Annotated in this window: 50 protein-coding genes (2 of these 50 running past the window's edge); 28 read left to right on the forward strand and 22 right to left on the reverse strand. The window is 72.5% G+C overall.

Annotation, left to right across the window (positions count from 1 at the left end; translation table 11 throughout):
- Window positions 1-1,648, forward strand: the 3' portion of a protein-coding gene (ftsH, locus tag I3F54_RS18325) for an ATP-dependent zinc metalloprotease FtsH (RefSeq protein WP_240119888.1). 392 nt of this gene lie to the left of the window's left edge; 1,648 of the gene's 2,040 nt are visible here — the last part of the coding sequence; its start codon lies off the left edge, out of view; its stop codon occupies window positions 1,646-1,648.
- Between the two features lie 153 nt (window positions 1,649-1,801).
- Window positions 1,802-2,407 carry a GTP cyclohydrolase I FolE gene (gene folE / locus I3F54_RS18330; RefSeq protein WP_240119889.1) on the forward strand — a complete coding sequence of 202 codons (606 nt, stop codon included), beginning with the start codon at window positions 1,802-1,804 and terminating at the stop codon, window positions 2,405-2,407.
- Between the two features lie 251 nt (window positions 2,408-2,658).
- On the opposite strand, the gene I3F54_RS18335 is transcribed toward folE, so the two are convergent.
- The 6 genes from I3F54_RS18335 to I3F54_RS18360 form a co-directional block, all read right to left on the reverse strand.
- Window positions 2,659-3,147, reverse strand: coding sequence for a DUF3180 domain-containing protein (locus I3F54_RS18335; RefSeq protein ID WP_240119890.1), 489 nt, complete (start codon window positions 3,145-3,147; stop codon window positions 2,659-2,661).
- Between the two features lie 82 nt (window positions 3,148-3,229).
- A complete protein-coding gene (folK, locus tag I3F54_RS18340; RefSeq protein WP_240119891.1) occupies window positions 3,230-3,841 on the reverse strand; it encodes a 2-amino-4-hydroxy-6-hydroxymethyldihydropteridine diphosphokinase in 612 nt (203 codons plus the stop codon).
- Window positions 3,838-4,197 carry a dihydroneopterin aldolase gene (gene folB, locus I3F54_RS18345; protein WP_240119892.1) on the reverse strand — a complete coding sequence of 120 codons (360 nt, stop codon included), beginning with the start codon at window positions 4,195-4,197 and terminating at the stop codon, window positions 3,838-3,840. The genes folK and folB overlap by 4 nt, the downstream gene beginning before the upstream one ends.
- 259 nt (window positions 4,198-4,456) lie before the next feature.
- The gene (locus I3F54_RS18350; protein WP_240119893.1) at window positions 4,457-4,960 is read right to left on the reverse strand and encodes a nuclear transport factor 2 family protein; all 504 of its coding nucleotides are present in this window, start codon (window positions 4,958-4,960) and stop codon (window positions 4,457-4,459) included.
- Window positions 4,957-5,994 (reverse strand): dihydropteroate synthase, encoded by a 1,038-nt coding sequence (folP, locus tag I3F54_RS18355; protein WP_240119894.1) that lies wholly within the window; start codon window positions 5,992-5,994, stop codon window positions 4,957-4,959. The genes I3F54_RS18350 and folP overlap by 4 nt, the downstream gene beginning before the upstream one ends.
- Window positions 5,995-6,117: 123 nt before the next feature.
- The gene (locus tag I3F54_RS18360) at window positions 6,118-7,929 is read right to left on the reverse strand and encodes a phosphatidylglycerol lysyltransferase domain-containing protein (protein WP_240119895.1); all 1,812 of its coding nucleotides are present in this window, start codon (window positions 7,927-7,929) and stop codon (window positions 6,118-6,120) included.
- A gap of 229 nt (window positions 7,930-8,158) precedes the next feature.
- Here I3F54_RS18360 and I3F54_RS18365 point away from each other — a divergent pair, with 229 nt between their 5' ends.
- Window positions 8,159-9,280: an esterase family protein gene (locus I3F54_RS18365; protein WP_240119896.1), complete on the forward strand. Its 1,122-nt coding sequence runs from the start codon at window positions 8,159-8,161 to the stop codon at window positions 9,278-9,280.
- Window positions 9,281-9,614: 334 nt separating this feature from the next.
- Window positions 9,615-10,898 (forward strand): hypothetical protein, encoded by a 1,284-nt coding sequence (locus tag I3F54_RS18370; RefSeq protein ID WP_240119897.1) that lies wholly within the window; start codon window positions 9,615-9,617, stop codon window positions 10,896-10,898.
- Window positions 10,899-10,970: 72 nt separating this feature from the next.
- Here the strand turns inward: I3F54_RS18370 and I3F54_RS18375 are convergent, their stop codons facing one another.
- Both I3F54_RS18375 and I3F54_RS18380 read right to left on the reverse strand, forming a co-directional pair.
- Window positions 10,971-12,341, reverse strand: a complete 1,371-nt coding sequence (locus I3F54_RS18375; protein ID WP_240119898.1) for a PH domain-containing protein — start codon at window positions 12,339-12,341, stop codon at window positions 10,971-10,973.
- Entirely contained in the window at window positions 12,338-12,868 is a 531-nt protein-coding gene (locus tag I3F54_RS18380) for a PH domain-containing protein (RefSeq protein WP_240119899.1), read from the reverse strand. Before I3F54_RS18380 ends, I3F54_RS18375 begins: the two co-directional genes overlap by 4 nt.
- Before the next feature lie 31 nt (window positions 12,869-12,899).
- Between I3F54_RS18380 and I3F54_RS18385 the strand changes: the two genes are divergently transcribed.
- Window positions 12,900-14,051 carry an NADH-quinone oxidoreductase subunit D gene (locus I3F54_RS18385; protein WP_240119900.1) on the forward strand — a complete coding sequence of 384 codons (1,152 nt, stop codon included), beginning with the start codon at window positions 12,900-12,902 and terminating at the stop codon, window positions 14,049-14,051.
- Between the two features lie 25 nt (window positions 14,052-14,076).
- Here I3F54_RS18385 and I3F54_RS18390 read toward each other — a convergent pair whose 3' ends face one another.
- Window positions 14,077-15,243 carry an SAM-dependent methyltransferase gene (locus I3F54_RS18390; protein ID WP_240119901.1) on the reverse strand — a complete coding sequence of 389 codons (1,167 nt, stop codon included), beginning with the start codon at window positions 15,241-15,243 and terminating at the stop codon, window positions 14,077-14,079.
- A gap of 118 nt (window positions 15,244-15,361) precedes the next feature.
- Here I3F54_RS18390 and I3F54_RS18395 point away from each other — a divergent pair, with 118 nt between their 5' ends.
- Both I3F54_RS18395 and I3F54_RS18400 read left to right on the forward strand, forming a co-directional pair.
- Window positions 15,362-16,564 (forward strand): sensor histidine kinase, encoded by a 1,203-nt coding sequence (locus tag I3F54_RS18395; protein ID WP_240119902.1) that lies wholly within the window; start codon window positions 15,362-15,364, stop codon window positions 16,562-16,564.
- A 74-nt stretch (window positions 16,565-16,638) separates the two neighbouring features.
- Window positions 16,639-17,310, forward strand: a complete 672-nt coding sequence (locus I3F54_RS18400; RefSeq protein WP_240119903.1) for a response regulator transcription factor — start codon at window positions 16,639-16,641, stop codon at window positions 17,308-17,310.
- A gap of 265 nt (window positions 17,311-17,575) precedes the next feature.
- On the opposite strand, the gene I3F54_RS18405 is transcribed toward I3F54_RS18400, so the two are convergent.
- Window positions 17,576-18,724: a low specificity L-threonine aldolase gene (locus tag I3F54_RS18405; protein WP_240119945.1), complete on the reverse strand. Its 1,149-nt coding sequence runs from the start codon at window positions 18,722-18,724 to the stop codon at window positions 17,576-17,578.
- Between the two features lie 296 nt (window positions 18,725-19,020).
- Here I3F54_RS18405 and I3F54_RS18410 point away from each other — a divergent pair, with 296 nt between their 5' ends.
- From I3F54_RS18410 to I3F54_RS18455, 10 genes are all read left to right on the forward strand, one after another.
- On the forward strand, window positions 19,021-20,004 hold the full coding sequence (locus I3F54_RS18410) for a Rossmann-like and DUF2520 domain-containing protein (protein WP_240119904.1): 984 nt from the start codon (window positions 19,021-19,023) through the stop codon (window positions 20,002-20,004).
- Window positions 20,001-20,993 (forward strand): pantoate--beta-alanine ligase, encoded by a 993-nt coding sequence (panC, locus tag I3F54_RS18415; protein WP_240119905.1) that lies wholly within the window; start codon window positions 20,001-20,003, stop codon window positions 20,991-20,993. Before I3F54_RS18410 ends, panC begins: the two co-directional genes overlap by 4 nt.
- Entirely contained in the window at window positions 20,990-22,756 is a 1,767-nt protein-coding gene (locus I3F54_RS18420; protein WP_240119906.1) for an L-aspartate oxidase, read from the forward strand. Before panC ends, I3F54_RS18420 begins: the two co-directional genes overlap by 4 nt.
- Window positions 22,753-23,730 (forward strand): carboxylating nicotinate-nucleotide diphosphorylase, encoded by a 978-nt coding sequence (gene nadC, locus I3F54_RS18425; protein WP_240119907.1) that lies wholly within the window; start codon window positions 22,753-22,755, stop codon window positions 23,728-23,730. Before I3F54_RS18420 ends, nadC begins: the two co-directional genes overlap by 4 nt.
- Before the next feature lie 5 nt (window positions 23,731-23,735).
- Window positions 23,736-24,533, forward strand: coding sequence for a type III pantothenate kinase (locus I3F54_RS18430; protein ID WP_240119908.1), 798 nt, complete (start codon window positions 23,736-23,738; stop codon window positions 24,531-24,533).
- 400 nt (window positions 24,534-24,933) lie between these two features.
- Window positions 24,934-25,611 carry a hypothetical protein gene (locus tag I3F54_RS18435; protein ID WP_240119946.1) on the forward strand — a complete coding sequence of 226 codons (678 nt, stop codon included), beginning with the start codon at window positions 24,934-24,936 and terminating at the stop codon, window positions 25,609-25,611.
- 51 nt (window positions 25,612-25,662) lie between these two features.
- Window positions 25,663-25,842, forward strand: coding sequence for a hypothetical protein (locus tag I3F54_RS18440; protein WP_240119909.1), 180 nt, complete (start codon window positions 25,663-25,665; stop codon window positions 25,840-25,842).
- 230 nt (window positions 25,843-26,072) lie between these two features.
- Entirely contained in the window at window positions 26,073-26,477 is a 405-nt protein-coding gene (locus I3F54_RS18445; protein ID WP_240119947.1) for a BlaI/MecI/CopY family transcriptional regulator, read from the forward strand.
- 9 nt (window positions 26,478-26,486) lie between these two features.
- Entirely contained in the window at window positions 26,487-27,035 is a 549-nt protein-coding gene (locus tag I3F54_RS18450) for an amino-acid N-acetyltransferase (RefSeq protein WP_240119910.1), read from the forward strand.
- A gap of 255 nt (window positions 27,036-27,290) precedes the next feature.
- Window positions 27,291-27,626: an Lsr2 family protein gene (locus tag I3F54_RS18455; protein ID WP_240119911.1), complete on the forward strand. Its 336-nt coding sequence runs from the start codon at window positions 27,291-27,293 to the stop codon at window positions 27,624-27,626.
- On the opposite strand, the gene I3F54_RS18460 is transcribed toward I3F54_RS18455, so the two are convergent.
- Entirely contained in the window at window positions 27,605-28,378 is a 774-nt protein-coding gene (locus tag I3F54_RS18460; protein ID WP_240119912.1) for an SCO3374 family protein, read from the reverse strand. The genes I3F54_RS18455 and I3F54_RS18460 overlap by 22 nt on opposite strands.
- A gap of 430 nt (window positions 28,379-28,808) precedes the next feature.
- Here I3F54_RS18460 and I3F54_RS18465 point away from each other — a divergent pair, with 430 nt between their 5' ends.
- Window positions 28,809-31,334, forward strand: a complete 2,526-nt coding sequence (locus tag I3F54_RS18465) for an ATP-dependent Clp protease ATP-binding subunit (RefSeq protein WP_240119913.1) — start codon at window positions 28,809-28,811, stop codon at window positions 31,332-31,334.
- A gap of 147 nt (window positions 31,335-31,481) precedes the next feature.
- Here the strand turns inward: I3F54_RS18465 and I3F54_RS18470 are convergent, their stop codons facing one another.
- Complete coding sequence (locus tag I3F54_RS18470) at window positions 31,482-32,126, reverse strand: HAD family acid phosphatase (RefSeq protein WP_240119914.1); 645 nt, start codon at window positions 32,124-32,126, stop codon at window positions 31,482-31,484.
- A gap of 446 nt (window positions 32,127-32,572) precedes the next feature.
- Between I3F54_RS18470 and I3F54_RS18475 the strand changes: the two genes are divergently transcribed.
- Window positions 32,573-33,238 carry a M23 family metallopeptidase gene (locus I3F54_RS18475; RefSeq protein WP_240119915.1) on the forward strand — a complete coding sequence of 222 codons (666 nt, stop codon included), beginning with the start codon at window positions 32,573-32,575 and terminating at the stop codon, window positions 33,236-33,238.
- 12 nt (window positions 33,239-33,250) lie between these two features.
- Here I3F54_RS18475 and I3F54_RS18480 read toward each other — a convergent pair whose 3' ends face one another.
- Window positions 33,251-33,841 carry a TetR/AcrR family transcriptional regulator gene (locus I3F54_RS18480; RefSeq protein ID WP_240119916.1) on the reverse strand — a complete coding sequence of 197 codons (591 nt, stop codon included), beginning with the start codon at window positions 33,839-33,841 and terminating at the stop codon, window positions 33,251-33,253.
- Between the two features lie 121 nt (window positions 33,842-33,962).
- On the opposite strand from I3F54_RS18480, the gene I3F54_RS18485 reads away from it, so the two are divergent.
- Entirely contained in the window at window positions 33,963-35,588 is a 1,626-nt protein-coding gene (locus tag I3F54_RS18485) for an MDR family MFS transporter (protein ID WP_240119917.1), read from the forward strand.
- Between the two features lie 281 nt (window positions 35,589-35,869).
- On the opposite strand, the gene cseC is transcribed toward I3F54_RS18485, so the two are convergent.
- The 5 genes from cseC to I3F54_RS18510 form a co-directional block, all read right to left on the reverse strand.
- The gene (gene cseC, locus I3F54_RS18490; RefSeq protein WP_240119918.1) at window positions 35,870-37,213 is read right to left on the reverse strand and encodes a two-component system sensor histidine kinase CseC; all 1,344 of its coding nucleotides are present in this window, start codon (window positions 37,211-37,213) and stop codon (window positions 35,870-35,872) included.
- A 17-nt stretch (window positions 37,214-37,230) separates the two neighbouring features.
- Window positions 37,231-37,935 carry a two-component system response regulator CseB gene (cseB, locus tag I3F54_RS18495; RefSeq protein ID WP_240119919.1) on the reverse strand — a complete coding sequence of 235 codons (705 nt, stop codon included), beginning with the start codon at window positions 37,933-37,935 and terminating at the stop codon, window positions 37,231-37,233.
- 160 nt (window positions 37,936-38,095) lie between these two features.
- Window positions 38,096-38,758 carry a hypothetical protein gene (locus I3F54_RS18500; protein WP_240119920.1) on the reverse strand — a complete coding sequence of 221 codons (663 nt, stop codon included), beginning with the start codon at window positions 38,756-38,758 and terminating at the stop codon, window positions 38,096-38,098.
- Window positions 38,746-39,285: a SigE family RNA polymerase sigma factor gene (locus tag I3F54_RS18505; RefSeq protein WP_240119921.1), complete on the reverse strand. Its 540-nt coding sequence runs from the start codon at window positions 39,283-39,285 to the stop codon at window positions 38,746-38,748. The genes I3F54_RS18500 and I3F54_RS18505 overlap by 13 nt, the downstream gene beginning before the upstream one ends.
- Before the next feature lie 252 nt (window positions 39,286-39,537).
- Window positions 39,538-40,479, reverse strand: coding sequence for an A/G-specific adenine glycosylase (locus I3F54_RS18510; RefSeq protein ID WP_240119922.1), 942 nt, complete (start codon window positions 40,477-40,479; stop codon window positions 39,538-39,540).
- A 693-nt stretch (window positions 40,480-41,172) separates the two neighbouring features.
- Here I3F54_RS18510 and I3F54_RS18515 point away from each other — a divergent pair.
- Window positions 41,173-41,964, forward strand: coding sequence for a hypothetical protein (locus I3F54_RS18515; protein ID WP_240119923.1), 792 nt, complete (start codon window positions 41,173-41,175; stop codon window positions 41,962-41,964).
- Between the two features lie 354 nt (window positions 41,965-42,318).
- Here I3F54_RS18515 and disA read toward each other — a convergent pair whose 3' ends face one another.
- The gene (disA, locus tag I3F54_RS18520) at window positions 42,319-43,443 is read right to left on the reverse strand and encodes a DNA integrity scanning diadenylate cyclase DisA (RefSeq protein WP_205386242.1); all 1,125 of its coding nucleotides are present in this window, start codon (window positions 43,441-43,443) and stop codon (window positions 42,319-42,321) included.
- Window positions 43,444-43,525: 82 nt separating this feature from the next.
- Window positions 43,526-44,935, reverse strand: a complete 1,410-nt coding sequence (radA, locus tag I3F54_RS18525) for a DNA repair protein RadA (RefSeq protein ID WP_240119924.1) — start codon at window positions 44,933-44,935, stop codon at window positions 43,526-43,528.
- Window positions 44,936-45,399: 464 nt separating this feature from the next.
- Between radA and I3F54_RS18530 the strand changes: the two genes are divergently transcribed.
- The gene (locus tag I3F54_RS18530; protein ID WP_240119925.1) at window positions 45,400-47,220 is read left to right on the forward strand and encodes a hypothetical protein; all 1,821 of its coding nucleotides are present in this window, start codon (window positions 45,400-45,402) and stop codon (window positions 47,218-47,220) included.
- Window positions 47,221-47,234: 14 nt separating this feature from the next.
- Here the strand turns inward: I3F54_RS18530 and I3F54_RS18535 are convergent, their stop codons facing one another.
- Window positions 47,235-48,071: a hypothetical protein gene (locus I3F54_RS18535; RefSeq protein ID WP_240119948.1), complete on the reverse strand. Its 837-nt coding sequence runs from the start codon at window positions 48,069-48,071 to the stop codon at window positions 47,235-47,237.
- Between the two features lie 221 nt (window positions 48,072-48,292).
- Between I3F54_RS18535 and I3F54_RS18540 the strand changes: the two genes are divergently transcribed.
- The 4 genes from I3F54_RS18540 (at window position 48,293) to ilvD (ending at window position 53,076) form a co-directional block, all read left to right on the forward strand.
- Window positions 48,293-49,225 (forward strand): Ppx/GppA phosphatase family protein, encoded by a 933-nt coding sequence (locus I3F54_RS18540; RefSeq protein ID WP_240119926.1) that lies wholly within the window; start codon window positions 48,293-48,295, stop codon window positions 49,223-49,225.
- A gap of 277 nt (window positions 49,226-49,502) precedes the next feature.
- On the forward strand, window positions 49,503-50,327 hold the full coding sequence (locus tag I3F54_RS18545; RefSeq protein WP_240119927.1) for a sugar phosphate isomerase/epimerase: 825 nt from the start codon (window positions 49,503-49,505) through the stop codon (window positions 50,325-50,327).
- Window positions 50,324-50,947, forward strand: a complete 624-nt coding sequence (locus I3F54_RS18550; RefSeq protein WP_240119928.1) for a TetR/AcrR family transcriptional regulator — start codon at window positions 50,324-50,326, stop codon at window positions 50,945-50,947. Before I3F54_RS18545 ends, I3F54_RS18550 begins: the two co-directional genes overlap by 4 nt.
- A 275-nt stretch (window positions 50,948-51,222) precedes the next feature.
- A complete protein-coding gene (gene ilvD / locus I3F54_RS18555; protein WP_240119929.1) occupies window positions 51,223-53,076 on the forward strand; it encodes a dihydroxy-acid dehydratase in 1,854 nt (617 codons plus the stop codon).
- A 247-nt stretch (window positions 53,077-53,323) separates the two neighbouring features.
- Here the strand turns inward: ilvD and I3F54_RS18560 are convergent, their stop codons facing one another.
- Entirely contained in the window at window positions 53,324-55,462 is a 2,139-nt protein-coding gene (locus tag I3F54_RS18560) for a serine/threonine-protein kinase (protein WP_240119930.1), read from the reverse strand.
- Window positions 55,463-55,645: 183 nt separating this feature from the next.
- On the opposite strand from I3F54_RS18560, the gene I3F54_RS18565 reads away from it, so the two are divergent.
- Window positions 55,646-55,960, forward strand: a complete 315-nt coding sequence (locus I3F54_RS18565; protein ID WP_240119931.1) for an SH3 domain-containing protein — start codon at window positions 55,646-55,648, stop codon at window positions 55,958-55,960.
- Between the two features lie 160 nt (window positions 55,961-56,120).
- Window positions 56,121-56,355 carry the start of an EamA/RhaT family transporter gene (locus I3F54_RS18570; protein ID WP_240119932.1) on the forward strand. 293 nt of this gene lie beyond the right edge of the window, so only the first 235 of its 528 coding nucleotides appear in the window; its start codon is at window positions 56,121-56,123; the stop codon falls past the right edge of the window.

A 56,355-nucleotide genomic window follows, 5' to 3' on the forward strand; every position in this document is an offset into this window, starting at 1 on the left:
CATTGTCGTCGTCTTCCTGTTCCTGATGAACCAGATGCAGGGCGGCGGCTCCCGGGTGATGAACTTCGGGAAGTCGAAGGCCAAGCTCATCACCAAGGACACCCCCAAGACGACCTTCACCGACGTCGCGGGCTGCGACGAGGCCGTCGAGGAACTCCACGAGATCAAGGAGTTCCTCCAGGAGCCGGCCAAGTTCCAGGCCGTCGGGGCCAAGATCCCCAAGGGTGTGCTGCTGTACGGCCGTCCCGGTACCGGCAAGACGCTCCTCGCGCGTGCCGTCGCCGGTGAGGCCGGGGTGCCCTTCTACTCGATCTCCGGTTCCGACTTCGTCGAGATGTTCGTCGGTGTCGGCGCCTCCCGTGTCCGTGACCTCTTCGAGCAGGCCAAGGCGAACGCCCCGGCGATCGTCTTCGTCGACGAGATCGACGCGGTCGGCCGCCACCGCGGCGCCGGCCTCGGCGGCGGTCACGACGAGCGCGAGCAGACCCTGAACCAGCTGCTCGTCGAGATGGACGGCTTCGACGTCAAGGGCGGCGTCATCCTGATCGCCGCGACCAACCGGCCGGACATCCTCGACCCGGCGCTGCTGCGCCCGGGCCGCTTCGACCGGCAGATCGCCGTCGACCCGCCGGACCTCCAGGGCCGCCTGGAGATCCTCAAGGTCCACCAGAAGGGCAAGCCGGTCGCCCCCGACGTCGACCTGAACGCCGTGGCGCGCCGCACCCCCGGCATGACCGGTGCCGACCTGGCGAACGTGCTGAACGAGGCCGCCCTGCTGACGGCCCGCAGCAACAACAAGCTGATCGACAACAAGATGCTGGACGAGGCGATCGACCGCGTCGTGGCCGGCCCGCAGAAGCGGACCCGGATCATGTCGGACAAGGAGAAGAAGATCACCGCGTACCACGAGGGCGGTCACGCCCTGGTCGCGGCGGCTTCGCCGAACTCCGACCCGGTGCACAAGATCACCATCCTGTCCCGCGGCCGGGCCCTCGGTTACACGATGGTCCTGCCCGACGAGGACAAGTACTCGACCACCCGCAACGAGATGCTCGACCAGCTCGGGTACATGCTGGGCGGCCGTGCGGCGGAGGAGCTGGTCTTCCACGACCCGACCACCGGCGCGGCCAACGACATCGAGAAGGCCACCAGCGTGGCCCGCGCGATGGTCACGCAGTACGGCATGACCGAGCGTCTCGGCGCCATCAAGTTCGGCGGCGACAACAGCGAGCCCTTCCTCGGCCGTGAGATGGCTCACCAGCGCGACTACTCGGAAGAGGTCGCCGCGCTGGTGGACGAGGAGGTCAAGAAGCTCATCGAGAACGCGCACAACGAGGCCTGGGAGATCCTGGTCGAGAACCGCGACGTCCTCGACAACCTCGTCCTGGCCCTCCTGGAGAAGGAGACCCTGGGCAAGGAGGAGATCGCCGAGATCTTCGCCCCGATCGTGAAGCGCCCGCCCCGGCCCGCGTGGACCGGTTCCGCGCGCCGCACGCCGTCCACCCGCCCGCCGGTGCTCTCCCCCAAGGAGCTCGCGCTGACGAACGGTGCCAACGGCGCCACCCCGGCGATCAGCACCGTCAAGTCCACGGCGGCCGACTCCGCCCCGGCCGCCGAGCCGGCCACGGAGGACCGCACGGACGGCTGACGCCGAAGCGACCGAGCCGGGCCCGGTGGCCCACCGGGCCCGGAATGGATGCCGCGCCCCCCTGGTTCTAGCCTGGGGGGCGCGGCATCTTCGTATGTCCGCAGATCGGGCGCGTGGCCCACACGCGCGAAAGGCACAGGAACGAGGCACCAGATGACCGACCCCGTGACGCTGGACGGCGAGGGATCCATCGGCGAGTTCGACGAGAAGCGCGCCGAGAACGCCGTACGCGAGCTGCTGATCGCGGTCGGTGAGGACCCGGAGCGCGAGGGGCTCAGGGAGACGCCGGCCCGGGTGGCACGCGCGTACCGGGAGCTTCTGGCGGGCCTGCGGCAGGAGCCCGAGGACGTACTGACGACGACGTTCGACCTGGGACACGACGAGATGGTCCTGGTGAAGGACATCGAGATCGTGTCCCTGTGCGAGCACCATCTGCTGCCGTTCCACGGGGTGGCCCACGTCGGGTACATCCCGGCCGAGACCGGCAAGATCACGGGGCTGTCGAAGCTGGCGCGGCTCGTCGAGGTGTTCGCGCGGCGCCCGCAGGTGCAGGAACGACTCACCACGCAGATCGCCGACTCCCTCATGAAGATCCTTGAGGCGCGTGGCGCGATCGTCGTCGTCGAGGCGGAGCACATGTGCATGTCCGTGCGCGGCATCCGCAAGCCCGGTGCGAAGACCACGACGTCGGCGGTGCGGGGCCAGCTGCGGGATGCCACGACGCGGGCCGAGGCGATGAGCCTGATACTGGCGCGCTGAACCGGCCGACCCGTCAGCGCGGCCGACCCGTCAGCGCGGCCGGGAGCCGGGGACGGGCGGCACACTTCGCGGGGCGGGGTGCCCCGACCGAGCCGAGGAGGGGCACGCGGCGTTGCGTCCTTCACGGCGGCGGCTCTCCGGCCGGGACACGCCGCACAACGGCGCCCGCCCCGGTCGTGCCGCATTCGGCGTCCCGCCGGGACCGACCCGTCCCGCCGGCTGGCGGCGCAGGCCGGCGGGGCGGGTCGCCGTCATGACGCCGGAGAGGCCCCCGCGCCGTTGTGCTCGTCGTCCTCGGGGAGCTTGCAGACGCGCTCCAGGAAGATGGCCGCCGCTATGACCGCGATGCCCGCCAGCACGGAGAAGCCGGCGTAGATGGCCTGATCGCGGCGGGCGGGGATGTCGAGGAACTCCAGCAGGAACACGCCCGTGCCGCCGTACATCCCGGCGACCAGGGCGGCGACCAGGGCGCTGGCCTGGCCGAAGACGACCGCGCGGGCGGCCATCAGGGGATCGACGCCCTTGGCGTCGGGGCGCCGTTCGCGCTGGGCCCTGAAACGGGCCCGCAGGGACACGGCCGTCGCGAGCAGCACGACGGCGATCAGGGCGAGCACGATGGGGGCGGCCAGCGGGACGCGGGGGAGTGTCCCCACCGCGTCCCACAGCCGGGCTCCCGCCCAGGACAGCACTCCGGCGACGACGAACACACCGGCCAGCACCCTGATGCGCAGCTCTTTCACGGTGTCCCTTCAGCTCCCCGGACGTGGTCGAGAGCGGCTCGCCCGAGGTCCGGCCGTCCCGTGGTCGTCTTGACCTTAACGACTACTCGGGCAGCTGGAGTTCCAGGTCCTCGCGTGGGGCCACGCCGTCCCGGGTGACCGTGTCGAGCAGCTCCGCGACGCGTCCGCGGCCGGGCAGCTGGGCCTCCGGATCCACGTCGTGCCAGGGCGCGAGAACGAAGGCGCGTTCGTGGGCACGGGGGTGGGGGAGGGTCAGCTGCGGGTCGTCGGAGAGGACCGACGCGTAGGCGACGATGTCGACGTCGAGGGTGCGCGGGCCCCAACGCTCGTCGCGGACGCGGTGGAACGCCTCCTCCACGGCGTGTGCCCGCTCCAGCAGGGAGGACGGCGGCAGTGTGGTCCTGAGGATGACGACCGCGTTGAAGTACGACGGCTGGCTACCCGGCTCCACGCCCCACGGTTCCGTCTCGTAGACGGGGGAGACCGCCTTGACCCGCACACCGGGGGTGTCCTCCAGGGCGTCGACGGCACCCTGGAGGTTCTCCAGGCGGTTGCCGAGGTTGGAACCGAGAGCGATCACGGCCCGCTGAGGGTTCTGGAGCGTGGTGTCGGCGGCGTCCACCGCCTCGACGACGGAGGCGGGCACCGGCTGGACGGTCGGGTCGCTGTGACCACCGGTGAAGGGCGCGGTCATACTCGGCTCCGGGTGATGGTGACGGTCACGTCGTCGAAGGGGACGGTGATCGGCGCGTTCGGCTTGTGGACGCAGACCTCGACCTCCTCGACGCCCTCGTGCTCCAGGCAGGTCCGGGCGATGCGTTCGGCGAGTGTCTCGATGAGGTCGACGGGCTCGCCCTGCACGACCGCGACGACCTCCTCGGCCACGATGCCGTAGTGCACGGTCTTCGCCAGGTCGTCGTCGGCCGCGGCCGGCCGGGTGTCCAGGCCGAGGACGAGATCCACGACGAAGGTCTGGCCCTCCTCGCGTTCCCGGGGGAACACACCGTGGTGCCCGCGGGCCTTCAGGCCGCGCAGCGCGACACGATCCACGCGAATCACTCCTGCAATCGTCGGTAGCGGCCGGCGTCTGCCGTGTGCGGGCGGCAGACCGGCCTCAGCCGAATCTACCTGCGGGCACTGACGGCACCGGGCGGAGGGGCGCGGCGCCGGTTCGGGACGGTCAGGTTTCATCGCACGTTTCCCCCGGGGAACCCGCCCGCTCACGGTTTGGTAGCCGCGTATACCCGCGGCCCGGTGATTCCAACCACTCCCTGGTCCCTGCGGAGGGTTTCCGCAGGGACCGCGCCCCTCACGCGGGTGACCCGTCGTCCTCGTCCTCGTCGTTCTCGGTCAGTACGGGGGAGGCGTGGTGGGACCAGAGTTTCCAGCCCTCGGGCGTGCGGCGGAACACGTTGGTGGCGACCACCAGCTGGCCGACCAGGGGCCCCAGCTCCTCGCCCTCGGCGGGCGCGGGGCCGCCGCTGAGGATGTTCTCGGTGCAGGTCACCAGGGCGGTGTCCCCGGTGACGGAGACGTGCACGTCGGTGAGGAAGAACTGGATGTAGTCGGTGTTCGCCATGATCAGCGCGTACGACCTGAGGACCTCGCCGCGGCCGGTGAGCACGGGCCAGCCAGGGTGCACACAGGAGATCACGCCGGTATCGGCCGGATCGTGGTACTCCTCGTCGACGCCCAGGTCGGACGGGGTGAGCCAGAGCGCGGAGACCTGCTCAAAGTCGCCCTGCTCCAGGGCCTCGTAGAACGCGGCGTTGGCGGCCTCGACCTGCTCGACGTCCGTGTGGGGGGCGCTCACCGGGAGCCTTCTGCGCTCTGGGCGTCCTCGGCGCCGTGCCGCACGGCGCGGCCGGCGGTGCCCACGCCCGGCGTGCCGTCGGCGATCCGAGCCCCGCGTACTGTGTCCACGCCCGGCGTGCGCTCCGATGCATGCGCCCCGGCCGGGATTCCCGCGCCCAGCGCGTGTCCTGTGGCGCGTGCCTCTTCCACGGCCTGTGCGACCCGTACGGCGTCGGCCGTGGCGCGCACCTCATGTACGCGCACCGCCCACGCGCCGGCGTGCGCCGCGAGCGCGGAGACAGCGGCGGTCGCCGCGTCGCGCTCCCGGGCCGGTGGTGGGGAGCCCTCCGGCCCGGCGAGCACCCGGCCGAGGAACCGCTTGCGGGAGGCGGCGACGAGCAGCGGATGCCCGAGGGCCAGCAGGCGGTCGAGGTGCGAGAGGAGGGCCAGGTCGTGCTCGGCGTTCTTGGAGAAGCCCAGACCGGGGTCGACGACGATGCGGTCGGGCCCGATACCGCCCTCCAGGACCGCCTCCACGCGCGCACGTAGTTCCTCGGTGACCTCGGTGACGACGTCCTCGTAGACGCCCTGCACGTTGCCGCCCTCCAGGAAGCCGCGCCAGTGCATGACGACGAACGGGGCGCCGGCGTCCGCGACCGCCGGGATCATCGCCGGGTCGGCGAGACCCCCGCTGACGTCGTTCACGAGCGCCGCGCCGGCCGCGAGGGACCGCTCCGCCACACTGGCGCGCATCGTGTCGACGGAGACCACGACGCCCTCCGAGGCCAGGCCCCGGACCACCGGGATGACGCGCCGCAGCTCCTCGGCCTCGTCCACCCGGGTGGCGCCGGGCCGGGTGGACTCCCCGCCGACGTCGACGAGGTCGGCGCCCTGCGCGACCAGGTCGAGGCCGTGCTTGACGGCGGCCGTCGTGTCGAACCAGCGGCCACCGTCGGAGAAGGAGTCCGGGGTCACGTTCACGACGCCCATGACGGCGCAGCGGTCCCATGCCGGAAGGCCCGCGACGCTCCCGCGTCCGCTGTGGTTGCTCATATGTTCAGCGTAGGCCCCGCACCGGGGCCTCAGCGCCGTGCGGCCCGGGCGGAAGCCCTGGAGGGGGGAGGGGCTTCCGCCCGGGCCAGTCCTGCGTGCCCGGGTGCCACCCGGGGTTTCCGGTCAGGCGGCGCGGACGTCCCGCTCGGCCACCGTGTGGGCGCACGGGCGGGCGCCCAGCGTCCGTCGGCGCAGGAAGCGCGGCAGTGGAAGGGCCAGGTCGACGAAGCCCTCCGCCTGCATGGCGGCGATGCCGATGCGCGGCAGGTCGGCGGAGGCCCGGTAGACCACGAAGCGCGGTTCCCAGCGGGGCTGGAACTTGGCGTTGAACTTGTACAGGGACTCGATCTGGAACCAGCGCGAGAGGAAGACCAGCAGTCTCCGCCAGGCCCGCAGCACCGGGCCCGCGCCGATCTTCTCGCCGCGGGCCAGCGCCGAGCGGAACATGGCGAAGTTGAGCGACACGCGCGTGATGCCGAACTTCGGGGCTGCCTGGAGGGCCGCGACGATCAGCAGTTCGTTCATGCCGGGGTCGGCGGCGCGATCACGGCGCATGAGGTCCAGGGAGGCCCCGTCGCGGCCCCACGGCACGAAGTGCAGGATGGCCTTCAGGTCACCGTACGGACCCTGCTCGGCGTCGGCCCTGTGGGCGGTGGCGATGAGGCAGTCGCCGTCGAAGGGGTCGCCGATGCGGCCGAGCGCCATGGAGAAGCCGCGTTCGGTGTCGGTGCCGCGCCAGTCCTCGGCGGCCCGGCGGATCCGCTCCACCTCGGCCTCGCCCAGGTCACGTACACGACGGACCCGGGTCTCGTAACCGGCCCGCTCGATGCGCTTGACCATCTGGCGCACGTTGCGCATCGCGCGGCCGGCGAGCGAGAAATCCGCGACGTCCACCACCGCCTCGTCGCCCAGTTCGAGGGCGTCGAGCCCGGTCTCCCGGGTCCAGACCTCACCACCGGTCTCCGAGCAGCCCATCACGGCGGGCGTCCACGAGTGCGCCTTGGCCTCGTCCATGAAACGCTCGATGGCGCCCGGCCAGGCCTCGACGTCGCCGATGGGGTCGCCGCTGGCGAGCATCACACCGGAGACCACGCGGTAGGTCACCGCGGCCTTGCCGCTGGGGGAGAAGACGACGGCCTTGTCGCGGCGCAGTGCGAAGTGGCCCAGGGAGTCGCGGCCACCGTGCTTGTCCAGCAGGGCCCGCAGCCGCGCCTCGTCCTCCTCGGTGAGGCGGGCGGCGGGGTGCTCGGGCCGGAAGGCGAAGTAGATGGTGGTGACCGCGGTCAGCAGACCCAGGGCGCCGAGGGAGAAGGCGACCGTCCAGGAGGTGCTGTCCTGGTAGTCGACCGGGCCCTCGAAGCCGAACAGGCCGTAGAACACGTGGGTGAGGCGGTCGGCCAGGCTCGGGCTGCCGACCATGCGGTCGGGGTGGACGCTGACGATCACGCAGCCCAGCGCGAGGGAACCGGCGCTCATCAGCACGAAGTTGGCGAGCGCGCGCCACCGGCTGCGCGGGTCGGGCAGCGCCGCGAACTGGTCGCGGTGGACGAGCAGCGGCGCGAGCAGCGCCAGGGAGATGATCACCCCGAGGATCGAGTGCCGGTAGGTGAACTGCGCCGCCGCGCCCAGCGGCAGCAGCGCGACGGCGGCCCGCCAGGCGCGGCGCTTGCCGCGCTTGAGGCCGTGCGCGAGCAGAAGGAGCAGGACGCCCGCGCTCAGCGAGAGCGCCGCGGCGAACGGGCCGAACGAGCCGGGCAGTACCTCCGCGAGGGCGTGCATCCGGCTGTGCCGGAAGCGCGGGAAGACGCCCGCGGCGACGTCCAGCAGGCCCACGAGCGTGCAGGCCCGGGCGACGAGGACGGGAACGGCCTCGGGGCGCGGGCCCCGCACCAGGCGGCGCACGCGGCTTGATCGACTCGGAACCCCGCCGGACATTTCCCCATCTTCCCTGACAGACATCGCATCCCGTAGTTCTGCGAGAGACCTTGAATCCGGTGCCCTTTGGGGCATCCGGCGACATTGCGCCCTCTAGGACGGTGTCTCGGGGGGAGAGGTTCACTCACTCCGTCAAAGCCGGTTCAAAGGCTGGGGAAAGTCCGGGGCAAGCCCTCGCGAAGGAGCGGGAGGCGGCCGGGCCGGGCGGAAAGCGCAGGCAGGAAACCTCATGGGACTCGTGAGCAAGAAGGTGCTGGTACTGGCGGTCCTCGTCGCCGTGCTGCTCTTCGTCGGCACCGTGTGGCTGTGGCCACGGCTTGCCCGGCGGAACTGGCGTGCCGTCGGCGGGCGCATCGGCCTGCTCTTCGCCACGCAGGTGTCGCTGTTCGCCTGTGTGGGGCTCGGCGCGAACCAGGCCTTCGGTTTCTACGCCAGCTGGGCGGACCTGTTCGGGCAGGAGACCGAGCAGGGAGTGGTCGTCGACCACACCAGCGGCCGCGGGCCGGACGGCCCGCTGCGCGTCCTCGACACCCGGCGCGTGGCGGCGCGCGGCGGTGTCCGCCCCGAGACCGGGGGCCAGATACAGAAGGTCGCGATCGCCGGCCGAACGACCGGTATCGCGACCCCTGCCTACGTGTACCTGCCGCCGGAGTACTTCCAGGCGCAGTACCGCACACGCACGTTCCCCGCTGCGGTCGTACTGACCGGCTACCCGGGCACGGCCGAGGCGCTCGTCGACAAGCTGCACTACCCCCGCACCGCGCGCGCACTCGCGCGCGACGGCCGCATGCAGCCGATGATCCTGGTGATGCTGCGGCCGACGGTGGCGCCGCCCCGCGACACCGAGTGCGTCGACATACCGGGCGGACCGCAGACGGAGTCCTTCTTCGCCAAGGACCTGCCCGAGGCCGTCGGCGGCCACTACCGGGTGGGCACGAAGGCCGGCAGCTGGGGCATCGTGGGCGACTCCACGGGCGGCTACTGCGCCCTGAAGGTGGCCATGCACCACCCGAGGACGTTCGCGGCGGGAGTCGGCCTGTCGGCGTACTACAGGGCGCCGAACGACCCGACCACCGGAGATCTCTTCCACGGCGACGAGCTGCTGCGCAACCGCGCGGACCTGTTCTGGTGCCTTCGGCACGAGGCGGCGCCCGACACCTCGCTGCTCGTCACCAGCAGCAAGCTCGGAGAACCCAACTACAGGGCCACGATGAGGTTCATCCAGCAGGTGAAGGCGACCAACCGGACACGGGTCTCGTCGATCGTCCTGGAGTCCGGCGGGCACAACTTCAACACGTGGCGGCGTGAGATCCCGCCGGCCCTGGAGTGGCTGAGCGGACGCCTCTCCTGAGCCGCCGCCGACGCCCTTCCTGCGCGGGCTCCCCGTCTCCCCGGTGCCCCTCCCCGAGCCGTTCCCGAGCCGTTCCCGACACCGTTGCCGGCCGTTTCCGGAGCAGTCTCCGGAGTCCTCGGAGCGTCTTGCCACCGGCGCCCTGTGAGGCGTTGTGCGTTGGCTGTTTTTTTGCGGGGCCGGGCACCACGATTCGCCTACGCGCGGTAAGTTTCTGGCCATGCCACGTGGACGTCACCGCCATTCCCCGCCCTTGCACAGGCTGATGCCTCCTTCGGCGATCGCCGGCGTGTCACTGGTGTGCGCGTTCGGCCCTTGGGTGTTCACGGAACCCATGGTGCTGCGCACCCTGGCGGCGATCGCCGCCGCGACGGCCGGCGTCGGTGCGGCCGTCATGCGCCGGTGGGACGCGAACGCGGGCAAGCAGGTGGCCGATCTCGCGCGGGCGCGCGCCAGTGACGAGTGGCGGCACGAGGAGCGGATCGCCGAACTGGAGACCGACCTGGAGGAGTCGCGCGCGCTGCGCGTCAAGCTGGAGAAGCGGCTGCGCGCGAAGCGGGCCGAGCTCGCGGGCCTGCGCAACGAGCACGCGTCCCTGCTGCGGCGCTACGCCACGGCCGAGACCGAGCGCGCCACTGCCCTGGAGGGCCGCCGGCTGCTGGAGATAGAGACCGTGGCGCCGTCCACGGCCCCTGCCCTGCCGCCTGCGCCGGTGCTGGAGGACGAGCCGTCCGGTAACGGCAGGGCGGGGAAGACGGCCGGAGCCGCCGAGGCTGCGGACGACTCCGAGGCCACGCGGGCCGGGGACGACGCCGACGCCGTGCAGGACGTGGATGCCGTGGAGGACTCCTGCGCCGACGGGGACCCGGACGTCGTGGAGGACCCGGACGTGGCGGAGGACCCGGACGTGGCGGAGGACGAGGCGCGGGGTCCGGCGCCGACGGCGTTCTCGCCGGAGGGTTCCAAGCTGTTCATGCGCGCGCAGGCGGCGCTGACCCGCCTCGACGCCGAGCCGGACGCGGTCGGCCCGGAGAGCCCCGCCGGGTCTCGGACGGAGAGCACCCGGGACGCCGTGAAGGAGACCGCGCCTCTCGCCCCGGCCGGGAAGACCGAGCCGGGCGAACAGGCCGAGCAGCTGGTCACCGCCGGGGACGCGGCCGGTGCGGCGGCCGAGGACGCGCGGGAGGACGAGGCGCAGGGGAAGCCCGGGGCGGTCGACGCCCACGCGCGTGCGACCGCCGCCCCCGAGCCGCCGAAGGACCCCGCCACGGCGCCTCTGCCCGCCGTCCAGCAGCCGCCCGAGGGGCACTTCGCCGTGCCCACCGCAGTGGCCGTCGCCCCTGCCGCGCCGCCCGTCCGGCGCCCGGCGACCGAGGGCGGGTTCGACTTCTTCGGCACGAAGAACGCGCCGGCGGCCGACGCCCTGGAGGCCGTGCAGAACGAGGACCTCGCCGATGTCGTCGGCCAGGAGGCCCTGGCGCTGCACAAGGCCGAGACCGAGGGCGGTTTCAAGCCGGCCGGCGAACGGACGCGTGACGCGGGCCAGGTGATCGACCTGACGGCCCACGACGAGACGCAGCAGATCGACGTCCAGGGCCTGCGCAGCGCGGCGTCCTGACCGCCGGCCACGCGGGCGTGGCCGCCGAACGCCGCACCCCGGCGGTCCGCAGCCCGAGCCGCGGACCGCCGGTCACGCCATCCAGCGGTCCGGGCGCGCGTCCCTGCGGCCCGTCCGGGACCGTTCCGCCTGCCCGCGCAGCAGCTCCGCGGCCTCCCCGGCGTCCCGCAGGCGCGCCGTCACCGTGCTGCCCGCCCCGCTGTCCACCCTTAGGTCGGCAAGGCCCCACCACCGCTGCCACGGCCCCTGGGTGAGCCGTACGCTCTGCACCTTCGCATGCGGCACCAGCGCCAGGACGCGCCCCAGCAGCCCGTGCCGTGCCGCGAACACCCCGCTGGTGACGGCGATGCCGTATCCGCGCCACCACAGCGGCACACACCGCCCCGCACGCCGCGGGGCGGGAGACAGGGACGCGGCAGAAGGCACGGTCACGCCGGGCAGCACACGCGCGACGATCTCCTCGGCGGCTTCCCGGGGGGCGACGGGCACCAGCACCGAGTTGTCGGATCCGGCCACATCCAACTCGACCCGCACCCAGCTTCCCGCGTGCTGCGCCCGGCGCCGACGGCGTGCCCCCCACCACCGCCACAGCAGGGGCTCGATGATCCGCACGCTCTGCACCCGTCCCGGTGGCACCGTCTCGTGGGTGCGGTCCAGCAGTCCGTGGTCGATGCGCAGCCCGTCCGGTGACTCGCTCACCGACCAGTCGTACTCGCTGACGAACCGCCCCACGCTGCTGGCCCCCGCCGCGCCCAGCAGCGGCAGCGCGGTCGCGAGGACCGTCCACACGCTTCCGGTGGCCAGCCACAGCACGGACGGAAGGACGAGCGCGGCGAGCAGCGCGCCCCAGGTGGCGCCCGTCAGCACGAGTGCGACGGCAAGCACGCGCGGGGGCACGCGCAGCAGCTCGCGCGCCGGCGCCTCTCCCACGTCATGCGCCGTCTCGGGTGCGAACCCGGCAGCGCGCGCCAGCAGTTCCGCGCGCAGCGCGCGCGCCTCGCGCTCCCCCAGGAAGGCGAGTTCGTCCTTCCTGCCGGTGCCGACGACATCGAGTCGCAGTTTCGCCACACCCGCCACGCGCGCGAGGAGCGGCCGCGTGACGTCGATCGCCTGGATCCGCTCCAGCCGGATGTGCGCGGTGCGGCGGAAGAGCAGACCCGTACGGATCCGCAGGTCCGTGCCGGTCACCGCGAAGTGGGTGAACCACCACGACAGGAAGCCGTACAGGGCGGCGGCGGGGACGATCACGGCGACCGCGATGAGCAGCGTGGTCGTCGTGAACCGGGTCAGCTGGTGTTGCGCCTGGTCGGGGTCGTGCACCGCCCAGCCGACGACCACCGCGAAGGGCGCCCACGCCCGCCGCAGCGGCGTCACCGGGTGCAGCCGCCGTTCGCTCACCGGTGCCGGACCACACACGTCGTCGCCGGGGCCGGGGGTCGTCACAGTCCCGCCGATCGGGCCTCGCCCAGCTCGCTGAGCCGGTCGCGGAGCCGTTCCGCCTCGGCGGGGTGCAGACCGGGGATGGCCGCGTCGGTGGCGGCGGCAGCCGTGTGCAGCTGGACGCTGGCCAGGCCGAAGCGTCGCTCGACCGGCCCCGACGTGACCTCGACCAGCTGCATGCGCCCGTACGGCACGACGGTCTCCTCGCGCCACAGCACGCCCCGGCTGATCAGCAGATCGTCGGCGCGCTCGGCGTACCGCCAGGACCGCCAGTTGCGGCCGAGCAGCACCCAGCCCCACGCCGCCAGCGCGAGCGGCAGCAGGGCGAACGCCGCCCAGGCGGGGCCCACGAGGATGCCCGGCAGCAGACCGGCGGCCAGTGCCACCAGGCCCAGCCACACCACCAGCAGCAGGCGGCGCATCCGCAGCAGGCCGGGGGGCAGCCCCGTCCACACCGGCCCGTCCGCCCGCACCCGGGCTGTCTCGTCCGCCCCGCTTCGCCCCGCACCGGGCGGGCTCCCCGTCTCCATACCGCCAGCCTACGTAGGGGAGACTGGGGCCATGACTCCTACGACGGAGACCACGGTCGGTATCGGCGGCGCCGCGGAGAGCACCGACATGGTGCTCAACATCGGGCCCCAGCACCCGTCCACGCACGGGGTGCTGCGGCTCCGGCTCGTCCTGGACGGAGAGCGCATCACGCGCGCGGAGCCGGTGATCGGCTATATGCACCGCGGCGCGGAGAAGCTGTTCGAGGCGCGCGACTACCGCCAGATCATCGTGCTCGCCAACCGGCACGACTGGCTGTCGGCGTTCTCCAGCGAGCTGGGCGTGGTCCTCGCCGTGGAGCGGATGCTCGGCATGGAGGTCCCCGAACGCGCGGTGTGGACGCGCACCCTGCTCGCCGAGCTCAACCGGGTGCTCAGCCACCTGATGTTCCTCGGTTCCTATCCGCTGGAGCTGGGCGGCATCACTCCGGTCTTCTACGCCTTCCGGGAGCGCGAGGTCCTCCAGAACGTCATGGAGGAGGTCTCCGGCGGGCGCATGCACTACATGTTCAACCGTGTCGGCGGCCTCAAGGAGGACCTGCCGGCCGGATGGGCGGCACGCGCGCGTGCCGCCGTCGCGGCCGTGCGCTCGCGCATGGACGTCTTCGACGACCTGGTGCTCGGCAACGAGATCTTCCGGGGGCGCACGCGCGGCGTGGGAGCCCTCACCCCCGAGGCCGTGCACGCCTACGGCGTGAGCGGCCCCATCGCACGCGCCTCCGGCGTCGACTTCGACCTGCGCCGCGACGAGCCGTACCTCGCCTACCCGGAGCTGCAGGACGTGCTGAAGGTGGTGACCCGGGCCGAGGGCGACTGCCTCGCCCGGTTCGAGTGCCTCCTGGAGCAGACGCACAACGCCCTCGACCTCGCCGACGCCTGCCTCGACCGTCTCGCCGGCCTTCCGCCGGGCCCCGTCAACCAGCGGCTGCCGAAGGTGCTGAAGGCGCCCGAGGGCCACACCTACGCCTGGACCGAGAACCCTCTCGGCATCAACGGCTACTACCTGGTCAGCAAGGGCGAGAAGACCCCGTACCGGCTGAAGCTGCGCTCGGCGTCCTACAACAACATCCAGGCGCTGACCCGGCTGCTGCCGGGGACCCTGGTCGCGGACATGGTGGCGATCCTCGGATCGATGTTCTTCGTGGTCGGCGACATCGACAAGTAGCGGGCCGTGCCGCCGTGGGCGGTCGTCAGCGTCCGGCGGTCGTGCGACCCAGCGGGTCGGCCACACCCACCGGCTGCACCAGCCACCCGAAGTCACCGAGTCCGCCCTCCGCGGTCAGCTCGGCGGCCTCTCCGGCGCGCGACAGCGCGCGCACGTAGGCCGCTGGATCGCTGGAGGCGAGTGTGAGAGGCGGGCGTGCGCCGCCGACACCCAGCATGCGCAACGCGTCGCGCTGCCGCAGCAGGCGAGCCCTCGGCAGAGCGTGAGCGCGGTCCGGGCCCGCCGGGCGTGCGCCCCTCGACGCCGGGCGCACGTACGGTGCGTGCGCCGGTTGTCCGGCTTGCTCGCACGCCGACGGAACGTCCTCCCGCGCCCCGGGGCGCGCGGCCGCTCCGGGCTCGCGTTGCACGCGCGCGGCGCACGCGTCCAGCGCGACGTGCGCCGTGATGTCACACGACCCGTCCGGTACGGGCGCCGTCTCGCGCCCCTCCCGGAAGCCGGTCAGCGTGCCGAACGGGGGGCGCGCGTCCGCCGTGTGCGCGTAGTCCGCGGCCACTGCCACCCCCCGGTCCACGCGTGCGACCACGGACGCCCAGGCCTCGTCCCGGGGCCACCCGATCTCCGCGCGCAGGCCCTCCTCCGCCGGCAGCGGCCACCACTGCCGAAGCCACTGAGCGTCGGCGCCCGACACGGGCTCGCCGAGCCGTTCGGTCCCGTCCCCCCGGACGAGGACGAGCCGGGCGACACCCGCGGGGTCGGTCTCGGCGACGTCGACCGGGATGTTGTCGAGCCACTCGTTGGCGAACAGCAGGCCCGTGATCCCGGGGGGCACGTCGGCCCGCCAGGCGATGCGCCGGTCGAGGCCGCCGGGCCGGCGGCCGCCGATCTCGACGGCGCACGTCCGCGTGCGGGCGGCCACACCCGCGGGCAGGGCGGCGAGCACTCCGGTGGCCAGTTCGCCCCGTCCGGCCGCCATGTCCACGAAGTCCAGCGGGTCGGGCCGTCCCAGCGCCTCGTCGACCAGGCACAGCAGTCGCGCCACGGCCCGCGCGAACAGCGGCGAGGCGTGCACCGACGTGCGGAAGTGCCCGGCCGGGCCCTCCGGCCGGCGGTAGAAGCCTTCCTGCCCGTACAGGGCGGCCCCGGCCGCGGTCCGCCAGCCGCACCACTCGTCCGTCGCCTCGTGCACCACCCGGACAGACTAGGCGCACAGGAGATCGCCGCCTCCACCTTGCGGAGTACACGCATCCGATCCGGATCGGCCCTCCGGTTGACCCCCGCACGCATCCGGCTTCCCTACTCTGGGTTACGTGCAGCGCCTCTACGATTTTCTCCGCAGGCATCCGACCTGGGTCGACGGCTTCTGGGCCGTCGTCCTGCTCGGGATCTCGCTCGTGGCGGAGACGGCGAACCCGGAGACCACGGGAACCAGCTCCCCGGTCGTGGTCCTGCCGGTCGTGCTGCTGCTGTGCGCCACGGTCGCGCTGCGGCGCCGCTGGCCGGAGCGGATGCTGCTGCTGGCCATCGGACTCGGTGCCGCCCAGGTGGCACTGGACGTGGAGACGCGCGTCACGGACTTCGCCCTGCTGGTGATCGTCTACACGGTCGCCGCGACCGGTGCGCGCTGGGCGTCCCGGCTGGCGCTGGCGACGGGGCTGGGCGCGGCGACTCTGGCCCAGCTGCGCTGGCCCAACGAGCACGCCGGCGTGCTGGGCAACCTCGCCATAGTGGTGTTTCAGACGGTGCCGTTCGCGCTCGCCTGGGTGCTCGGCGACTCGATCCGCACCCGGCGCGCGTACTACGCGCAGCTGGAGGAGCGGGCCACCCGCCTGGAGAAGGAGCGGGAGGCACAGGCGAAGGTCGCGGTCGCCGCCGAGCGTGCCCGGATCGCGCGGGAGCTGCACGACGTGGTGGCGCACAACGTGTCGGTGATGGTGGTGCAGGCCGACGGCGCCGCCTATGTTCTCGACGCCGCACCCGACCAGGCGAAGAAGGCCCTGGAGACGATCTCCTCCACCGGCCGGCAGGCTCTGGCCGAGATGCGCCGCCTGCTCGGCGTGCTGCGCACCGGCGAGCACCAGGAGGCCGGCGAGTACGTCCCGCAGCCCGGCGTGGAGCAGATCGAGGACCTCGTGGAGCAGTGCCGCGGTTCCGGCCTGCCGGTCGACTTCAAGGTCGAGGGGACCGCGCGCCCGCTGCCCAGCGGCGTGGAGCTGACGGCGTACCGCATCGTGCAGGAGGCGCTCACCAACACCCGCAAGCACGGTGGGGTGAACGCCGGCGCGAGCGTGCGGCTGGTCTACTTCGACGACGGCCTCGGTCTGCTGGTCGAGGACGACGGCAAGGGCGCCCCACACGAGTTGTACGAGGAGGGCGGCTTCGACGGCCAGGGCCACGGCCTGATCGGGATGCGTGAGCGGGTCGGTATGGTCGGCGGCACCCTGGACGCCGGCCCGCGCCCAGGCGGAGGATTCCGGATCAGCGCGCTGCTGCCGCTCAAACCGGCGCTCTGACGCCGCCGCACGCCCCCTGTTGACACCTGTAGCGGCCGTGCCGAACGGCCTGGACGGACACGGAAGAGGACCCGATGACGATCCGCGTGATGCTCGTCGACGACCAGGTGCTGCTGCGCACCGGGTTCCGGATGGTGCTCGCCGCCCAGCCGGACATGGAGGTCGTCGCGGAGGCGGGCGACGGCGTCGAGGCCCTCCAGGTGCTGCGGTCCACCGCCGTCGACGTCGTGCTGATGGACGTGCGCATGCCGAAACTGGACGGTGTGGAGGCCACCCGCCGGATCTGCTCCGCGCCGGATGCGCCGAAGGTGCTGATCCTGACCACCTTCGACCTCGACGAGTACGCCTTCTCCGGGCTGAAGGCGGGCGCCTCCGGGTTCATGCTCAAGGACGTGCCGCCCGGCGAACTCCTGGCCGCGATCCGTGCCGTGCACAGCGGCGACGCGGTCGTCGCCCCGTCCACCACGCGCCGTCTGCTGGACCGGTTCGCGCCGATGCTGCCCGCCACCGGCCAGGAGCCCCGCCACAAGGAGCTGGACCGGCTGACCGACCGCGAGCGCGAGGTCATGGTCCTGGTCGCGCAGGGCCTGTCCAACGGCGAGATCGCGGGCCGCCTGGTGCTGTCCGAGGCGACGGTCAAGACGCACGTGGGCCGCATCCTGACCAAACTCGCCCTCCGGGACCGGGTCCAGGTGGTCGTCCTCGCCTACGAGACGGGCCTCGTACGGGCCGGCGGACACGGCTGACCGGAGGCCGCGCCGTCGGGAGGGACGCCGTGCGGCGGCTCGACCACGCCTGGGCGGCTGAACGGGGCGGGAGTGCGACGAGCTGTCCGTGGACCAGCCGGTCGGCGGTCCCGGAGACCGCCGACCGGATCGCCGTTCCGGCCGGCCCGCGGCCGGTGCCCCGCGCCGAGGGCGGGTGCGGACCCGGCTCCGGCAGGAAGGGTGGGCCCGGGGCGCATCCGGCGCGACGGGAGAGTGACGCGGGAACGGCGCCGGCCCGGGCGCGTCAGGCTCCCGGGATCAGCCGGCGGACGAAGGCGGCGACCGCGGTCCTGACGTCCTCGGCCGTCCACTCCAGGCCCGGCGCCCGTACATACACCTCGGTGCAGGCCAGTCCCGGTCCCCTGGGGTTCCAGCTGTTGGCGAACAGGGCGGTCCCCGTCTCCTCGACCGTCCGCACCGCCGCCTCGGCGGCGACGTCGGCGTCATAGGGCAGCCACACCTGGAAGTCGTGGGTGTGCGGCACCTCGGGGTGGACGCGTGCCCACGGCACCCCGGCCGCCGCGAACCCGTCGCGCAGCGCCTCGGCGACCACGCGCGCGTGCGCCACGTACTCGGGCAGCCGCGGCAGCTCCCGGTCCAGCCCGATCAGCGCGGACAGGGCGTCGGGGAACGCCTGGAAGACCTGGCCGCCGTACCGGTGGCGCCACGCCTTCGCCTCGCCGACGAGCCCCCGTGGGCCCGCCAGGACCGCGCCTCCGAGCCCGTCGAGCGATTTGTACAGCGAGACGTAGACGCTGTCCGCCAGGCCCGCGATCTCCTCCAGGGACCTGCCGAAGTGGACCGTGGACTCCCACAGGCGGGCCCCGTCGAAGTGCACCACCGCGTCGCGTTCCCGAGCGGCCTCCACCACCTCGGTCAGCTCCTCCCAGGACGGGAGCACGAAACCCGCCTCCCTGAGGGGGAGTTCCAGCATCAGGGCACCGAAGGGCTCGTCGAAGTCACGGATCTCGGCGGCGGTCGGCAGCCGGGGCTCGGCCGTGACCGTCACCGGCCGCAGACCGCTCACCTGGCTGAAGGCGTTCCGCTCGTGCACCTCGGGATGGGAGAGCCCGTGCAGGGCGACGGTCGGGCTGCCGGTGCGGCCCGCCCAGCAGCGCAGGGCGACCTGCTGGGCCATCGTGCCCGTGGGGAAGAACGCGGCGGCCTCGGTGCCGAGCAGAGTGGCGACCTTCTCCTCCAGTGCCTCCACGACGCCGTCGCCGTAGATGTCCGAGCGCTCGTCGAGGTCGTGCACGTCTCCTGCCGCGTCCAGCAGCGCCAGCCGTTCGCGGAGCGTGCCCAGGAAGCCGAGGCGGGCGAGCGAGCGCGACGCGGCCCGGCAGGCGGCTATGCGCCGTTCCCGCAGGTTCTCGTGCCGCCCACCGTCCGGCATCGGGTCCGCCGTCCGGTCGGTGCTGTGCGTCGTCCGGTCCGAAGCCCGGTCCGTCGTCCGGTCCTGCCGGTGCCCGGCTGCCTGTGGTCCCTGCTGCTCCGTCGCGCTCATGGCCGGGATCATGCCGTGCGGGCGTCCGGGCGCGCACCCGCTTTCGGGGCCCGGCGCCTGTGCGCGGACGGCGTGTGAACGCCCACAGCCTGTGGACGACCGGACAGCCCCCGAACCGATCGCGTTAACATGACGAGAAATCGTCCGGTACCCGGAGCGGACTGGAACGGGAAGGCCTCCGTCGCGTGAGTACAAGCCAGCAGCCAGATCCCCAGGGCCGCCCCGCGCGGCTCACCGTCGGCGTCGTCGGCGCCGGCCGAGTCGGCCCCGCACTCGCCGCCTCCCTCCAGCTCGCCGGGCACCGCCCGGTCGCCGTCTCGGGCGTCTCCGACGCCTCCCGGCGGCGTGCCGAGCTGATGCTTCCGGACGTGCCCCTGGTGGCGCCCGCCGAGGTCCTGGAGCGCGCCGACCTGGTCCTGCTGACCGTCCCCGACGACGCCCTGCCCGGCCTGGTCACGGGACTGGCCGAGACCGGGGCCGTGCGCCCGGGCCAGCTGCTCGTGCACACCTCCGGGCGGTACGGCACCAAGGTCCTCGACCCGGCCCTGCGGGTGGGCGCGCTGCCGCTGGCCCTGCACCCGGCGATGACCTTCACCGGCACCCCCGTCGACGTGCAGCGCCTGGCCGGCTGTTCGTTCGGCGTCACCGCCCCCGAGGAGCTGCGGCTGGCCGCCGAGGCCCTCGTCATCGAGATGGGCGGCGAGCCCGAATGGATCGCCGAGCAGATGCGCCCGCTCTACCACGCGGCCCTGGCACTCGGCGCGAACCACCTGGTCACGCTGGTCGCCCAGGCGATGGAACTGCTGCGCGCGGCCGGCGTGGAGGCCCCCGACCGCATGCTCGGCCCCCTGCTCGGCGCCGCCCTCGACAACGCCCTGCGCTCCGGCGACGCCGCACTGACCGGGCCGGTCGCACGCGGTGACGCCGGCACGGTCGCGGCCCACGTCGAACAGCTGCGCACCCACTCCCCGCAGACCGTCGCCGGATATCTGGCGATGGCGCGGGCGACCGCCGACCGGGCACTCGCCCACGGCCTGCTGAAACCGGAACTCGCCGAGGACCTGCTGGGCGTCCTGGCCGACCGCGGCGTCGGCACCGGCCGCGTCAACGGCAGCGACGGCACCGACGGCAGCGACGGCTCCGACGGCTCCGAAGGGGAAGCCCGATGACCACCACCCTGCTGCGCACCGCCGGCGAACTCCACGCACGCACGCGTGCGGGGCGCCGCGCCGTCGTGATGACCATGGGCGCCCTGCACGAGGGGCACGCCACGCTCGTCCGGTCCGCGCGGGAGATCGCCGGCCCGGACGGCGAGGTCGTGGTCACGGTCTTCGTCAACCCACTGCAGTTCGGCGCGGGCGAGGACCTCGACCGCTACCCACGCACGCTGGAGGCCGACCTGAAGGTCGCCGAGCAGGCCGGTGCCGACGCCGTCTTCGCACCCTCCGCGGAGGAGGTCTACCCGGGCGGCGAGCCGCAGGTCCGCATCAGCGCCGGGCCCATGGGCGAGCGACTGGAGGGCGCCTTCCGCCCCGGCCACTTCGACGGCATGCTCACCGTCGTCGCCAAGCTGCTCCACCTGACCCGCCCCGACGTGGCCCTGTTCGGGCAGAAGGACGCCCAGCAACTGGCGCTGATCCGCCGCATGGTGCGGGACCTGAACTTCGGCGTGGAGATCGTGGGCGTCCCCACCGTGCGCGAGGAGGACGGCCTGGCCCTGTCCAGCCGTAACCGCTACCTGTCCGCGCAGGAACGGCGCACCGCGCTCGCGCTGTCCGGCGCGCTCTTCGCGGGCCGGGACCGGCACGCGGCGCAGGAGGCGCTGCGGGCACGCGCGCGTGAGGTGCCGGCCACCCACGCGCGTGCCGAGGCACTCAGCGCCCTCGGCGAGTCCCGCGCCGCCGCCGACGCGCACGCCGTGGCGAAGGCGTCCCCGGGCGGACCGGCGGCCGTGCGTGCCGCGGCCCGTACGGTCCTCGACGACGCCGCTCGCCTGAACCCGCCGCTCGAACTGGACTACCTCGCGCTCGTCGACCCGTCCGACTTCACCGAGCTCGGGGACGACTTCACCGGCGAGGCCGTCCTCGCCGTCGCCGCCCGGGTCGGGGCGACCCGGCTGATCGACAACCTCCCCCTCACCTTCGGAGCCGCCTCGTGACCAGCACAGGCATACGACTGCACGCGCCCGCGCCCGGGTGGTCCATCGACGCCGACGTCGTGGTCGTCGGCTCCGGCGTGGCCGGTCTCACCGCGGCGCTGCGCTGCGAGGCGGCCGGGCTGAACACCGTCGTCGTCACCAAGGCCCGCCTCGACGACGGCTCCACGCGCTGGGCCCAGGGCGGCATCGCCGCGGCGCTGGGCGAGGGCGACACCCCCGAGCAGCACCTCGACGACACGCTGGTGGCGGGCGCGGGCCTGTGCGACGCCGACGCGGTGCGCATCCTGGTCACCGAGGGCCCCGACGCCGTACGGCGGCTGATGGCGACCGGCGCCCGCTTCGACGAGTCCTCGGCCGGGGGCCTGGACCTGACCCGTGAGGGCGGCCACCACCGCCGCCGCATCGCACACGCCGGCGGCGACGCGACCGGCGCGGAGGTGTCCCGCGCGCTCGTCGAAGCCGTACGCGCGGCCGGGGAGGGCGAGCGCGGCGCGCTCCCGGACACGGAGGGCGGCGGACCGCGGGCGGGACTGCGCACGATCGAGAACGCGCTCGTGCTGGACCTGCTCACCGACGCCGACGGCCGCACGGCCGGCGTCACCCTGCACGTGATGGGCGAGGGCCAGCACGACGGTGTGGGCGCCGTGCACGCCCCCGCGGTGGTCCTCGCCACCGGCGGCATGGGGCAGGTGTTCTCAGCGACCACCAACCCCTCCGTGTCGACCGGCGACGGAGTGGCGCTGGCCCTGCGCGCGGGCGCGGAGGTCTCCGACCTCGAGTTCGTGCAGTTCCACCCGACGGTGCTCTTCCTGGGACCGGACGTCGAGGGCCAGCAACCGCTGGTCTCCGAGGCGGTACGCGGCGAGGGCGCCCACCTGGTCGACGCCGACGGCGTGCGTTTCATGGTCGGGCAGCACGAGCTGGCCGAACTCGCCCCCCGGGACGTCGTCGCCAAGGGCATCCTGCGCCGCATGCAGCAGCAGGACGCCGAGCACATGTTCCTCGACGCCCGCCACTTCGGCGCCGGGATGTGGGAGCACCGCTTCCCGACCATCCTCGCCGCCTGCCGCGCCCACGGCATCGACCCCGTCCACGAGCCGATCCCGATCGCCCCGGCCGCCCACTACGCCTCCGGCGGCGTGCGCACCGACTCCCACGGCCGTACGACCGTGCCCGGCCTGTACGCGTGCGGCGAGGTCGCCTGCACCGGCGTGCACGGCGCGAACCGGCTCGCCTCCAACTCCCTCCTGGAGGGCCTGGTCTACGCCGAGCGCATCGCCGACGACATCGCGGCGGCGCACGCCGGGAGCGGCCTGCACGCGCGCGTGCCGCAGCCGGTGCCCCATCCGGAGCGGCCCGCGCACCCGCTGCTCGCGCCGGAGACGCGGTTCGCCGTCCAGCGGATCATGGCCAACGGCGCGGGAGTGCTGCGCTCCGCCGCATCGCTCCGGCAGGCCGCCGACCGGCTCCAGCAGCTGCACACCGACGCCCGCGACGCGCTGGAGGAGAACGGCAAGACCGCCGAGCCGGGAGTGGACACCTGGGAGGCCACCAACCTCCTGTGCGTGGCCCGCGCCCTGGTCGCCGCGGCGAGCGCGCGCGGGGAGACCCGCGGCTGCCACTGGCGCGAGGACCTGCCGGACCGCGACGATGACCACTGGCGCCGCCACATCGTCGTACGGCTGAACCCGGACCGCACCCTGGCCGTGCACTCCACGGACTCCGCCGACTTCCCCCCGACCCAGCGTCCCCAGGAGCAGTGACAGAAGTGAGCAACGACCTTCCCCTCGTCCCGAGCGGCGGCTGCGGCGACGGCTGCGGCTGCGGCGACGGCGAGGAGTACCTGGAGTGCGGGCTCGACCCCGCGCTCGCGCAGCTCCTGGCCGACGCCGGACTCGACCCCGTGGAGGTCGAGGACCTCGCCAACGTGGCCGTCCAGGAGGACCTCGACCACGGTGTGGACGTGACGACCGTCGCGACCATCCCCGAGGACGCGGTCGCCACCGCCGACTTCGTCGCCCGGGAGGCGGGCGTCGCGGCCGGTCTGCGGGTCGCCGAGGCGGTCCTGTCCGTGGTGTGCACCGACGAGTTCGAGGTCGAGCGGCACGTCGAGGACGGCGACCGGGTGGAGGCCGGACAGAAGCTGCTGTCCGTCACCTCGCGCACCCGCGACCTGCTCACCGCCGAGCGCAGCGCTCTGAACATCCTGTGCCGTCTGTCGGGCATCGCCACCGCCACCCGCGCGTGGGCGGACGCCCTGGAGGGCACCGGGGCGCGTGTGCGTGACACCCGCAAGACGACCCCGGGGCTGCGCTCCCTGGAGAAGTTCGCCGTGCGTTGCGGCGGCGGCGTCAACCACCGCATGTCGCTGTCCGACGCGGCCCTGGTGAAGGACAACCACGTGGTCGCCGCGGGCGGCGTCGCCCAGGCCTTCAAAGCGGTACGGGAGGCCTTCCCGGAGGTCCCGATCGAGGTCGAGGTCGACACGCTGCACCAGCTGCGTGAGGTCGTCGAGGCCGGCGCGGACCTGATCCTGCTGGACAACTTCACGCCCGGCGAGTGCGAGGAGGCCGTCGCGCTCGTGGACGGGCGGGCGCTGCTGGAGGCGTCGGGCCGGCTGACGCTGCAGACCGCCCGCGCGTACGCCGACACGGGCGTCGGCTTCCTCGCCGTAGGCGCCCTGACCCACTCGTCGCCGATCCTCGACATCGGCCTGGACCTGCGCGAGGCGGAGTAACAGCCATGCTCCTCACGATCGACGTCGGGAACACGCACACCGTTCTGGGCCTCTTCGACGGTGAGGACATCGTCGAGCACTGGCGCATCTCCACGGACGCGCGCCGCACCGCCGACGAGCTGGCGGTGCTGCTCCAGGGCCTGATGGGCATGCATCCGCTGCTCGGCGACGAGCTGGGCGACGGCATCGACGGCATCGCGATCTGCGCGACCGTTCCGTCGGTGCTGCACGAGCTGCGCGAGGTGACGCGCCGCTACTACGGCGACGTACCGGCCGTCCTCGTGGAGCCGGGCGTGAAGACCGGCGTGCCGATCCTGACCGACAACCCCAAGGAGGTCGGCGCCGACCGCATCATCAACGCCGTCGCGGCCGTCGACCTGTACGGCGGGCCGGCGATCGTCGTCGACTTCGGCACGGCGACGACGTTCGACGCGGTCAGCGCGCGCGGGGAGTACGTCGGCGGTGTCATCGCGCCCGGCATCGAGATCTCCGTCGAGGCGCTGGGGGTCAAGGGCGCCCAGCTGCGGAAGATCGAGGTGGCCCGGCCGCGGAGCGTGATCGGCAAGAACACCGTCGAGGCGATGCAGGCCGGCATCGTCTACGGGTTCGCCGGCCAGGTCGACGGCGTCGTCAGCCGGATGGCGCGCGAGCTCGCCGACGACCCCGGCGACGTGACCGTGATCGCCACCGGCGGTCTGGCCCCGATGGTGCTGGGCGAGTCCACGGTGATCGACGAGCACGAGCCGTGGCTGACGCTCGTCGGCCTGCGCCTGGTCTACGAGCGGAACGTGTCCCGCATGTGAGTGCCGGCCGTCTCGCCCCGGCCCGGGGCACGCGCTGCCGGCGCGTACGCCGGGGCTGACTCACGTCGTGCGCGGGTGGGCCGTGCGCCGGTGCCGCCCGCCCGGACACCGCGCCGGCCGATGGGCGCCGGGACCGCGTCCGGGACCGCGTTCCGCCGCCCGGAGGGCCCGGGCGTGTGCCCGACGCCGCCTCGCGAGCCGCCCCGCCCCGGAGTGCGCCCCGGCAGCCCCCGGCCGGTGCGTGTGCGGGCGGGAGCTGCCGGCGGTGGGACGGCCGGCGCCGTCCAGGCGGGTGGCTCGCCGTGGCACGCCACGCGCCACGCCCGCACCATGTGTCGGGTTTGTCTGATTAGCGCGTATCGTCGCCTGCATGCCCACGCCATACGGATCCCGCGGCGGCATGGCGTTCGGCGTGGAGGAGCTGCGTGTGCTCCGCCGCGCCCTCGCCCTCGCCCTCCACCCCGCTACCGCCTCAGCCGAGGACGTGCAGGACTGCCTCCGGCTCGCCGAGTCGTTGGACGAGGCGACGCGGGAGGGGGTCAGGCTGCGCGCCTTTCTCGTGGCCGACCTCGGCCGCTACCGGGCCGCCCTGCCCGGAACCGCCGCCGGCTACCTCACGCTCCTGGAAGAAGCGCTGGGTGCCGCTTACCGGCCGGTCGCCGACGACCTCGCCGCCCTCCGGGCGCTGCGCGGAAACCCCGTGGCGGCGGCCCTGCTGGAGCGCTGCCAGGCCCTCGCCGAACAGGACGTACGCGAGCGTCTGGCGCGTGGAACGGCCCGTCGTGGCGACGCCCTCGACATCCCCTCCGTTCCCGCCTCGCGCACGCGCCTGCTGGCCCTTCCGGGCGGCCTCGCGGCGGGACTGCCCGCCGCCGCGCAGGAAACCGCCGGGCGGCCCGGCGAGGGCGAGGAGCCGCGGCGGAAGCCCTCCGGGAAACCCGTCCGGCCCGCCCCCGGCCCCGCGGCACCGAAGCCCGAGCCCGCCCGGAAGCCCGTTCCCACACCCGGCGAGGTCTTTCCCCGCCGCAAGCCGACTCCGCCGCCGGAGCAGCCGCCCCAGCAGCTCGCCGCGGGCTGATTCGCCCCACCCCGCCCGAAACCCCCCGTCCCGCGTGGCTACTCTTGGGCCATGGACTACGTCTCCGCGCTCGTACCCCCGCTCGTCATGGCCGTGTTCTTCGTCGGCGTGATCCGGGTGATCGTGAAGACCCAGGGCGGGGCCAACAAGACCAAGGAGGACGCGGCGGTCGACGCCGAGCTGGCCCGCGCCGAGGGTGCCCGCCAGTCCTCCGCGGGCACCGACGCCTGAACCCGGTGCGCCGCAGGCCGGGCCGCCGCCGCCGCCGGGCCCAGCGGGCCGCCCCGGCGGCGGCCCGCTGAGCGGCGTACGACTTCCGCACGCGTGCGTGCCGGTCGGGTCGTACGCCCTTTTCGCCCCCGTTCGGACCTGAATGTGCCCGTCCGGCACGCCAGGACCGACATCTCCCACTACTGTGCTGAGCTGTGCCTCGCCCATTGGGAGAACTCGAAGACGCGGTCATGACGCGGGTGTGGAAGTGGAACCGCCCTGTCACCGTTCGGGAAGTCCTGGAAGACCTTCAGCAGGAACGGTCGATCGCTTACACCACGGTCATGACCGTTTTGGACAATCTCCATCAGAAGGGCTGGGTCCGCCGTGAGGCGGAAGGCCGGGCCTATCGATATGAGGCGGTCTCCACCCGGGCCGCCTACGCGGCGGCGCTGATGAACGACGCCTGGGCGCAGAGCGACAACCCCGCCGCCGCACTCGTCGCCTTCTTCGGCATGATGAGCGATGAGCAGCGCCAGGCCCTGCGTGATGCGATGCGCATCGTCGGCGACGGCGAAACATCCCCGGAACCCGCACCCGGTGGGGAAGACGGTACGGAGAACCCCGGCTCGGCATCCGGGAGCGGCGGGCGATAGCGTCCGCTCATGTCAGCAGAGAGTCCCTCCGCCGAGAGTCCCGAGGCCACGGCTAAAGCCATCACGGTCCGGCGGGCCCGCACCAGCGATGTCCCCGCCGTCCGCCGGCTCCTTGACGCGTACGTCCGTGGCGGCATCCTGCTCGACAAAGCGACGGTGACGCTTTACGAGGACATCCAGGAGTTCTGGGTCGCGGAACGGGACGACAACGCCGAGGTCGTCGGCTGCGGTGCGCTGCACGTGATGTGGGAAGACCTGGCCGAAGTGCGCACTCTTGCGGTGACGCCCGGCCTGAAGGGCGCCGGCGTCGGTCATCGGGTGCTGGAGAAGTTGCTGCAGACCGCCCGCTGGCTCGGTGTTCGCCGCGTTTTCTGTCTGACCTTCGAAGTCGACTTCTTCGGCAGGCACGGCTTCGTGGAGATCGGTGAGACGCCGGTCGACACCGATGTCTACGCGGAGCTGATGCGTTCCTATGACGAGGGCGTCGCAGAGTTCCTCGGTCTCGAACGAGTGAAACCCAACACCTTGGGCAACAGTCGGATGCTTCTGCATCTGTGATCGTCAACGGGTGCTGGCAACTGACAGGGGGATCTGCCCCCTATTCCGACCGGCAGCACCTGCCCCGGTTCCCTATGTCCGAAACGCGCATCTTTCCGGCCCGGAGGCGGCAACCGGTCTCCGCCGGGGGTTTGTGTTTTTCCAGCAAAAGCGGTTTGCTTTCCGACGTACTGCAGTACTGCATATAACAAGGGGCGGCGAAACGGCGGACGCCGCGGGCCCCGTGCCCTCACGTTATCGATGAAAGGAAATCCGGTGGCACAGAAGGTTCAGGTCCTTCTTGTCGACGACCTCGACGGCGGCGAGGCGGACGAGACCGTGACGTTCGCGCTGGACGGCAAGACCTACGAGATCGACCTCACGACTGCCAATGCGGACAAGCTGCGCGGTCTTCTCGAGCCCTATCTGAAGGGCGGTCGCCGTACCGGAGGCCGCGCCTCTGGCGGGCGCGGAAAGGCGCGTGCCGCTTCCGGCGGCACCCAGGACACGGCTGCGATCCGCGCCTGGGCGAAGGAGAACGGCTACGAGGTCAACGACCGCGGCCGTGTCCCGGCGTCCATTCGCGAGGCCTACGAGAAGGCCAACGGCTGAGCACAGGTACGCCTCAGCCGGATCCGGTGGCAGTGCGTTGCCACCGTGTCCACGAGCCGTACCAGGTCAGGGGTGCCGCCGGCACTCCCCAGCGCCGTCAACGACGGCAGCGAGGCCTCGACCTCGCACCCCGGCACGGGGGGCCGCAGCCAGACGGCGGTCGGCTGCACCGTGTCCGAGCGGCTCAGGGCCAGCGGTTCCGGTTCGGGGGAGCCGGACGCCGGCCCGGGGTCCGGAGGTGCAGGCGCCGGCCCGGGGTCCGGAGGTGCAGGCGCCGGCCCGGGGTCCGGAGGTGCAGGCGCCTCGGAGCGGAGGCCGTGCGCCTCCGCCGCGTCCCATGCCGCGGTGCGTGCCGGCGCGGTAACCGGTGAGCCCGGCCCGGCGGGTGGCGGCGGCGCGCCCATCTCCGCGCCCGTGCCGAGGGCCCTGAGGTCCAGCGGCAGGCCGCCCCACTCCAGCCACTCCAGCAGGCCCGGCAACTCCTCCGCGCTGCCCGCGGCCACGAGCAGGACCATCCGATCGCCCCTCAGGGCAACCGGACAGTCCGCGGGCACGCGCCGCAGCGCGGCCCGGCCCGCCGCCGCCGGCACGTCCAGGACGTCGAAGCGGACGCCGAGGGGCAGCCGCAGCGGCTCCCCCGGCAGCGTCGGCCACCCCAGTTCGTCCTCGTACCAGCGCCGCACCCGGGCATTCGCACCGGGCGGCCGCCGGGGAGGGGGGACCACGGGCCATGGAGGTGCTGCGCCAGCCATGCCACGTGCAACCGCCGGAAGGCCGTTCGGGTTACGCTGGGTGCTCCGCCGCATGCCGAGCGTGTTGTTCGAGGGGGCGTCCGGGGGTGCCGGAAGCCGCAAGATTGTTCGCCCATAGCGGAGGGGACCGGTGCGCGCGGCATGGACTGTCGGTGGCTGCGGGTAAGACATCCCTAGTGGGAGGGGGCGACACGCAGGGCAGGCCGTCTCACGTTCGCCATCGGCGTACTGGTGAGTGGGGTATCTGCCTGGCCTGCGGGAACATCGTCTCGCACCATCGGGTTGGAGCAGATGTCGGCGTTCGGGGTCAGGAGGCCATCGACGGTGTCGGCAGTTGGAATGAGCGGTCCCCGCTTGCGGGACTAAGCTGCGGAAGGACAGGGAGGGGAAGTTCCCCCCACTGCCTGACCGCTCTGAGGAGCGATTAACGATGTTCGAGAGGTTCACCGACCGCGCGCGGCGGGTTGTCGTCCTGGCTCAGGAAGAAGCCCGGATGCTCAACCACAACTACATCGGCACCGAGCACATCCTCCTGGGCCTGATCCACGAGGGTGAGGGTGTCGCCGCCAAGGCCCTTGAGAGCCTCGGGATTTCGCTCGAGGCGGTCCGCCAGCAGGTGGAGGAGATCATCGGGCAGGGCCAGCAGGCGCCCTCCGGTCACATCCCCTTCACCCCCCGTGCCAAGAAGGTCCTGGAGCTGTCGCTCCGCGAGGCCCTCCAGCTGGGCCACAACTACATCGGCACGGAGCACATCCTGCTCGGCCTGATCCGCGAGGGTGAGGGTGTCGCCGCCCAGGTCCTCGTGAAGCTGGGCGCAGACCTCAACCGGGTGCGGCAGCAGGTCATCCAGCTGCTCTCCGGCTACCAGGGCAAGGAGGCCGCCACCGCGGGCGGTCCTGCCGAGGGCACGCCCTCCACGTCCCTGGTCCTCGACCAGTTCGGCCGGAACCTCACCCAGGCCGCTCGCGAGTCCAAGCTCGACCCGGTCATCGGGCGCGAGAAGGAGATCGAGCGGGTCATGCAGGTGCTGTCCCGCCGCACCAAGAACAACCCGGTCCTGATCGGTGAGCCCGGTGTCGGCAAGACCGCCGTCGTCGAGGGCCTCGCCCAGGCCATCGTCAAGGGCGAGGTGCCCGAGACCCTCAAGGACAAGCACCTCTACACCCTCGACCTCGGTGCCCTGGTCGCCGGCTCCCGCTACCGCGGTGACTTCGAGGAGCGCCTGAAGAAGGTGCTCAAGGAGATCCGCACCCGCGGCGACATCATCCTGTTCATCGACGAGCTGCACACGCTGGTCGGTGCGGGTGCCGCCGAGGGCGCCATCGACGCCGCCTCGATCCTGAAGCCGATGCTGGCCCGCGGTGAGCTGCAGACCATCGGTGCGACCACGCTGGACGAGTACCGCAAGCACCTGGAGAAGGACGCGGCCCTGGAGCGCCGCTTCCAGCCGATCCAGGTCGCCGAGCCGTCCCTGCCGCACACGATCGAGATCCTCAAGGGCCTGCGCGACCGGTACGAGGCGCACCACCGCGTCTCCATCACCGACGAGGCGCTGGTCCAGGCCGCCACCCTGGCCGACCGGTACATCTCGGACCGCTTCCTGCCGGACAAGGCGATCGACCTGATCGACGAGGCCGGTTCGAGGATGCGCATCCGCCGGATGACCGCGCCGCCGGACCTGCGCGAGTTCGACGAGAAGATCGCCGGTGTCCGCCGGGACAAGGAGTCCGCGATCGACTCGCAGGACTTCGAGAAGGCCGCTTCCCTGCGTGACAAGGAGAAGCAGCTCCTGGCCGCCAAGGCCAAGCGGGAGAAGGAGTGGAAGGCCGGCGACATGGACGTCGTCGCCGAGGTCGACGGCGAGCTGATCGCCGAGGTCCTCGCCACCGCCACCGGCATCCCGGTCTTCAAGCTGACCGAGGAGGAGTCCAGCCGCCTGCTCCGCATGGAGGAGGAACTGCACAAGCGGGTCATCGGCCAGGACGACGCCGTCAAGGCGCTGTCGAAGGCGATCCGCCGTACGCGTGCCGGTCTGAAGGACCCGAAGCGTCCGGGCGGCTCGTTCATCTTCGCCGGCCCGTCCGGTGTCGGTAAGACCGAGCTGTCCAAGGCGCTGGCCGAGTTCCTCTTCGGCGACGAGGACGCGCTGATCTCCCTCGACATGTCGGAGTTCAGCGAGAAGCACACGGTCTCGCGTCTCTTCGGTTCGCCCCCCGGCTACGTGGGTTACGAGGAGGGCGGCCAGCTGACCGAGAAGGTCCGCCGCAAGCCGTTCTCCGTCGTCCTCTTCGACGAGGTCGAGAAGGCCCACCCGGACATCTTCAACTCGCTGCTGCAGATCCTGGAGGACGGTCGCCTGACCGACTCCCAGGGCCGGGTCGTGGACTTCAAGAACACGGTCATCATCATGACGACCAACCTCGGCACCCGGGACATCTCCAAGGGCTTCAACCTGGGCTTCGCCGCCCAGGGCGACACGAAGAGCAACTACGAGCGCATGAAGAACAAGGTCTCGGACGAGCTCAAGCAGCACTTCCGGCCCGAGTTCCTCAACCGCGTCGACGACGTCGTCGTCTTCCCGCAGCTGACCCAGAACGACATCCTCCGGATCGTCGACCTGATGATCAGCAAGGTGGACGAGCGCCTGAAGGACCGGGACATGGGCATCGAGCTCTCCCAGTCCGCCAAGGAGCTGCTGTCCAAGAAGGGCTACGACCCCGTGCTGGGCGCCCGGCCGCTGCGCCGCACGATCCAGCGCGAGATCGAGGACACGCTCTCGGAGAAGATCCTCTTCGGTGAGCTGCGTCCCGGTCACATCGTGGTCGTGGACACCGAGGGCGAGGGCGACGCGGCGACCTTCACCTTCCGCGGCGAGGAGAAGTCGGCGCTGCCCGACGTCCCGCCGATCGAGCAGGCGGCCGGCGGTGCCGGGCCGAACCTGAGCAAGGACGCGTAGCCGTCTTGGTCAGCCCGACGGGGCCGGTGCTTTCGGGCACCGGCCCCGTCGGCGTGTTCGGAGCGCGTGCGGGCGAGCGGGTTCTGCCGTCGCCCGGCACCGGGGTCCGGGCGCGGCGGTGCCGCCGCGGTCGGCGGCGGGGAGCGGTCAGGACAGCTGGCCGCCGTAGTCGGGCAGCTTGAACGTCCGCTCGGCGTGGCCGCCGGACAGGTCGGTGGCGCTGTTGCCGATGTTGGCGATGATCGAGTAGCCGCGGGACTCGATGTCGGTGCGCTGCGCGGTCTTGTAGGCGGAGACGCTCTTGAACAGGTCGAACAGGCCGCGGACGTACAGGCCGGAAACCTGGTAGCCGTCGTGTTCGAGGTTGTACTCGGTCGGCAGGTAGATGATGCCGGGTCGGGCGGTGACGAAGAACAGGGCGACGCCGTGCTCCTGGGCGTACCGGGCCACCTCGCGGACCGGCCTGTTGGCCGGCTGTGGGAAGGTGAAGCCGAAGTCGGTCTCCAGGGTGGTGTTGTCGACGTCGAAGACGATCGCCTGCTTCTCGCCCGGCCGGCTCTGCGCGATCCGCTGCTGGAGGTACGGCAGGGCCTCGTCCATGACGGTCCGGCAGTCCCGCTGCCAGGTGTCGTAGTCCACCTTGTCCGAGGAGGCCGAGGCCGAAAGGGCGGTGACGGCCGAGGGGGCGCCGGAGGGGACCACCGCCTCTGCCGGGGCGGCCGTCGCCACGAGGGCGGTCGCGGCGGCGGCGACCAGGGATGCTCGGTGCCACCAGGTGCGTCGGTGGGTCATGTGGGGGGTCCTCTCACGTCCGGTGCCGTTGATGAGTGCATGATCGGTGGTGAGGGTGGCGCGAGAGGAACCGTAGGGTTACCGGACAGTAAGTGGCTAGAGGTCTGCGCCACATTGGGGAAGTCATTGATCTCGGCGACCGGTGACATGCCGCACAGCCGATTTGTCCGTTACTACGCGGAATAGTGGGATCTTGGATTGCCCTGAAATCTGACCAAAGGGACATTGCTCCCTGGATTGACGGGCTACTTTGACGACTTTGTGGCGATTTGCTCCAAGTGGTAGATCTGTCAAGGAGTCGGAAGTTTTGAGCTGATGTACTAGCTTCCGTCGTAGATCACACGTTTGGGGCTTTGTGGGGGTCGGGGTTACCAAGGATGAGCCCATCCGGCGGACGCCTGTCGCGTCGGGTGGCTTTTCTCTGTCCCCGTCCTCCTGAGGTTTCGATGTTCCAGCGCGTCACGTCCCGCACGTCCCGTATGTCCCCGCTCCGCACCCGCGCCGCCGTCCTGGCCGCCGGACTGGGGGCCTCGGTCGTACTGGGTGCCGGGGTTGCGGTCGCCGCCGACGCAACGTCCGCTACCAGCGCCGCCACGGCAGTCGAGGCCCAGGCCGCCGCTCAGGCCAAGGCTGCCAAGGAGGCCGCCGCCGCGAAGAAGGCCGCCGAGGTGAAGAAGGCCGCTGCGAAGAAGGCCGCCTGGGTCGACCCGGTGAAGCACTACCGTCTGTCGGCGAGCTTCAACCAGGCCGGCGGCATGTGGTCGCATCGCCACTCCGGTCAGGACTTCGCCGTGCCGACCGGCACCAACGTCGTCGCCGCGCACGGCGGCACCGTGGTCAAGGCCGGCGGCAACGGCGCCGGTGACGGTCCCGCCTACGGAAACGCCATCGTGATCAAGCACGGCAACGGCACCTACTCGCAGTACGCGCACCTGTCGCGCATCGACGTGAAGGTCGGTCAGGTCGTCACCACGGGTCAGCACATCGCGCTGTCCGGCAACACCGGCAACTCCAGCGGCCCGCACCTGCACTTCGAGATCCGCAAGACGCCGAACTACGGCTCGGCCATCAATCCCGTCACCTTCCTGCGCAGCAAGGGCGTGAAGGTCTGACGCACTGTCGTCTCAGGCGCCCTGGTGCGCCTGGGTCACCAGGTCCGTGGCGACCTCCAGGACGGCCTTGCGCTTCTCCTCGGGGTCGCCCTCCACGTCCTGCATGACGAAGATGCCGGCGTGCAGCGTGAACATGGCGCTGATGCAGCGGACCTGGTCGACCAGTTCGGCGTCCGGGTCGATGAGGATGTCGCGCAGGCGCAGCATGCGGTCCTTGAACATCTCGCCGATGCGCAGTTCCCGGATGGTCGCCTGGTTCTCCTGCATGAAGCGGAAGAGCGGGGCGGCTCCGGCCAGGGCGTCGCTGTAGCGGCGCACGATCTCCTGCTTCGTGGCGAGGCTGTTGGGCTGCTGCCCACCCCACTCGATGAGGTCCTCGATCGGCTGGGAGAGGTCCTCGAAGATGCTGACGAGGATCTCTTCCTTCGTCTTGAAGTGGTAGTACAGCGCGGCCTTCGTCACGTCCAGGCCCTCGGCGATCTCGCGCAGCGAGGTCTTCTCGTAGCCCTGCTCGGCGAAGAGTTCGAGGGCCACGTCCTGGATGCGCTGGCGGGTGTCCCCGCGACGTCGCTGCTGGTGGGTGCCGTCCATGATGCTGCCCATCTTCCTACTGCCGCACAGCCTCGGAAAACTTACTTGACGCCCGGCTAGGAGCGCGTCTACCTTCCAGTCTAGACAACTAGCCGGTCGGCAAGTAAGTAGCTCTTCCGGGGGAGTGGGAACGATGGCGGACACACAGCAACCGGCGCCGGGCGCCGCGCAGCCGGCGGATTCAGACGCATCGCGGACCGGGCCGGACACGGGCACCAAGCCCAGGAGCGTTCGGGTCGTGCTGCTCGCCCTGATGATCGCCATGATGCTCGCGATGCTCGACAACATGATCGTGGGCACCGCGATGCCGACGATCGTGGGCGAGCTCGGCGGCCTCGAACACCTCTCCTGGGTCGTGACCGCGTACACCCTGGCGACCGCCGCCTCGACTCCCATCTGGGGCAAGCTCGGCGACATGTACGGCCGCAAAGGCTCGTTCATGACGTCGATCGTGATCTTCCTGATCGGCTCCGCGCTCAGCGGCATCGCCCAGGACATGGGGCAGCTGATCGGATTCCGCGCGGTTCAGGGCCTGGGCGCCGGCGGTCTGATGGTGGGTGTCATGGCGATCATCGGTGACCTGGTGCCACCCCGCGAGCGAGGCAAGTACCAGGGCATGATGGCCGGCGTCATGGCGCTGGCGATGATCGGCGGTCCGCTGGTCGGCGGCAGCATCACCGACCACTGGGGCTGGCGCTGGACCTTCTACATCAACCTGCCGCTCGGCGTCGTGGCCCTCGGACTGATCAGTGCCGTACTGCACCTGCCGAAGAAGCTGTCCCGGGCGCGCATCGACTACCTCGGCGCGGGCCTGCTCACCGTCGGCATCACCTCCATCGTGCTGGTGACCACCTGGGGCGGCACCGAGTACGCCTGGACGTCCGCGCGGATCATGGAACTCATCGGCATCGGTGTCGCCGCGCTGATCGGGTTCGTGTTCTGGCAGACCAAGGCCGCCGAGCCGGTCCTGCCACTGCACATCTTCCGCAGCGGCAACTTCACGCTGATGTCCGTCATCGGCTTCATCACCGGCTTCGCGATGTTCGGTGCCACGCTCTTCCTGCCGCTGTACCAGCAGGCCGTGCAGGGAGCGTCCGCGACCAACTCGGGGCTGCTGCTCCTGCCGATGCTCGGCGCGATGCTCGTGACCTCGATGGTCGCCGGGCGGGTCACCACCAACACCGGCCGGTACAAGGTCTTCCCGATCACCGGCGGCGTGCTGATGACCGCCGGCCTGTACCTGCTGTCGACGATGGATACCGAGACGACCCGGCTCACCTCGGGCGTCTACATGGCCGTCCTCGGCGCGGGCATGGGCTGCCTGATGCAGATCACCATGCTGGTGGCGCAGAACAGCGTGAGCATGAAGGACATGGGCGTCGCGTCCTCCTCCACCACCCTCTTCCGCACGCTCGGCTCCTCCTTCGGCGTCGCGATCATGGGTGCGCTCTTCAGCCACCGGGTGCAGGACGTCATGGCCGCGCGAGCCGGCGCGCTCGGGTCGAAGATCACCGAGCAGTCCGCGCAGCTGGACGCAGCCAGCCTGGCCAGGTTGCCCGCCGCGGCTCGGGAGGCATACCAGCACGCGGTGTCCTCCGGAACGCACAGCGCGTTCCTGCTGGGTGCCGCGGTCGCCGTGATCGTCCTGGTGTCCTCGCTGTTCGTGACGGAGGTTCCGCTCAAGGGGGCGGGACCGGGCAAGGACGAGGCGGGGCAGGACACCGCCGGCGCGCAGGCGCCGGTCGTCGAGACGGCGTGAGCCGCGGCGGTCACCTTCGCCGTCACGGCGCGGCACCGACCCGACGGTGAGCCGCCGGGCTGCTGAGCCGCCGAGCCGCTGTCCCGAAGGTCCCCGGTGGGTGCCCGCCCCGGGGTCTTTCGTCATGTCCGCGCCGAGGTCGCCAGGGGCGTCGGCGGCCACACCGGAGGGTGCATCTCCGGCCAGCACCCCCGCGCTCGACCCCGCCGGGGCCGTCGGAGTCCCCGCACGCCCATCGTCCGGATCGGCCCTGCACCACCCCCGACCCCCGACCCTCGGGCCTACGGCAGCATCGGGTAGCTGCCGGTGTCGGTGGGGGCGTGCTCGGGCAGCCACAGGACGGCGACCGCGCCCTCGGCCGGTATGTACGGGGGCGTACCCGAGGGCCGGATGTTGCGGAAGGTCAGGCGGGCTCCCAGCACCCGGGCCTGGCCGGCGGCGATGGTCAGGCCGAGCCCGTGCCCGTGTCCCGCGCGGTCGATGCTGCCGGTACGGAAGCGGCTCGGCCCGTCGGCGAGCAACTCCTCCGGGAAACCGGGTCCGTGGTCGCGGACCCGGACGACCCGGCCCTCGACGGTGACCTCGATCGGCGGCTTGCCGTGCCGGGCCGCGTTGGCCAGCAGGTTGAACAGCACGCGCTCCAGGCGGCGCGGGTCGGTGGTGACCTCCGACTCGTGCACCACCCGCACCTCGACGGCCGGGTCTCTCGCGGCGACCCGCCGCGAGACGAACTCCCCCAGCATGATGTCCTGCAGTTCCGCCCGCTCCGAGGCGCCGTCGAGGCGGGCCACCTCCAGCACGTCCTCGACGAGGGTGCGCATCGCCTTGGCCCGGTCCAGGACCAGCTCCGTCGGCCGCCCCGGCGGGAGCAGTTCCGCCGCGGTCAGCAGTCCCGTCACCGGGGTGCGCAGTTCGTGCGCGATGTCCGCGGTGACCCGGCGCTCCGCCTCCAACCGCTGCTGGAGCGCGTCGGCCATCGCGTCCACCGCGCTGGCCAGGTCGTAGGTCTCGTCCCGTACGACCCCGCCGATGGCGTCACGCACCCGCACGTCCGTCTCGCCGTTGGCGACCTGGTTGGCGGCGGCGGCCGCCTTGCTCAGCCGGCGTGAGAGCTGTCCGCCGATCAGGACCCCCAGGGCGCTGCCTCCGACGACGACCGCGATGGATCCGATGACCAGGGCCCGGTCGAGGTCGTTGAGGATGTCGGTGCTGCGGTCGGTGATCCCGGTGTGGAGCGACAGCACGTGTCCGTCCTTGACCGGCACGGCCGCCCAGATGTCCGGGCCGCCGCCCCTGCGGTCGGAGACGAAGGTGGCCCGGCGGCCGTCCTCGACCTTCTGGCGCAGCTCCTGCGGCAGCCGCGGGTCGTCGATCTTGATGTTGGGGAAGTTGGGTCGGCCGGACAGTTCGTAGTTGCGCTGGGCGGTCTGCATGCGTTCGTCGGCGAGGTCGCGCGCGTTGTCCAGCATCGACACCCGCGCGGCGTTGTGCACGACCAAACTGAGCACGATCGTCACCAGCGCGCCGACCAGCGCGATGGCCGCGCTGAGCTTCCATCTCAGGCCCGTGCGGATGCCCGCACGCCGTACGCGCGCCGGGACCGGACGCCGGAAGTACCCCCGCATGTCGCCGCCCGCCCCGCTCAGGCCCTGAGCTTGTAGCCGAAGCCGCGGACCGTCTCGATGCGGTCCTGGCCGATCTTGGTGCGCAGCCGCTGCACATGGACGTCGACGACACGGGTGTCCCCGCCCCAGCCGTAGTCCCACACCCGCTCCAGGAGCTTGTCGCGGGAGAGCACGGTCCCCGGCGCCGAGGAGAACTCCAGCAGCAGGCGCATCTCGGTGGGTGTCAGCGCCACCGGCTGCCCGGCGCGGCGCACCTCCATGCCGTCGGTGTCGATCTCCAGGTCTCCGAAGGCCAGCGTCCCGCTCGTGTCGGCGGAGGCCTCCTGCTCCGCGCGGTCGCCGCCACCGGCGTGGCCGAAGCGGCGCAGCACCGCGCGGATGCGGGCGACCAGGACGGCACCGTCGAACGGCTTGGTCACGTAGTCGTCGGCGCCCGCTTCCAGACCGAGGACGACGTCGATGGAGTCGGCACGCGCGGACAGCATGATCACCGGGACGGTGGACTCGTCCCGGATGCGCCGGCACAGGCTGACGCCGTCCAGACCGGGGACCATGACGTCCAGCAGGGCGATGTCGGGGCGGTTCGCCCGGAACGCCTCCAGACCGGACAAGCCGTCGGGCATGGCGGTCACCGCGAAGCCGTCCCGCTCCAGGGCGAGCTGTGTGGCCTCGCGGATGACATCGTCGTCCTCGACGAACAGGACGTGGGTCTGCTCTGCCATCCGATGCTCTCAGTTCTCGTGTCGGTCTCGTGCGGGCCGTGCCTGTGCTCTGCCTCTGCCGTGCCTGTGCGTCTCCGCGCCGGCGCCTGTCCGTGTGCTGCCCTCACTCGTACATCGGATCGAGCGGCCCGTTCGGTTCACACGGACGGGAAAGAAGTCGTCAGCCGCTCTCGGGCGCCGCCGCCCCGCCCGAGCCGACGGCCGTGCTGTACTCCGTGCGATGCAGGTCCCGCTGCACGAAGCGCCCGGCGATCCAGGAGTACGTGATCACGACCTCGCCGGACGGGCTGGAGACCGGGTCGTCCTTCTCGTACACCTGCTTGGTCACCACCAGGTCGCCGCGGTCGATCTCCGCGTAGACCGGGGACTCCTCGGCCGCGAACACGTTCGCGTAGGCGCCGTCCTGCTCGTGGTACACGTAGGATCCGACGCCCACGGCGTCTCCGCAGGTCAGCACATTGACCACGACGTCCTCGGCCGATCCGCCGGTCAGGTCGCCGTACGACACGTCCACCGGGTACTCGTCGCCGACGCAGGGCTGGAGGTCCTGTTTGACCGAGGGCGACACCTGCGGGTCCTCTTTGACGAGCAGCACCGGATCCACCCGCGGCCGGCCGGCCGACGGCTCGGGCGACGGGTCGGGTGACCGCGTGGACGCCGCGCCCACGACCGAGTCGGCGTGTGCGGGGCCCTCGTCCCGTGCACCGGTCCCGCCGGTGGAGCAGGCGGACACCAAAAGGGCGACGGCGGCGAGCGCGGCCACCGCCGCGATCGCCGCCTGGAAGGTCCGGGCCGTGGGCCCCGCGCCGGTCAGGCCGCGCAACGCTCCTGCTCCTCACGCTCCAGCGCGCGTGCGTCCAGATCACGCGCCTGCAGCTCCTCGCGGAGCCGGGCGAGCGCTCGGTGCAGCGTGCTCTTGACCGTTCCGGCCGACATGCCGAGGGCCGCGGCCGTCTCCTCCGTGGACATCTGCTCCCAGTGTCGCAGCACGACCACACTGCGCTGCTTCGGGGCGAGCACCTTCATGACGTCCATCAGCAGGGCGCGGTCGGCGTGCTGCTCGGTGGCGTCGTCGACACAGGCGTCCGGGAGCTGCTCGGTGGGCACTTCCTCCAGCTTGCGTGCCCGCCACCACTCCGTCCGCGTGTTGATCATCACCCGGCGCAGGTAGGCGTCCGCGAGCCGCTTGTCGGCGATGCCGTCCCAGCGGTTGTACGTCCGCACCAGGGCGGTCTGCAGCAGATCCTGGGCGTCGACCGGGTCCGGGACCAGCCGGCGGGCGCTGCGCAGCAGTGCGTCCTGCCGGGTGCGGACGTACTCCTCGAACTCGAGCACCTCTCCCTGCGCCATGACCAACCGCCTCCGATTCCCCGCTTTTTCCCCGTTTCCCGACGAACCTGCCGTCGCCGGGATTCACTGCCTGTGGTCTGTAGCCCTCCCGGTCTCCCGGGTGCGCAATCGAAGCTACGGAGGCGTTGTCACGACGTTGTCCGAGGAAGCGCGCGGCTAGCACTCGGCTGTCCGTCGGTTGTGTAACGGAGGGAGGAAGCGGGCATACGGGCAGGTCGTTCGGTGGTGCTGTGGGGGTGTTGTACCGGTAGGTCAGGTCAGCGGCAGCCGATACAGGCCGCCCGGCAGGGGCTCCACCAGGCCGTCCGCGACGAGACCGTCCAGGGCACGGGCGCGTTGCACCGGTTCGTGCCAGACGCGGTCGAGGTCGGCCTGCGGAACGGGCACGTGCGCCTCGCGCAGCACGGCGAGCAGCTTGCCGCGGACCTGCCGGTCCGTACCGGCGTACGTCTGACCGCGCCGCGGCGGGCCGTCGTGCTCCGGTTTGCCCGCCTGCCGCCACGCGCACTGCGACGCGATCGGGCAGCGGTGGCAGCTCTCGTTCTTCGCCGTGCACACCAGCGCCCCGAGTTCCATCGACGCGGCGGCCCAGCGGGCCGCGGTCCGCTCGTCCTGCGGCAGCAGGGCGCGGGCCAGCCTGCGCTCGGCCGCGGTGGTGGCGTTCGGCGGGAACTGCACGCCGGTGACCGCGCGGGCGAAGACCCGGCGGACGTTGGTGTCCAGCACCGCGTGCCGCTGCCCGTGGGCGAAGGACGCCACCGCCGCAGCGGTGTACTCACCGATGCCGGGCAGCGCGAGGAGCTGGGCGTGGCCGGACGGCACGTCCCCGCCGTGCCGTTCCGTTATGGCCACCGCGGCGCCGTGCAGCCGCAGGGCACGGCGTGGATAGCCGAGCCGGCCCCAGGCGCGCACCGCCTCGCCGGGCGCCTCCCCGGCCAGGTCTGCCGGACGGGGCCAGCGGGCCAGCCACTGTTCGTAGACCGGCAGGACGCGGTTGACCGGGGTCTGCTGGAGCATGAACTCGCTGACCATCACACCCCAGGCGCCCGCTTCCGGGCGCCGCCAGGGCAGATCGCGCGCGTGCTCGTCGAACCAGGCGATGACGGGGGAGTGGAGGGGCTCGCCGAGGACGCCTTCGGAGTCGGAGCCGGCGGGGCCGCTGGTGCTGTGCGGGAGCTTCGTGGGCGCAGTCATGGCGCCTCCGATCCTGCCATGCGGGCACGCGCGCGCGTGCGCACCGACGACAGGGCGGGGTGGCGCGGGGTGCGCCGGGGGCGCGCGATATGCCTCGGCGCGCGGCGGAGCCGGGTTCCTGGCGTGCGGGACCGGCGGGTGCGCGGGGCGTGTGGAGCGCTGAAGGGATGCTGTACGGGCGTGTGGAGCGCTGGAGTGCGGGTTGTGCGGACGTGGAGTGCGCGGGGCGTGTGAAGCGTCGACGGGCGCGTGCACGGGGCGGGTACGCCGGCTGCCGTGGCGCCGGGCAGCCGGTCCGGGCGCTCCAGCCATGGCCAGAGGTGCAAGGGGCGCGATCGCGAAGGCGTGGGGTGGAAGCGGGACGGGCGCCACGCGCGTTCGGTGACGAGCGGTGGCGCCTGGGGGCGGGGCAGGTCCCTGCCGTGTCGCGGCCGGACGCCGCACCGACACCCGGCTGTCATGCGCGGTGCCGGTGCCGACCAGTGGAGTCGGGGTGCCGCCCGTTGTCACCGGGGCCGGGGTTCTGGGGAGGGAGGGGCCGTCGTCCGGTCGCGACCGGCGAGCACCCGCTGCCCCCGTGACACAAATCGACGGTCCGCAGGCACACTTCCGGAATGATGATCCGGAAAAGTTTGTGACGTTGCGCGGCGGGTGAGGCGGGCGCGAGCGACGATCTCTCGTACAGTTTGCGCCGTGGGATCTTTGCGCAATCCGGTCGGGCCGCTTCCCTCCTCCATCTACTGGCGTCGGAGGGCCGTACTGCTGTCCGTGCTGGCGCTGTTGGCGCTGCTGGTCGCCTGGAGCATGATCTCCGGTGGCGGGGGCGGCAGGAACAACGCGGACGGGGCCAACGGCAAGAATCCCGCGCCGTCGATCACGCCCGGGCCGTCCGGTTCCGGACCCGCGATCAGCGAACACCCCGGAGGACGTGACGAGTCGGGCGGCGGGGGCAGCGGCGGATCCGGTTCCGGCGACTCCGGCGGTTCCGGCGACTCGGCCGGGGGCGGATCGGACGACGGCGCCAACGGCAGCGGCAGCGGCGGGGACGGCACGGGTACGACCCTCCCGGCGGGCTCCACCCTTCCCAACTGCACGGCGAGCGCAGTGACGTTGACGCTGAGCAGCGTCCGCAACACGTACAGCCCGGACCAGACGCCGACCTTCCGGATCACCGCCAGGAACTCCTCCGGCAGCGACTGCAAGGTCGATCTCGGTCCGCGCGGAGCGGTGGTGACGGTCACTCAGGCGGGCAGCGCCGACGCCTACTGGTCGTCGGACGACTGCCCGAAGGGCGCGAGCAGCCTGCTGTACCGGGTCCCCGCCAACAGCAGCGTCACCTCCACCGTGAAGTGGGACCGCAGGCCGAGCGCACCCGAGTGCGGGACGCCTCCAGCGGGTTCGGCCAAGCCGGGCACCTACCTGGTGGAGGCGAAGGCGCCGGGGTACGCCAAGGCGCAGACGTCGTTCGTGCTCTCGGCGGACTGACCGGCCCGGTGCCGCGGCGCCCCTGCGCGGCGGTGCCGGGCCGTACGGCCGAGCCCGCCGCGGGCGGCGCGAATGCCCGCCGGGGGCACACCCCGCACCCGCCCCGGGCCCGACTCCGCTGGGCGCCGGCCCAGGGGCGTCGGCCTCCGGGACCTGTCGCGAGAGGGGCGCCCGCCGCCCGACGCGCCCCGCGCGCTCCCCCACTGCCCCAAAGGCATGGGAGGTGCGCCGGCTCTCCCTGCCGTCCGAAGGCCCCAGCCGCCCGGCACGGGGACGTTCGGGCGCCACGCCGAGGGCGCGGACCGGGCACCGCGCGGCCGCCCGTCGGGCGGTGCCGCGCTTTCGCACCGGGCTCTAGACGTACCGTTCCAGGATCGACGACTCCGCCAGCCGGGACAGGCCCTCCCGGACGCTGCGTGCCCGCGCCTCGCCCACGCCGTCCACCGTCTGGAGGTCGTCGACGCTGGCGGCCAGCAACTTCTGCAGGCCGCCGAAGTGCTCGACCAGGCGGTCGATGATGGCGCCGGGCAGACGCGGGACCTTGGCGAGGAGCCGGAAACCGCGCGGGGAGACCGCCGAGTCGAGTGCCTCGGGGGAGCCGGTGTAGCCCAGGGCGCGGGCCACCGTGGGCAGTTCCAGCAGCTCGGCGTGGGTCAGCGCGTCGAGTTCGGCGAGCGCCTCGTCGACGGTGCGGGAACGCTTGGCGGTGGGCTCGGGGACGTAGTCCCGCACGACCAGCTCGCGCTCGGGCTCCACCCCGGCGATGAGCTCGTCCAGCTGGAGGGCGAGCAGGCGGCCGTCGGTGCCCAGCTCCACCACGTACTCGGCGATCTCGGTGGCGATGCGGCGCACCATCTCCAGCCGCTGAGCTACCGCGGAGACGTCCCGGACCGTCACCAGGTCCTCGATCTCCAGAGCGGACAGCGTGCCCGCGACCTCGTCGAGGCGCAGCTTGTAGCGCTCCAGCGTGGCCAGGGCCTGGTTGGCACGGGAGAGGATCGCCGCCGAGTCCTCCAGGACGCGCCGCTGGCCGTCCACGTACAGGGCGATCAGCCGCATGGACTGGGAGACGGAGACCACGGGGAAGCCGACCTGCTTGCTGACCCGGTCCGCCGTGCGGTGCCGGGTGCCGGTCTCCTCGGTGGGGATCGTCGGGTCCGGGAGCAGCTGGACCCCGGCTCGAAGGATCTTCGACAGGTCCGAGGAGAGAACGATGCCGCCGTCCAGCTTGCACAGCTCGCGCAGGCGGGTGGCGGTGAACTCGACGTCCAGTACGAAACCGCCGGTGCACATGGCCTCGACCGTCTTGTCGGAGCCGAGCACGATCAGGCCGCCGGTGTTGCCGCGGAGGACGCGCTCCAGGCCGTCACGCAGGGGGGTGCCGGGTGCCACGGCACTCAGCGAGGCGCGCATCAGGCCATCGGAACCGGCACTCCCACCGGACTTTCCGGGAGCTGCTGCCCGGTCGTTGGCTGCCACTGCACTCCTCCGGTCGCAGGTTCTTGAGGCGCTCCCGTTCCGTGCACTCGGTTCGTACGGACGGGCGAGACCAGGGCAAAGTCTACCGGCGCTCCTCCGCCTCCTGTGGGGCCTCTCGTCGACGCGAGCGCGGAAGGACCCGCAGCGCGTCCCCCACGTCGGCGACTTCCAGTACCTTCATGCCGGCCGGAACCCTGCCGGGATCGCCCGGTACGAGCGCGTGCGTGAAGCCCAGGCGGTGGGCCTCCGCGAGCCGCCGCTGCACGCCCGTGACCCGCCGGACCTCGCCCGCCAGGCCCACTTCGCCGATCGCGACGAGGTTCTTCGGCAGCGGGGTGTCGCTGGCGGCCGACGCGAGCGCGAGGGCGACGGCGAGGTCGGCGGCGGGCTCGGAGAGCTTCACTCCGCCGACCGTCGCGGAGTAGATGTCCCTCTTGCCCAGGCTGCTGATGCGTCCGCGCTGTTCGAGCACGGCCAGCATCATCGACACCCGGGACGTCTCCAGGCCGGAGGTGGTGCGGCGGGGGGAGGGGATCTGCGAGTCGACGGTGAGCGCCTGGACCTCGGCCACCAGTGGGCGGCGGCCCTCCAGGGTCACCGTCAGGCAGGTCCCCGGGACCGGTTCGTCACGTCGCGTCAGGAAGAGCCCGCTCGGGTCCGCAAGTCCCGTGATGCCCTCGTCGTGCAGTTCGAAGCAGCCGACCTCGTCGGTGGCGCCGTAACGGTTCTTGACGCCCCGTACGAGACGCAGCCGCGCGTGTCGGTCGCCCTCGAAGTGCAGGACGACGTCCACCAGGTGCTCCAGCAGCCGCGGACCCGCGATCGCGCCGTCCTTCGTGACGTGGCCCACCAGGAGCGTGGACATGCCGCGTTCCTTGGAGGCGCGGATCAGGGCGCCCGCGACCTCCCGTACCTGGGCCATGCCGCCGGGGGCGCCGTCGATCTCCGGGGAGGCCACCGTCTGCACGGAGTCGAGGACGAGCAGGGAAGGCTTCACCGCGTCCAGGTGGCCCAGCACGGCGGCCAGGTCGGTCTCCGCGGCGAGGTAGAGGTGATCGTCCAGGGCGCCGATGCGGTCGGCGCGCAGCCGCACCTGGCTCGCCGACTCCTCGCCCGTCACGTACAGCGTCCGGTGCTCGTCGCTGGCGGCCTTGGCCGCCACGTCCAGCAGGAGGGTGGACTTGCCGACGCCGGGTTCGCCCGCGAGCAGCACGACGGCGCCGGGGACGAGGCCGCCGCCGAGGACCCGGTCCAGCTCGGCCACGCCGGTGGAGCGGGCCGTGGCCTGACGGCCGTCGACCTGGCCGATGGGGAGGGCGGAACTGGTGACGCGGCCCGGCGCCGTCGTCCGGACCGCCGGCGTGCCGTACTCCTCGACGGTGCCCCAGGCCTGGCACTCGGGGCAGCGGCCGAGCCACTTCGCCGTCTGCCAGCCGCACTCCGTGCAGCGATAGGAGGGGCGGTCCTTGGTGGTCCTGGTGCGGGCAGCCATGGGGAAACCGTAGCGGCCGGCACCGACAGTCCGGGACGGCTGTGCACGGGTGGGCGGGCTCGCCCCGGCGCGCGCCGAGCGGCCTCGCGCCTCCGGTGGCCGCGGTGCTTCCGCCGGGCGCCGCGCTCTTGCCGGTTCCTCCACCTCGTCCGGCTCCCGCGCCCACGCCGATGCGTCCCGCCCCGCCGGTCCGCAGTCCGGCTGGTCCGGGGCCCGGCTGGTCCCCGGCCCGGTCCCGCCGTCTCCGGTGTTCCCGACGCGGCGAGCCCGCCCCGGCAGCGGTGACGAACGCTGCTGCGACCGCCGGGGCACCCTCGTGGGGGCCCGAGTATCGGCCACCCCGGCACGAACGAGCCACGGAAGGGGCCCCTGGTGTCCCCTATTGAGGGATCGTTTCACCCGTACGGGTTAAAACTGCTCAAGGTGGGAGTAGGGGCCTGCTTCCGACGCATACGGTCGCACGGGTGATGAGCAGCAGTCCGGAGACCACGCCCCGAACCACCGGCGCACACCGGGCGCACCGCGAGGCGCGCGACCGCACCGCGGCGCGCACGCTGGCGCAGCGTCCTCCCGCGCGCTACGAGCCGTACCTGGACGGTCTGTTCACCTACTGCCTGTCGGTGCTGTGCGACCACGAGGCGGCGACCACGGCCCTGGGCGACGTCCTCGCGCTCGCCGAGCGGCGTGGCCAGCGCGTCCCGGAGGCGGCCGGGGACCGTCGCGCCTGGCTGTACGCACTGGCCCGCTGGGCGTGCCTGCGCAAGCTGGCCGAGGCACGGCAGAGACACCGGACCGGGCACGCGGCGGGCCGGCACGCCCCCGGCAAGCGCCACGTCGCCGAGGAGAAGGCCGGCGCCGGGAATCGTCACGGCTCCGGGCGACAGCAACCCGCGACCCCGGCAGGCCCCGCCGTCTCGGCGGAGACGCAGCGGCAGCGGCGGCGCGAACTGGCGCTGCTGGCCTGGCCGGAAGCGGCCGGCACCACCCCCGAGCAGCGCGAGGCGCTGGAACTCGCCGTACGCCACCACCTCGCCGCCCACGAGGTCGCCGCGGTCCTCGGCATGGACCTGGCAGGCGCCCGCGAGCTACTGGCCTCCGCCGCCTGCGAGGTGGAGCGCACCCGCGCCGCGCTGGCCGTCGTGGAGACCGGCACGTGTCCCGGCGTCGCCCGCCTCACCGGCAACGGGCAGTTCGTGCTGAGCGGCACCGTGCGGCGCGAGCTCGTCCGGCATGTCGACGACTGCCCGCGCTGCCGCCGGACCGCCGAGCGCGCGATCCCCGGCCACTGGCCCGGCGCCACCGTCACCCCCGCCGCCCTCCCGGTCCTGGAGGCGCCCCGTGCGGCGCTGCACGGGGCGATGGCCCACCACCCGCGCGCGCGGGGCGCCGCCGCACCCCGCTTCGACCGGCGGGGCTTCCCGATGGACCCCAAGGATCGCGCCGCCCGCCGGGACCGGCTCCGCGCGCGTGCCGTCACCACGACCGTCGTCGCCACGGTCGTCGCCGCGCCGGTACTCGCGCTCTGGGCCGCCCACCGGGGAGCCCCGCCCGGAGAGGGCCCCGACGACGGCTCGGCCAGGGCGGGCAGGGAGCACGGCTCCGGCAGCCTCGGCGGCGGGACGGCGGGGGGCGGGTACGAGAACGCCGGCAACGCCAGCACCAGATCCGGTGACCGTTCCACCGACGGCGATCGGCCGGACGTCTCGGTGAACGTCGTCAACGTCACCGGTGTCGGTACGGCGGGCACCGGGCACCTCGACGTCTCGGCCGGCAGCAGCGGCGACACCACGTTCATCATCCTCACCGCCGCCGGGCCGGAGCCGCTGAGCTGGTCGGCGACGACCGGTGCCGGATGGCTCTACCTGAGCCGGTCCTCGGGAACCCTCCAACCCGGCGAATCCCTGACGATCAAGGTCTACGTCGACCCTCTGCGCGAGCCCTCCGGGCACTGGACCGCGCGCGTGGCGATCTCACCCGCCGGTGCCGTGGTCACCATCGACGGCTACGGCACCGCACCCGGTCCCCCCGACTCCGGCGGTGACCCCGCTCCCGGCCCGGATCCCGGTCCCGGCACGCCGGACGACCCGCCGTCCACGTCCGCACCGGCTCCGACGGCCACCTCCGCGCCCTCCGACCCGACGCCCGGCGACCCGGACTCGTCCCCGACCCCGGGCACCGGCCCGGCCCCGGCGGACCCGACCCCTTCCCCCGACCCCACGAGCGCGTCGCCGCAGCCCGGCGACGGTGGTAACGGTGGCGGCGACCCGAGCCCGTCGACGTCGTAGTGGGCCGTTCCCGGTCAGCCCGCCGGACCGGCCGGGCCCGCCGGATCGGTCGCGCCGGCCGGATCCGCAGGATGAGGGGCCAGCAGCGGCAGCCGCGACGCCAGCCGTTCCTCGCACAGCTCGACCAGCCGGTCGTAGCCGGCCTTGCCCATCAGCTCGGTCAGCTCCGCCCGGTACGAGACGTAGACGGGGTCGCCCGCGCCGTGCGCCGATGTCGCCGAGGTGCACCACCAGTGCAGGTCGTGGCCGCCCGGACCCCAGCCCCGGCGGTCGTACTCGCCGATCGACACCTGCAGTACGCGCGTGTCGTCCGGTCGTTCGATCCAGTCGAAAGTGCGGCGGACCGGCAGCTGCCAGCAGACGTCGGGCTTGGTCTCCAGGGGCTCCCGGCCCTCACGCAGGGCCAGGATGTGCAGCGAGCAGCCCGCCCCGCCGGCGAAACCGGGCCGGTTCTGGAAGATGCAGGACCCCTGGTGGGGGCGGGTCTGCCGCTCGCCGTCCTCGTCCTTCGACACCCAGCCGTTCCTCGTGCCCTCGGCATGGTGCTGCCAGATGTCCGGCGTGAGCCTCGCCACATGCTCGGCGACCCGCTTCTCGTCGTCCTCGTCGGAGAAATGGGCGCCCAGCGAGCAGCAGCCGTCGTCCGCGCGGCCCGCCTGGATGCCGTGGCAGCCGCTGCCGAAGATGCAGTTCCAGCGAGAGGTCAGCCATGTCAGATCGCAGCGGAAGACCTGCTCGTCGTCGGCCGGATCAGGGAACTCCACCCATGCGCGGGCGAAGTCCAGCCCCTTCTCGTCGGCCTCCCGGGCCTTCCTCGACTTCCTGGCCGCCTTCGTCTGGAAAGGAACCATGGAGGACGAAGGAACCCCGGAGGGCACGGCCGCCGGGGCCGTCCCGGATGTCCCGGCCGGACCCGCCGATTCGGGCGTCCTGGCCTTCTTGGGCGTCTTGGGCGCTTTTTCGTCCTTCGCCTTTTTCGTCTTTGGCACGCGACCAGGGTATGCCCCCCGTGCTTCGTCCCGGCCCCGCACAGGTGGCTGAGGACAGCGCCGCTGGCAGTAGCGTTCCCTACATGAGACTCGGTGTCCTCGACGTGGGATCGAACACGGTGCATCTGCTGGTGGTGGATGCGCACCCAGGCGCGCGCCCGCTGCCCGCGCACTCGCACAAGGCGGAGTTGCGCCTTGCCCAACTCCTCGACGAGGGCGGTGCGATCGACTCGGAGGGGGTCGACAGACTCGTCGGCGTCGTCAAGGACGCACTTCAGGCCGCGGAGGACAAGGGCGTCGAGGACCTGCTGCCGTTCGCCACCTCCGCCGTGCGCGAGGCCGGCAACGCCGACGACGTCCTCGCGCGCGTGCAGGCCGAGACCGGGGTCGAGCTGCAGGTCCTCACCGGCGAGGAGGAGGCCCGTCTCACCTTCCTCGCCGCGCGCCGCTGGTTCGGCTGGTCGGCCGGGAAGCTGCTGGTCCTCGACATCGGCGGGGGCTCCCTGGAGATCGCCTACGGTATCGACGAGGAGCCCGACGCGGCCGTCTCCCTGCCGCTCGGCGCCGGGCGTCTCACCGCGGCCTGGCTGCCCGGCGACCCGCCCGAACCCGAGGCCGTACGGTCCCTGCGCCGCCACGTCCGCGCGCAGATCGCCCGCACGGTCGGCGAGTTCAGCCGCTTCGGCGCCCCCGACCACGTGGTCGCCACCTCCAAGACCTTCAAGCAGCTCGCCCGCATCGCCGGTGCCGCCCGCTCCGCCGACGGCCTGTACGTGCAGCGCGAACTGAAGCGGGAGTCCCTGGAGGCCTGGGTCCCCAGGCTGGCCGCCATGACGGCCGACCAGCGGGGCGATCTGCCCGGCGTCTCCGAGGGCCGGGCCGGCCAGCTCCTGGCCGGCGCCCTGGTGGCCGAGGGCGCGATGGACCTGTTCGGTGTGGAGAACCTGGAGATCTGCCCGTGGGCCCTGCGCGAGGGCGTGATCCTGCGGCGCCTGGACCACATGGGATCGGCGTAGGGCTTCCGGGCGAGCCGGTGGATCTTCCGGCCGACGCCGTCCGGGCGACCGGGCGGCTGCGCACCCGGACGTCCGGGTGACCGGCCGGCGGGCCCGCGCGGGGACGCCCGCAGTCGTCGCGTGGGTGCCCGCCATCGTGGCCCGGAGCCGCCCTACGGATGCCGGGGGCCGCCGCCCGGCACCGGGACCACGGCCCCCGGCATCCGTGTATGGCGCTCACCACAACGGCCAACAGACGCCCGGACCCATCCGTACCGCACCCCGTAACCTGTCCCCCATGGCAGAGCCAGTCGTGCGTATCCCGGATGCGAAGGTCGCCCTGTCGACGGCCTCCGTCTACCCGGAGTCGACGGCGACGGCCTTCGAGATCGCCGCACGCCTCGGCTACGACGGCGTCGAGATCATGGTGTGGACCGACCCGGTCAGCCAGGACATCGAGGCGCTGCGCCGGCTCAGCGACTACCACCGCATCCCGATTCTCGCGGTCCACGCCCCCTGCCTGCTCATCACGCAGCGGGTGTGGTCCACCGACCCCTGGACCAAGCTCCGGCGCGCCCGCTCGGCGGCCGAGAAGCTGGGGGCGACCACGGTCGTCGTCCACCCGCCGTTCCGCTGGCAGCGGCAGTACGCGCGCGACTTCGTCGCCGGGATCTGGCGGATGGCGGACGAGACGGATGTGCGGTTCGCCGTCGAGAACATGTACCCCTGGCGCTACCGCGATCGTGAGATGCTCGCCTACGCCCCCGACTGGGACGTGACGAAGGACGACTACCGCCACTTCACGATCGATCTCAGCCACACGGCCACGGCCCGTACGGACGCGATCCACATGATCGACCGCATGGGCGACCGGCTCGGCCATGTCCACCTCGCCGACGGCCGGGGCTCGGCCAAGGACGAGCACCTCGTGCCCGGCCGCGGCACCCAGCCCTGCGCCGAGGTGCTGGAGCGCCTCGCGCTGACCGGCTTCGACGGCCACGTGGTGATCGAGGTCAACACACGGAGGGCGATGTCCAGCGCGGAGCGCGAGGCCGACCTGGCCGAGGCACTGGCGTACACGCGCCTGCACCTGGCCTCCGCGGTGAAGGTGCCGCGGCGATGAGCGGCATCGGCGCCCGCCGGCGTGGTCGCCCCCCGCGTACGGAGTCGGCGGACACCCGCGATCGTATTCTGGCCGCCGCCCGTGCGGAGTTCTCCGAACGGGGCTACGAGAAGACGTCCGTGCGGGGGATCGCGAAGGCAGCCGGCGTCGACTCGGCCCTGGTGCACCACTACTTCGGCACCAAGGAGCAGGTGTTCGAGGCCGCCGTGGAAGTGGCCTTCGCGCCCGCCCTCAAGATCCGTGACTCCGTTCTCGACGGTCCGCTCGACGCGGTCGGCGAGCGCATGACCCGCACCATCGTCGGCCTCTGGGAGAACCCGGTGACGCGGACGCCGCTCCTGGCGATCGTCCGCTCGGCCGTCGACAACGAGACCGCCGCCGCCGTCTTCCGCCGCCTGGTCTCCGCCCAGCTGCTGCGCCGTATCGCGGGGGAGCTCGACGCCCCGGACGCGGAGCTGCGCGCCGAACTGGCGGCGGCACAGCTCGTGGGTCTCGCCATGCTCCGGTACGTGATCAAGGTGGAGCCGCTGGCGTCGGCGGACGCCGAGCACGTCATCGCACGGGTGGCCCCGGTGGTCCAGGGCCACCTGACGGGCCGGACGGGCGCGACGGGCCCCTGAAGGGGCGGCCCGCCCCTGCGGGGGATCCCAGGGTGGCCGTCGGGGCCCCGCCCCCTGGGGGCGCCGAGGGGTGCACGGGGTGTTCCGGGCGTCCCCGGTGCCCCGGGCAAGCCGCCGGACCTGGGGAGGCACGAGACGTTCGTCCCGAATTCCGGACACCGCGTCCCGCCCACTGGATGACCGGCGTACGCTCGGTAGCAGCCAGAACTCTCTGATCGTCAGCGGCCGGGACCTCCCGGCCGTCCCTGACGCAGACTCTCGAGGAGCGAGCGACGATGCCCGAGCTGAGGTCCCGCACAGTCACCCACGGCCGCAACATGGCGGGCGCCCGTGCCCTGATGCGCGCCTCCGGTGTACCCGGTGCGGACATCGGCCGGAAGCCGGTCATCGCGGTCGCCAACAGCTTCACCGAGTTCGTCCCCGGCCACACCCACCTCCAGCCGGTCGGCCGCATCGTCAGCGAGGCGATCAGGGAGGCCGGCGGCATCCCGCGCGAGTTCAACACGATCGCCGTCGACGACGGCATCGCGATGGGCCACGGCGGCATGCTCTACAGCCTGCCGTCCCGGGACCTGATCGCGGACTCGGTCGAGTACATGGTCGAGGCGCACTGCGCCGACGCCCTCGTCTGCATCTCCAACTGCGACAAGATCACCCCCGGCATGCTGAACGCCGCTCTGCGGCTCAACATCCCGGCGGTGTTCGTCTCCGGCGGCCCGATGGAGTCCGGCCGCGCGACCCTCGTCGACGGCACGGTCCGCACGCTCGACCTGGTCGACGCGATCTCCGACGCCGTGAACGACAAGATCTCCGACGAGGACATCCTCCGTATCGAGGAGAACGCCTGCCCGACCTGCGGTTCCTGCTCCGGCATGTTCACCGCCAACTCGATGAACTGCCTGACCGAGGCGATCGGCCTCTCCCTGCCCGGCAACGGCTCGGTCCTCGCCACCCACACCGCGCGCAGGCAGCTGTACGTCGACGCGGCCCGCACGGTGATGGACCTGACCCGCCGCTACTACGAGCAGGACGACGACAGCGTGCTGCCCCGCTCCGTCGCCACCTTCCCGGCGTTCGAGAACGCGATGGCGCTGGACATCGCCATGGGCGGCTCCACCAACACGATCCTGCACCTGCTGGCCGCCGCCCAGGAGGCGGGCGTCCCGTTCGGCCTGGACGAGATCGACCAGGTCTCCCGGCGGGTGCCCTGCCTGGCCAAGGTGGCGCCGAACGTCGGCAGGAACCGCACCTACTACATGGAGGACGTGCACCGGGCCGGCGGTATCCCCGCCCTGCTCGGCGAGCTGCACCGGGCCGGCCTGCTCAACGAGGACGTCCACGCGGTCCACAGCCCCTCCCTGGCCGACTGGCTGAAGACCTGGGACGTCCGGGGCGGCTCCCCGTCCCCGGAGGCCCTGGAGCTCTGGCACGCGGCCCCCGGCTGTGTGCGTTCCGCCGACGCCTTCTCGCAGTCCGAGCGGTGGGAGTCGCTGGACCAGGACGCGGAGAGCGGCTGCATCCGCAGCGCCGAGCACGCCTACTCCAGGGACGGTGGCCTGGCGGTGCTCAAGGGCAACCTGGCGGCCGACGGCTGCGTGGTGAAGACCGCCGGCGTCGACGAGTCGATCTGGACGTTCGAGGGCCCCGCGGTCGTCTGCGAGTCGCAGGAGGAGGCCGTCGAGAAGATCCTGGCGCAGCAGGTCGCGGAGGGCGACGTGGTGGTCATCCGCTACGAGGGCCCGAAGGGCGGCCCGGGCATGCAGGAGATGCTCTACCCGACCTCGTACCTCAAGGGCCGCGGCCTGGGCAAGGCGTGCGCCCTCATCACCGACGGCCGCTTCTCCGGCGGCACCTCGGGCCTGTCCATCGGCCATGCCTCCCCCGAGGCGGCGTCCGGTGGCACGATCGCCCTCGTCGAGGACGGCGATCGCATCCGGATCGACATCCCCGCCCGCTCCATCGAGCTTCTCGTCGACGACGCGGAACTGACGCGCCGCGAACAGGCACTGAACGGCGCGTACGTCCCCAAGCACCGTGAACGCAAGGTCTCGGCCGCGCTGCGGGCCTACGCCGCCATGGCCACGAGCGCCGACAAGGGTGCCGTCCGGGACGTGTCCAAGCTGGGCTGAGCCGCCGCCCGTCCCGCGTGCGGGGCGGCCTCCACCGCTGCCGGTCCCGCATACGGGCCGGTCGTGGCGCCGTTCCGCCCCGCGCGCCCGCGCGGTCTCTCCCGCGGGACCCCACTCTCGCGGCGCCCGCGCGGCGCGTGGGGCCGCCCATCGGCCGGAGGCCGAGCCGGGGTGCCGGGGCTCAGATCCTCCCTCCTCGGGTTCCCGTCCGCGGTTCGACACCGCCGCCGGGTCGCCATGCCGCCGGTCACCACTCCGCCGGGTTCCGTCCGTCGACGGCGAAGACGGTCCCGTCGGGGGCGGGGGCGAAGACGTGCGAGCCGACGATCAACGGTTCGGGCAGGGCGGCCGGCACCCGCTCCGCGTCCGCTCCGAGGCGTGCCCGGGTCTGCCCGACGAGCTCGCCCGACCGGGCGGCGAAGGCCAGCAGCCGGCCGTCGGCGGCCGAGACCAGGACGAGGTTGCCGTCGGAGACCGGAGCGGACCCCCGGCCGAGGGAGGTCTCCACATGCCACCGCCGCTTGCTGCCGTCCATGTCGACGGCCTCCAGGGAGCCGCCGGCGGCCAGCAGATAGACCGTGTCGCCGTGCACGGTGGCGTGCGCGCTCTGATGCCGGACCGGCAGCGGCACGGTCCGGGTCGCCCCGGACGCGGGTGTGTAGCGGACCACCGCCTGCGTGTCCGCGTACACCGCGTCGACCGACAGGAAGAACACGGACCCGTGCGCACTGCCGACGATCCGGAGCGTGCCGTCCAACCGGGCCTTCCACCGCACGTCTCCCGTGGCCGGGTCGACCGCGGTCACCTCGGTGCTCGACCCGTCGGCCGAGGGAGTCGTCAGATAGGCGGAGGAATCACCGGGGAACGACGAGAACGACGCCGGGACGGCCTCCGGGAACGGCCGCTGCCACTTCGTCTCGCCGGTCGCCGCGTCCACACCCCGGACCGCTCCGTCCGTCCCGGTCAGCAGCAGCATGCCCGCGACCTGCCCGATCCCGCTGTACGCGGGCACGTCCCACTCCCTGCGCACTCCGCCCGAGGCCGGGTCCAGCGCCTCCAGCCGGCTGCCGTGGTCGGTCAGCGGCTGGACGAGCCCGCCCGCCACGACCGGTGCGGTGCTCCAGTAGGTCGTTCCGGAACGGTGCCGCCACAGCACCCGCCCGTCGGACGGGTCGAGGCCGAGCACGTGACCGGGGGTGACGCAGAGCAGGGCGCCCGCACCGTACGAGCACCGGGGCATGCCCCCGCCCTCGGCGAGCGACGGGGACGTCCACGACGTGACCTCCGCCGAGGCCGCGTGGGTCGCCCTCGCACGGGGCGGCTCGGCGCGCCCCGGCGCCAGCGACCGGACGGAGCCGAACACGCCGCCGGCCACGAGGAGGAGGGCACCCGCGGTGAGCAGCACCCTGCGCCGGGCACGAGCCGCGGCGGGCCGCGCCGGCCCCGGCACCTCGGGGCCCGACCCGGACGGCGACCCGGAAGGCGGCTCGGCTGGCGGCTCGGACGGCTGCTCGCCACCGGTCCGTTGCTCCGGTATGAACGCCTGGGTGTCGTACGAGGCCGCCACCGACCGCAGGTCCCGCATCAGCTCGTCCGGAGTCGGGCGGTCCTCGGGGGCCTTCGCCAGACAGCGCAGGATCAGCGGAGCGAGGTTTTCGGGCACGCCGGTCAGGTCCGGTTCGTCGTGGACGACCTGGTAGGCCACGATGTAGGGGCTGTCCGAGTCGAACGGCCCGCGCCCGGTCGCCGCGTGCACCAACACCGATCCGAGCGCGAAGACGTCCGCGGCCGGTCCGACCTCCCGGGGCCGGCGGAACTGCTCGGGCGCCATGAACGGCGGGGTACCGATCAACTTACCGGTCTCGGTGCGCAGTTCGCTGTCCGCTGGCCGAGAAATGCCGAAGTCGATGACTTTCGGCCCGTCCTCGGCCAGCAGCACGTTGCTCGGTTTGAGGTCCCGGTGCACGACCCCGACGCGGTGGATGTCACGCAGCGCCTCCGCGAGTCCGGCCATCAGCCGGCGCAACCGATCGGGCGTCATCGGGCCGTTCCGCTTCACCTGTTCGGAGAGCGTCGGACCCGGAATGAACAGTGTGGCCATCCAGGGCCGCCCGGTCTCCGGGTCGGCGTCCACGACCGGCGCGGTGAACGCGCCGCTCACCCTCCGCGCGGCGGCCACCTCCTGCCGGAAACGGCCCCTGAACTCGGGATCCCTCGCGAACTCGGCGTGCACGACCTTCACCGCGAGCTTCATGCCCGAGGTGCTCCTGGCCAGGTGTACGACGCCCATGCCGCCCGAGCCGAGACATGACTCAAGACGGTAGTGACCGGCGTACTCGGGAAGTTCCGCTTCCGCGCCCGCTCCGATGTTCCGCTGTGGCGCCATGGGACCACCCCCCGTGCTGTTCGCCCCCGCGCGCAACGCTCGGAGCCTAGTCGATGAGTCGTACGGGACCGAGGCGGCTTGCTAGTGTCCGTGTGCGAGTCACGGACAGGTGTTTCATGGCGAGATTCAGGGGTATCAACCTGGCCCCATGGCAGCCATGGGGTCCGACGGGGGGAGTCACTCATGTCTGTCGAGCGTGTCGAACGGTCCGGAACCGACGCCGCCGGGGCGACCATGGCGACGGCGTCCCTGCGCTACTACTCGATCGCTCCGGGAGTCCGGCTCAACGTGCGCAGTGGCCCCGGCACCGGCTACAGCATCGTCCGCGTGCTGCCCGCGGGCAGCAGGGTCCCCCTCTTCTGTCAGACCCGGGGCACGACGGTGACCGGCTTCTACGGCACGACGAACATCTGGGACTGCATCGGCGACAGCGAGTTCGTCTCGGACGCGTACGTCTACACCGGCAGCGACGGCTATGCGGCCCCACGCTGTTCCTGACCCACCGCATCCGACCCGCCGCACGGCCCGTCCGGGCACGGTGGGCGACGCCTGCGGCGGACCCCGAACCGGTGCCCACCGGAAGGGCTCGCCCGTCCGTCCCAAGGGCCCGTGGCGGCCCACCGGTGGAGCCCGCCCGCCGCGGCGCCATAATCGTTCTGTGAGCAGCGACGACAACGGCACCCCGGACACACCCGCGGGCTCCGGCCCCGGCGGGGCCGCCCCGAGCGGGCCCCGGCCCGAACCCCTGCGGTTCTTCGGCACCACCTGGGTCGACCACGGCGATGGCTACACGGCCCGCCGGATCGGCGTGGCCGTCGGCTCGCTCGCCCTGGCCGCCGCCTCCTGCGTGGTGTTCAGCCTCGCCTACGACGGCATCCGGATCGCCGACACCG

The sequence above is a fragment of the Streptomyces sp. MUM 2J genome, assembly GCF_022414535.1.
GTDB lineage: Bacteria > Actinomycetota > Actinomycetes > Streptomycetales > Streptomycetaceae > Streptomyces.

What these genes read in the sequence shown, in the direction of transcription:
- folE (WP_240119889.1), top strand. Translation starts at nt 1,802, where the DNA reads ATGACCGACCCCGTGACGCTGGACGGCGAGGGATCCATCGGCGAGTTC.
- folK (WP_240119891.1), bottom strand. Translation starts at nt 3,841, where the DNA reads ATGACCGCGCCCTTCACCGGTGGTCACAGCGACCCGACCGTCCAGCCG.
- folP (WP_240119894.1), bottom strand. Translation starts at nt 5,994, where the DNA reads ATGAGCAACCACAGCGGACGCGGGAGCGTCGCGGGCCTTCCGGCATGG.
- I3F54_RS18360 (WP_240119895.1), bottom strand. Translation starts at nt 7,929, where the DNA reads ATGTCCGGCGGGGTTCCGAGTCGATCAAGCCGCGTGCGCCGCCTGGTG.
- I3F54_RS18365 (WP_240119896.1), top strand. Translation starts at nt 8,159, where the DNA reads ATGGGACTCGTGAGCAAGAAGGTGCTGGTACTGGCGGTCCTCGTCGCC.
- I3F54_RS18370 (WP_240119897.1), top strand. Translation starts at nt 9,615, where the DNA reads ATGGTGCTGCGCACCCTGGCGGCGATCGCCGCCGCGACGGCCGGCGTC.
- I3F54_RS18380 (WP_240119899.1), bottom strand. Translation starts at nt 12,868, where the DNA reads ATGGAGACGGGGAGCCCGCCCGGTGCGGGGCGAAGCGGGGCGGACGAG.
- I3F54_RS18385 (WP_240119900.1), top strand. Translation starts at nt 12,900, where the DNA reads ATGACTCCTACGACGGAGACCACGGTCGGTATCGGCGGCGCCGCGGAG.
- I3F54_RS18400 (WP_240119903.1), top strand. Translation starts at nt 16,639, where the DNA reads ATGACGATCCGCGTGATGCTCGTCGACGACCAGGTGCTGCTGCGCACC.
- I3F54_RS18405 (WP_240119945.1), bottom strand. Translation starts at nt 18,724, where the DNA reads ATGCCGGACGGTGGGCGGCACGAGAACCTGCGGGAACGGCGCATAGCC.
- panC (WP_240119905.1), top strand. Translation starts at nt 20,001, where the DNA reads ATGACCACCACCCTGCTGCGCACCGCCGGCGAACTCCACGCACGCACG.
- I3F54_RS18430 (WP_240119908.1), top strand. Translation starts at nt 23,736, where the DNA reads ATGCTCCTCACGATCGACGTCGGGAACACGCACACCGTTCTGGGCCTC.
- I3F54_RS18435 (WP_240119946.1), top strand. Translation starts at nt 24,934, where the DNA reads ATGGCGTTCGGCGTGGAGGAGCTGCGTGTGCTCCGCCGCGCCCTCGCC.
- I3F54_RS18440 (WP_240119909.1), top strand. Translation starts at nt 25,663, where the DNA reads ATGGACTACGTCTCCGCGCTCGTACCCCCGCTCGTCATGGCCGTGTTC.
- I3F54_RS18445 (WP_240119947.1), top strand. Translation starts at nt 26,073, where the DNA reads ATGACGCGGGTGTGGAAGTGGAACCGCCCTGTCACCGTTCGGGAAGTC.
- I3F54_RS18450 (WP_240119910.1), top strand. Translation starts at nt 26,487, where the DNA reads ATGTCAGCAGAGAGTCCCTCCGCCGAGAGTCCCGAGGCCACGGCTAAA.
- I3F54_RS18460 (WP_240119912.1), bottom strand. Translation starts at nt 28,378, where the DNA reads ATGGCTGGCGCAGCACCTCCATGGCCCGTGGTCCCCCCTCCCCGGCGG.
- I3F54_RS18465 (WP_240119913.1), top strand. Translation starts at nt 28,809, where the DNA reads ATGTTCGAGAGGTTCACCGACCGCGCGCGGCGGGTTGTCGTCCTGGCT.
- I3F54_RS18470 (WP_240119914.1), bottom strand. Translation starts at nt 32,126, where the DNA reads ATGACCCACCGACGCACCTGGTGGCACCGAGCATCCCTGGTCGCCGCC.
- I3F54_RS18475 (WP_240119915.1), top strand. Translation starts at nt 32,573, where the DNA reads ATGTTCCAGCGCGTCACGTCCCGCACGTCCCGTATGTCCCCGCTCCGC.
- I3F54_RS18480 (WP_240119916.1), bottom strand. Translation starts at nt 33,841, where the DNA reads ATGGGCAGCATCATGGACGGCACCCACCAGCAGCGACGTCGCGGGGAC.
- I3F54_RS18485 (WP_240119917.1), top strand. Translation starts at nt 33,963, where the DNA reads ATGGCGGACACACAGCAACCGGCGCCGGGCGCCGCGCAGCCGGCGGAT.
- cseC (WP_240119918.1), bottom strand. Translation starts at nt 37,213, where the DNA reads ATGCGGGGGTACTTCCGGCGTCCGGTCCCGGCGCGCGTACGGCGTGCG.
- cseB (WP_240119919.1), bottom strand. Translation starts at nt 37,935, where the DNA reads ATGGCAGAGCAGACCCACGTCCTGTTCGTCGAGGACGACGATGTCATC.
- I3F54_RS18505 (WP_240119921.1), bottom strand. Translation starts at nt 39,285, where the DNA reads ATGGCGCAGGGAGAGGTGCTCGAGTTCGAGGAGTACGTCCGCACCCGG.
- I3F54_RS18510 (WP_240119922.1), bottom strand. Translation starts at nt 40,479, where the DNA reads ATGACTGCGCCCACGAAGCTCCCGCACAGCACCAGCGGCCCCGCCGGC.
- radA (WP_240119924.1), bottom strand. Translation starts at nt 44,935, where the DNA reads ATGGCTGCCCGCACCAGGACCACCAAGGACCGCCCCTCCTATCGCTGC.
- I3F54_RS18535 (WP_240119948.1), bottom strand. Translation starts at nt 48,071, where the DNA reads ATGGTTCCTTTCCAGACGAAGGCGGCCAGGAAGTCGAGGAAGGCCCGG.
- I3F54_RS18540 (WP_240119926.1), top strand. Translation starts at nt 48,293, where the DNA reads ATGAGACTCGGTGTCCTCGACGTGGGATCGAACACGGTGCATCTGCTG.
- I3F54_RS18545 (WP_240119927.1), top strand. Translation starts at nt 49,503, where the DNA reads ATGGCAGAGCCAGTCGTGCGTATCCCGGATGCGAAGGTCGCCCTGTCG.
- I3F54_RS18550 (WP_240119928.1), top strand. Translation starts at nt 50,324, where the DNA reads ATGAGCGGCATCGGCGCCCGCCGGCGTGGTCGCCCCCCGCGTACGGAG.
- ilvD (WP_240119929.1), top strand. Translation starts at nt 51,223, where the DNA reads ATGCCCGAGCTGAGGTCCCGCACAGTCACCCACGGCCGCAACATGGCG.
- I3F54_RS18560 (WP_240119930.1), bottom strand. Translation starts at nt 55,462, where the DNA reads ATGGCGCCACAGCGGAACATCGGAGCGGGCGCGGAAGCGGAACTTCCC.
- I3F54_RS18565 (WP_240119931.1), top strand. Translation starts at nt 55,646, where the DNA reads ATGTCTGTCGAGCGTGTCGAACGGTCCGGAACCGACGCCGCCGGGGCG.